The organism is Noviherbaspirillum agri (genome assembly GCF_054780595.1).
This window is the reverse complement of the sequence record NZ_BAAGWA010000007.1, coordinates 115,344-171,365: the sequence shown is the minus strand read 5'-3', so window position 1 is coordinate 171,365 and position 56,022 is coordinate 115,344. Positions and strand designations below refer to the sequence as shown.

The window sequence follows — 56,022 nt, the reverse complement described above, 5'->3', positions numbered from 1 at the left end:
AACGGGCCGCGCACCACCAACGCAACGGTATGACCGCGAACCAATTGGGCATGCCCGCGGAACAGGAATACGGGTAAGGCAAACAGGAGCCCGAACAATGTAATTGGCGCAGCCCAGATGATCCCAAGCAAGGTCCCGATCCAGAACAGCGGCCGCTGCACGAATCGGTGATGAAGGAAGAGCTGGAACTTCAAACCTCTTTGCTGCCTTGAGTGCTGTCTTGCGATTCGCCGCGCGGTGGCGCGGTCTTCTTTGGTTTGCATGCGGCCCACACCATGTCTGAAGTTATTCCTTAGAGCCTCTTTCATCGGAAAAAATCCTTGCCAGGAGATCAGCTTGGAAAAGGGAAGTACATGCCATTGACGGCGTTCGCTGCGCGCATCGGTGAGAGATTGGCAATAGCCGACTGCGTGGTCTGATTCCGGGCGGGCGCCGTGCCTCATTTACGACTGCACTTCTCAGGCCGGACGGTCCCGCCAAAAATCGGACTGCGCGCTACGGTTTTCAAGCAGTCTCTGACACTGGAAACCCTGATGACGCGGTGGGGCGGCCGGTGAATGTCCTGTATGATTCACCTAACTTTTTTGAGTCTTTGCATCATGATAGGTCGCCTTTCCGGAATACTGCTTGAGAAAAATCCTCCCCAATTGCTGATTGATTGCAATGGTGTCGGTTATGAAGTCGATGTGCCGATGAGCACTTTTTATAACCTGCCGGCGATGGGGGAAAAGGTCGTCCTGCTGACGCATCTGGCGGTGCGAGAGGATGCCCATTTGCTCTTCGGTTTCGGAACGGCAGAAGAGCGCAATGTCTTCAAACAGCTCATCAAGATTTCAGGCATTGGTGCGCGCACGGCGTTGTCGATCCTGTCGGGCATGTCGGTCGCGGACCTGTCGCAAGCGATTACATTGCAGGAGGCGGGACGGCTGACGCGCATCCCAGGCATCGGCAAGAAGACAGCGGAGCGCCTGATGTTGGAATTGAAGGGCAAACTGGGGGCTGACCTTGGCGCTGCGGGCGGCGTGCAGCATAGTGACGCGACGGCCGATATCCTGAATGCGCTGTTGGCGCTGGGTTATTCCGACAAGGAAGCTGCCTTGGCGCTCAAGCAGGTCCCGGCGGGAAGTGGCGTGTCGGATGGCATCAAGCTGGCATTGAAAGTGCTGTCCAAAGGGTGATGCAGTAAGCAAGGAACCGATTCATGAGCATCCAGACCGATAACTTCACTGAGCAACGGATTATCTCCGCCACGCCAGCCTCCTCCAATGAGGAGGCAATCGAGCGCGCCTTGCGGCCGAAGCAGCTCGATGAGTATGTTGGACAAGCGAAAATCCATAGCCAGCTCGAAATCTTTATTACGGCGGCCCGCCAGCGCAAGGAAGCGCTGGATCATACGCTGCTGTTCGGTCCGCCGGGCTTGGGAAAGACGACGCTTGCACACATCATCGCCCGGGAAATGGGCGTGAACCTGCGCCAGACTTCGGGACCGGTGCTCGAACGAGCTGGCGACCTGGCGGCATTGCTGACCAACCTCGAGCCAAATGATGTGCTGTTCATCGATGAAATCCATCGCCTTTCACCGGTCGTCGAGGAAATCCTGTATCCCGCGCTCGAGGATTATCAGATCGATATCATGATCGGCGAAGGCCCGGCTGCGCGCTCGGTGCGGCTAGATTTGCAACCTTTTACGCTGGTCGGGGCGACCACGCGGGCCGGCATGCTGACCAATCCCTTGCGCGACCGTTTCGGAATTGTCGCGCGCCTCGAGTTTTACACACCGCAGGAACTCGCGAAAATCGTCACGCGCAGTGCGTCCTTGCTTAATGCGGCGATTGTCGATGAAGGCGCGCTGGAAATTGCCAAACGTAGCCGTGGCACGCCGCGTATTGCCAACCGACTGCTGCGCCGGGTGCGCGACTACGCAGAAGTGAAGGGCAACGGAAAGATCACGCAGGAAATCGCCGATGCCGCACTGAAAATGCTCGATGTCGATCCGGTTGGATTCGACGTCATGGATCGCAAGTTGCTGGAGGCGGTTCTGTTCAAGTTCAACGGCGGGCCGGTGGGACTCGACAATCTGGCGGCGGCCATTGGTGAAGAGCGCGATACGATTGAAGACGTGCTCGAACCCTATCTTATCCAGCAGGGCTTCCTGCAACGTACACCTCGTGGCCGTATTGCGACGCCGACTGCGTATACGCATTTCGGTATTACCGCGCCGCGAACTGGAGCCGTGGGCGATTTGTGGGGTCAGGCGCCGACCTGAAGCGGCTCGAAGCGCCGCTCCTGAGTTTTATTGGAATAGAGGCGGTGAAGCCGACGTTGGCAGCGTCTCTGGCATGGACTTTCTGGCCGGAGCATGACGCTCGTTTATTGTGCCAAGCGTTTTGCCGATAAAACGCTTTAGATACCTCAATAAAAGTAGGGATTTTCTTTGTGTAAGAGGCGCCGGGTGCCTCGGCTTTTGCATTTGCGGTTGATTGCTATCCGTAAAACTACGGTATCAAATTTACGTGTTAAAAGCCTCTGAAGTGCCCCTATAATTTCTTCTTTTAAGTACGGTCGCACTTTTTTATTGAGATTGCGCAATTCTTTTCAAGTCCGCGTGTAAAGCTGGGCGGGTTGTAAAGAATCAGGTAGTGGCCGGCTTACACTCCTTTCCCGATCGGATTCCCGCCATGTTGATGTCTACGCAGGCCAGCCGCTTTGCGCATCAATTGCTCGACGCGCGCGCGCAGGCGCAATTAATTTCACCCGTTTCCGCCGATACGCCGCTGACCATCGCCGATGCCTACGATATTGCCAAGAGCATTGCCGATATCCGTACAGCCCAAGGTGAGGTTTTGATCGGTCGCAAGATCGGCTTCACGAATCGCAAGATCTGGTCGAAATACGGCGTCAGCGAGCCGATCCGTTCACCGATCTGGACGCCGATGTTTGATGCCACGATAAGATTTGCCGACGACAATCGGGGCCTGCAAAGCCTGCAGGGCGCATTGCAGCCGCGCATTGGACCGGAATTGGTATTCAAACTGGGCGAGGCACCCGCGCCCGATGCAACGATCGAGCAGCTTGCCGATTGCATCGAGTGGATGGCGCATGCCTTTGAGATCGTCATCTGCCCGTTCCCGGACTGGAAGTTTGAGATGGTCGATTCCATTGCTGCATTTGGCCTGCATGGTTCGCTCATCGTCGGCGAGCCGAAGATGCTGTCGGCTGCGAGCAGAAAGAGCCTTGGCGAAGTGCTGGCCAATGCCAGCTTGTCGCTGTCTTGCGGAGATGAGCTGCGCTCCGCCGGTTTTGGCAGCGACGTGCTTGGCAGCCCTGTTCACGCCCTCTGGCATCTGCACCAGTTACTGAAGATCCAGCCGCAGTTCACGCCACTGGCTGCGGGAGAACTGATTACCACCGGCACATGGACGGACGCGTGCCCGATCAAGCCGGGCGAGACCTGGACTTCGGCGTTCTCTGGCGTCAGTTTGCCGGGATTGACCGTCTCATTCGTGTGAGAGGCTCGCTGGGCAAGGCCTTCGGGTAAGTCGGCCTTGCTTTGGATGCGGTGACATGGCTCGTCCCTGGGTGTGCGCCCTTCGCTTCTTGTGGAGCGGGGGCAAGTGGCAATAGCGCGGCGATCGGAATACGCCTTAGTCAGCCCGAATCCAGGTTTGGGTGCGACCCAGCATCGGTACGCCGATATATCCACGCACATCCAGCTTCTTGCCGCCTTCGCCTACCGACATTTTGCTCTTGTAGACCTTGCCGTTGGCCGGGTCGAGGATCTGGCCGCCGTTGAACTCGCTGCCATCCTTCTTCATGCCGGTGATGATCGTCATGCCGAGGATCGGCTGATCTTTGCGGGCGTCTTCACACTTGTCGCATTTCGGGTTCGGATCTTCGCCCGCTTCGCGGAACAACTTCTCGATCTTGCCCCGGTATTCGCCGTTGGCTTCTACGATGCGGACGAGGGATTTGGGCTTGCCGGTTTCGTCATCGATGGTCTTCCACAAGCCAACCGGGGAGGCGTCCTGTGCCCATGCGCTTGCCGAAGTGAGTGCTGCTGCAGTCACCGCGAGGGTGAGATATTTTTTGATCATTTTTCCTTGTCTCCTTAAAACACTTGTGACCTGTTCGCGAAATGACGAACAGGTCACAAGTGTGGGATGCAAGGATATTATGTTTTTTGCAATTTCTCAAACTGCTCGCGCAGTTTTTCGAGTGTGGCTCCGAAGGTCAACAGACGCTCCTTCTCTTGCGCAACAACTTGTGCTGGAGCACGCGCGACGAAACTCTCGTTGCCCAACTTTGCATTGGCTTTTGCGATCTCGCCTTCCAGACGGGTGATTTCCTTCGTCAGGCGTTCCCGCTCGGCCGCTACGTCGATCTCCACCTTCAGCATCAGCTTCACCGTGCCGACAACCGATACCGGAGCCGGGGACTCGGGCAGCGCGTCGACAATCTGCACCTCGGACAGCTTCGCCAGTGCCTGCAGGTAGGCAGCGAAAGAGTGCGCGCGTTCCTTGTCCTGCGCCGATGCTTCGATGACCAGCGGCACGCGCTGCGCCGGCGACAGCTGCATTTCGCCGCGCAGGTTGCGGCAGGCATCGGTCATCGACTTCAGCTCGGCCATCCACGATTCCGCCTGCTCGTCGATCTTCTTCGTGTCGGGCTGCGGATACGGCTGCACCATGATCGAATCACCGGCAGCGTTGAGCTCGCGTCCGGTCATCGGCGCGATCTTCTGCCACAGTTGCTCGGTAATGAACGGAATGACCGGGTGCGCAAGACGCAGCACGGTTTCCAGCACGCGCAGCAGCGTGCGGCGGGTGGCGCGCTGTTGCGCCTCGGTGCCGTTCTGGATTTGCACCTTCGCCACTTCGAGATACCAGTCGCAATACTCGTCCCACACGAACTTGTAGATGGCGGAAGCGATGTTGTCGAAGCGGTAGTCGGCAAAGCCTTTTTCGACTTCGGCTTCGGTGCGCTGCAGCAGCGACACGATCCAGTAGTCGGCCTGCGAGAAATCGCGCATTTCCGGGCCACAGGTTGCCGGGTCGAAGCCGCAATCCTTACCTTCGGTATTCATCAGTACAAAGCGCGTCGCATTCCACAGCTTGTTGCAGAAGTTGCGATAGCCTTCGCAGCGGTTGAGGTCGAAGTTGATGTTGCGACCGAGCGAAGCATAGCTTGCCATCGTGAAGCGCAGCGCATCAGTGCCGAACGCAGGAATACCGTTCGGGAATTCCTTGCGGGTGGCTTTCGCAATGCTCTCCGCCTGTTTCGGATTCATGAGGCCGGTGGTGCGCTTGGCGACCAACGACTCCACATCGATGCCATCAATCAGGTCGATCGGGTCAAGCGTATTGCCCTTGGATTTGGACATCTTCTGGCCGGACGCATCGCGTACGAGGCCATGCACGTACACCTTCTCGAACGGCACTTTGCCGGTGAAGTGCGTGGTCATCATCACCATGCGCGCGACCCAGAAGAAGATGATGTCGAAGCCGGTGACCAGCACTGACGACGGCAGGAACATCTTGTAGTCTGGTGTTTCTTCCGGCCAGCCGAGCGAGGAGAAGGGCACCAGCGCGGAGGAGAACCAGGTATCGAGCACGTCGGACTCGCGCGTCAATGCCTTGCCGCCTGCCTTTGCCTTCGCATCTTCCTCATTGCGTGCGACGTAGATGTTGCCTTCTTCGTCGTACCACGCCGGGATCTGGTGACCCCACCACAATTGACGCGAGATGCACCAGTCCTGAATGTTGTTGAGCCACTGGTTGTAGGTGGTGGTCCAGTTTTCCGGAATGAACTTGATCGAGCCGTCGGCAACCTTTTCCAGTGCCACTTCGGCGATCGACTTGCCCGGGAAGTGCGTGCCTTCCGGTGCCGGCTTGCTCATCGCGACGAACCACTGGTCGGTCAGCATTGGCTCAATGACGACACCGGTGCGGTCGCCGCGCGGCACCATCAGCTTGTGCGGCTTGACGGATTCCAGCAGGCCTTGCGCTTCGAGATCGGCGACGATCTGCTTGCGCGCGTCGTAGCGGTCCATGCCCTGGTATTTTGCCGGTGCGTTCTCGTTGATCTTCGCATCCAGCGTCATGATGTTGATCTGCGGGAGCTGATGGCGCTGGCCGACTGCATAGTCATTGAAGTCGTGCGCCGGCGTGATCTTCACGCAGCCGGTGCCGAATTCCTTGTCGACGTAATCGTCGGCGATGATCGGGATGTCGCGCCCGGTCAGCGGTAGCTTCAACATCTTGCCCAGCAGGTGTGTGTAGCGCTCGTCGGTAGGATCGACCGCAACGGCGACGTCGCCCAGCATCGTTTCCGGGCGGGTGGTGGCCACCGTGATGTGGCCGCTGCCATCGGCGAGCGGATAGCGAATGTGCCACATGCTGCCGTCTTCTTCTTCCGACACCACTTCCAGGTCGGACACGGCGGTGTGCAGCTTCGGATCCCAATTGACGAGGCGTTTGCCGCGGTAGATCAGGCCTTGTTCGTAAAGGCGCACGAACACTTCGGTGACGGCCTTGGACATCTTCTCGTCCATCGTGAAGTATTCGCGGCTCCAGTCGGTGGACGCACCCATGCGGCGCATCTGGCCGGTAATCGTCGAGCCGGATTTTTCCTTCCACTCCCAGACTTTCTCCAGGAATTTCTCGCGGCCGAGGTCGTGACGGGAAATCTTTTGTGCATCGAGCTGGCGTTCGACGACGATCTGCGTCGCGATGCCGGCGTGGTCGGTGCCGGGGATCCAGGCGGTGTTATGGCCGCGCATGCGGTAGTAGCGGGTCAGGCCGTCCATCACGGTCTGGTTGAACGCATGCCCCATGTGCAGCGTGCCGGTGACGTTCGGCGGCGGCAGTTGGATGCTGAAGGCCGGTTTGCCGGCGTCCGTGGTTGCATTGTAGTAACCACGCTTTTCCCATTCGGTGCGCCAGTGTTTTTCAATGTCGGCGGGTTCGAAAGATTTGGCTAATTCCATGATTTGGCGGCTGTTTTTGCGAAACCGAACATTATAAGGGAGGCGGTAGCTGACATTGCGGCATAAGGGCGTATAATTCGCGAATCGCCATTTAGAGGCTGTGCTCTAGCCCGTTTTCAAGGGATTCGAGCCGGTCCGCGGCGCAACGCTAGGGGTCCTGGATGCATGAGCGTCCGGGTGAGAAACACCCTCAAACCTGATCTGGGTAATGCCAGCGAAGGGAAGCATTCGGAAAGCCTGTACCAGTCTGTACCGTCATCATTCCGTCGCTCCTTCGCTTGACCGATTTAGCAAAGGAGCACCATGAACGCCAACCCGCAATTCCTCGCCGCCACCGCCAAGGTGGATGAAGCGGCGATCCAGCCGCTGCCGAACTCACGCAAGATCTACGTCGAGGGCTCGCGTCCCGATATCCGCGTGCCGATGCGCGAAATCAGCCAATCCGACACGCCCGCTTCGATGGGCGCGGAAAAAAATCCACCGATCTACGTCTACGACACCTCCGGCCCGTACACCGATCCAGAGGCGAAGATTGATATCCGTTCCGGACTGCAGGCATTGCGCGCCGCATGGATCGCCGAGCGCGGCGATACCGAAGAATTGCCGGGGCCGACGTCGCAATACGGCATCGAGCGTCTGAACGACCAGAAGCTGGCGGAGCTGCGCTTCAACCTGCACCGCAAGCCGCGTCGCGCACTCGCTGGCAAGAACGTGACGCAGATGCACTATGCGCGGCAGGGCATCATTACGCCGGAAATGGAATACGTCGCGATCCGCGAAAACCTGCGCCGCAAGGAATACATCGAAGGCTTGAAAACCTCCGGCCCGATGGGGCAGAAGCTGGCCGACCTGATGGGCCGCCAGCATCCGGGGCAGAGCTTCGGTGCGGCGATTCCCGCCGAGATCACGCCGGAATTCGTGCGCTCCGAAATTGCCCGTGGCCGCGCGATTATCCCCAACAACATCAACCACCCGGAATCCGAGCCGATGATCATCGGCCGCAATTTCCTGGTGAAGATCAACGCCAATATCGGCAACTCTGCTGTCACTTCATCCATCGGCGAGGAAGTGGAGAAAATGACCTGGGCGATCCGCTGGGGCGGTGACACCGTGATGGACCTGTCCACCGGCAAGCACATCCACGAAACGCGTGAATGGATCATCCGCAATTCACCGGTGCCGATCGGCACCGTGCCGATCTACCAGGCGCTGGAAAAGGTCAATGGCAAGGCCGAAGACCTGACTTGGGAAATCTTCCGCGACACGCTGATCGAGCAGGCGGAGCAGGGCGTCGACTACTTCACGATCCACGCGGGCGTGCGCCTGCAATACGTGCCGCTGACGGCCAAGCGCATGACCGGCATCGTGTCGCGCGGCGGCTCGATCATGGCGAAGTGGTGCCTCGCGCATCACAAGGAATCGTTCATCTATGAACGTTTTGAAGAAATCTGCGAAATCATGAAGGCCTACGACGTCGCATTCTCGCTCGGCGATGGCCTGCGTCCCGGCTCAATCTATGACGCAAACGACGAGGCGCAACTCGGTGAGCTGAAGACGCTCGGCGAACTGACGCAGATCGCGTGGAAGCACGACGTGCAGGTCATCATCGAAGGCCCGGGCCATGTGCCGATGCACTTGATCAAGGAGAACATGGATTTGCAGCTGGAACAGTGCCATGAGGCGCCGTTCTATACGCTGGGGCCGCTGACCACCGATATCGCTCCGGGCTATGACCACATCACTTCCGGCATCGGTGCTGCAATGATCGGCTGGTACGGCACCGCGATGCTGTGCTACGTGACGCCGAAGGAGCACCTCGGCTTGCCGAACAAGGCGGACGTGAAGGAAGGCATCATCACCTACAAGCTGGCTGCGCATGCCGCCGATCTCGCAAAGGGCCATCCCGGCGCGCAGATCCGTGACAACGCATTGTCGAAGGCGCGCTTCGAGTTCCGCTGGGAAGACCAGTTCAATATCGGCCTCGATCCGGACAAGGCACGCGAATTCCACGACGAGACGCTGCCGAAGGATTCCGCCAAAGTCGCGCATTTCTGCTCGATGTGCGGCCCGCATTTCTGCTCGATGAAGATCACGCAGGACGTGCGCGACTTCGCCGCTTCGCAAGGTGTCTCTGAAGAAGAGGCGTTGAAGAAGGGCATGGAAGTGAAGGCCGTCGAGTTCGTCAAATCCGGCGCGGAACTCTATCGCAAGCAGTAAGCCATGATGGAGATCGAACTCAACGGTGCTCCGCACCCGATTACGGAAAACCTGAATGTGCAGGACTTGATCGTATCGCTCGACTTGGTTAACAAGTCGCTGGCGGTGGCGATCAACCGTGAGGTGGTGCCGCGTCATCTGTGGCCGCAGCGCGTATTGCAACCGGCTGATCGCGTTGACATCGTTCGTGCGATCGGCGGCGGTTGACTTATCAGGAACGTTCCCTCCCTTTCAAGGGGAGGGCCAGGGTGGGGATGGGTTTCAGTTGCACGGCCAAGCAAACAATTCCACAAAGCCTGCTGCACGGGAATTGCGAAAGTCGATGACAGACGCAGAGCAGAAGCTATGGCACCGTTTGCGAAGCAAGCAGTTGGGCGTGAAATTCCGCCGTCAGCACCCGTTCGAGAATTTTGTTCTGGACTTCGTATGTCTGGAACGGAATTTGGTGATTGAAATCGACGGCTCTCAGCATGTCGAGAGCGCGCAATATGACCAGAAGCGCACAGCAATATTGGCAGTGGCGGGATTCAAGGTCTTGCGCTTCTGGAATAACGAAGTTCTTAGCGAAACAGAGACCGTTGTACAAGCGATTTGGGACGCGTTAAACCCATCCCCACCCTAACCCTCCCCTTGAAGGGGAGGGAGTGTACGGAGCTCTTATGAATACACAAGAAACAAATCAGGATCAAGGTCTCACCATCGCAGGCAAGACCTACCGCTCACGCCTTCTCGTTGGCAGCGGTAAATACAAAGACCTTGAGCAAACCCGTGCGGCGACGGAAGCCAGCGGCGCTGACATCATCACGGTGGCGATCCGCCGAGTGAACATCGGACAGGACCCGAACGCGCCGAGCCTGCTCGACGTGGTGCCCCCGACCAAGTACACCATCCTGCCCAACACGGCCGGCTGCTACAACGCCAAGGACGCGGTGTACACGCTGCAACTCGCGCGCGAACTGCTGGGCGGCCATAAGCTGGTCAAACTCGAAGTGCTGGGCGACGAGAGGACGCTGTTCCCGAACATGCCGGAAACGCTGAAAGCCGCGGAGACGCTGGTCAAGGACGGCTTCGACGTGATGGTCTACTGCAGCGACGATCCGATCCAGGCCAAGATGCTTGAAGAAATCGGCTGCGTCGCGGTGATGCCGCTGGCGTCGCTGATCGGTTCCGGCATGGGCATCCTGAATCCGTGGAACCTGTCACTGATCATTCAGCAGGCGAAAGTGCCGGTGCTGGTGGATGCCGGCGTGGGTACCGCATCGGATGCAGCAATTGCGATGGAACTTGGCTGCGACGGCGTGCTGATGAATACCGCGATTGCCGGCGCAAAGGATCCGATCCGCATGGCGCGCGCCATGAAGCTGGCCGTCGAATCGGGGCGTGAAGCCTATCTTGCGGGGCGTATCCCGAAGAAGTTTGCCGCATCGCCGTCGTCGCCGATGGAGGGACGCGCAACATGAATCGGCCCAGCGTCCTGATTTTCGCCGGCTCCGACCCGAGCGGCGGAGCAGGACTGCAGGCGGACATCCTCGCAGTGTCCGCCATGGGCGCGCATCCGCTGTCATCGATTACCGCGCTGACCGTGCAGGATAACGACCGCGTCTTTACCGTACATCCCGTTCCCGCAGGCCTGGTGCAGCAGCAGGCGCATGCACTGATCGACAAGATGGAGATTGCGGCGGTCAAGCTCGGCATCGTCGGCAACCGCGCGAACGCGGAGGCGATTGCCGATACGCTGCGCCTGATGAAGCAGCGCAATCCCGGCCTGCATGTGGTGCTGGATCCGGTTCTGGCGAGCGGACACGGGGACAGCCTGTCGGCGGACAGCCCGACCGCGGCAATCATGACGCTGTTGCCGCTGGCAACGCTCGTGACACCCAACCTGCCCGAAGCCGCTGCCCTGTGCGGAGGCGACCGTCGCCTGGAAACGCAAGTAGAGCGGCTGCTGGAGCACTGTCCCAACGTACTGGTCAAGGGTGGGCATGGTGCCGGCCCTGATGTTGTGAACAGGTTGTTCACGAAGGATAACCATTGCACATGGACCTGGCCGCGTCTCGATGGGAGCTTCCACGGTACCGGCTGCACTCTTGCTTCCGCAATTGCCGCACTGCTCGCACGCGGCAAGCCGATGGCAACGGCCGTCGAGGAGGCGCAGGCATATTGCCACCAAGCGCTGCAGTCAGCGTATGCGATTGCAGACGGCCAACGCATTCCGAACCGGTGTGCATCAACTGAGGAAAATGCATGAGAGGCTTGTATCTGGTCACTCCCGACTGGGATGACACGCAAAAAATGCTCGACGTGACGGAGGCCGGTCTGCGCGGCGGTGCGGCGCTTGTGCAATACCGGCACAAGACGGCGGATGCGCAGTTGCGCAAGGAACAGGCAGCGGCATTGCAGGCGCTGTGCCGACGCTATGGCCGTCCGTTCATCGTGAATGATTTCATCGACCTTTGCCTCGAACTCGACGCCGACGGCATTCATGTCGGAGGTACCGATACGGCAGTCGCAGAAGTGCGCGCGGCAGTCGGATCGGACAAGATTGTCGGCTCCTCCTGCTACGGCAGCATGGATCTGGCACGCAGTGCATGGCAGGCTGGCGCCAGCTATGTCGCATTTGGCGGGTTCTATCCGTCACGCGTGAAGAAGTACGAAGTGACCACACCGCCGGCAATCGTCGCGCAGGCAAAAACCGAAATCCCTTTGCCGAACGTCGTGATTGGCGGCATGACGCATGAGAACTCTGCGCCGCTCGTCGCGCAGGGCGCAGACATGGTGGCAGCGATCAGCAGTGTCTATATGGCGGACGATCCGGAAGCGGCAGCGCGCGCGTTTGCTGCGCTTTTCAAGTAATCGTAGTCGGCAGGCAGCGACTTGCCACATCGATAAATCTGCTGCCCTTGATTGCGTTGCCGCAGTGAAGCTGGCTGGAGTGTGTTGGCAGGCCGGCATGGCGGGCGCTTACTGCGCCTCGCATCTGCGCGAGAAATCATGCCTGTGACAAGGAGATTGCATGCCGGAGGCTGTGCCTGCACGGCTATAATCTCCGGATGCAAAATCTCCTCCACAACCTCAATCCCGAGCAACTCGCCGCCGTCACGCTTCCCGCACAATCCGCGCTGATCCTCGCAGGCGCCGGATCGGGCAAGACCCGTGTGCTGACGACCCGTATCGCATGGCTGATCCAGACCGGGCAGGTTTCTCCTGCCGGCATTTTGGCGGTGACGTTTACCAACAAGGCGGCGAAGGAGATGTTGTCGCGTCTGTCGGCGATGTTGCCGATCAATACACGCGGCATGTGGATTGGCACTTTCCACGGCTTGTGCAATCGCTTGCTGCGCGCACATTATCGCGACGCCGGCTTGCCGCAGACATTCCAGATCCTCGATTCGGCCGATCAGCTTTCCGCCATCAAGCGGCTGCTGAAATCGCTGAACGTCGATGACGAAAAATACCCGCCGCGTAACCTGATGTACTTCATTAATAGTGCGAAGGAAAGCGGCCTGCGTGCGAAGGACGTCGAAGCGAACGACGACTACAACCGCAAGTTCGTCGAGTTGTATGACTTGTACGACCAGCAATGCCAGCGCGAAGGCGTGGTCGATTTTGCCGAGCTGCTGCTGCGCTGTTATGAACTGCTCACGCGTAACCAGCCGTTGCGCGAGCATTACCAGGCGCGCTTCAAGCACATCCTGATCGACGAGTTCCAGGACACCAACAACCTGCAGTACATGTGGCTGAAGTTGATGGCCGGTCAGCACAACGCCGTATTTGCGGTCGGCGACGACGACCAGAGTATCTACGCGTTTCGCGGTGCGAATGTCGGCAACATGGTCGCCTTCGAGCGTGAGTTCCATGTGCAGAACCTGATCAAGCTGGAGCAGAACTACCGCTCGCACGGCCACATCCTCGATACCGCAAACGTACTGATCGCCAACAACAGCAAGCGCCTCGGCAAGAACCTGCGTACCGACGCCGGGCACGGCGAACCGGTGCGGATCTATGAGGCGAGCAGCGACATCCAGGAAGCGCAGTGGATCATCGAGGAAGCGAAGAGCCTGATCAATGAAGGTTGGTCGCGCAGTGAAATCGCGATCCTGTATCGCTCCAATGCGCAGTCGCGCGTGATCGAGCATGCGCTGTTCACCGCCGGCATTCCGTATCGCGTCTATGGCGGCCAGCGCTTCTTCGAGCGCGCCGAGATCAAGAATGCGATCGCGTACCTGCAGCTGATGGACAACCCGCACAACGATTCTGCGTTCCTGCGCGTGGTGAATTTCCCGACGCGCGGCATCGGCGCGCGCTCCATCGAGCAGCTGCAGGATGCGGCGCGTCAGTACGGCATTTCGCTTTACGCGGCGGTGCCGTATGTCGCCGGCAAGGCGGGCACGTCGCTCGGCTCTTTCGTGAAGCTCATCGAAGGCATGCGCTTCGAGACGCAGAACCTGCCGCTGCAGGAGATGGTGCAGGTCATGCTCGACATGAGCGGCCTCATTACGCACTACCAGACGGAAAAGGAGGGCGCCGACCGCATCGAAAACCTGGAGCAGCTGGTGAGTGCGGCGATGCTATTCGTGTCGGAAGAAGGCTTCGGCATCGATGCGCCGGCTTTCCTCGGGCCGAAGACGCAGGCTGCTGTCGGTACAGCCTTGTCGAATGGCGACGAGGTGCTGGATGCGGATGCGCCATTGCCGACCGTGATGTCGCCGCTGTCGGCCTTCCTGTCGCATGCCTCGCTGGAAGCCGGCGACAACCAGGCGCAGGCGGGACAGGACGCAATGCAGCTGATGACCGTGCACTCCGCCAAGGGATTGGAATTCGACGCGGTGTTCATCACCGGCCTCGAAGAGGGGCTCTTCCCGCATGAGAACAGCGCACAGGAAGAGGGCGGTGTCGAAGAGGAGCGCCGCCTGATGTACGTCGCGATTACGCGCGCGAAAAAGCGCCTGTACATGAGCTTTTCGCAAACCCGCATGCTGCACGGCCAGACTCGCTACAACATGAAGTCACGCTTCTTCGACGAACTGCCGGAAGAGGCACTGAAATGGCTGTCGCCCAAGGTGCAGCACCAGTGGTTCGGCAACCGCAAATCCGCATGGGATGAGCCGCCGGAAGCGGCCGCCAATACGATCGCGCAGAGCTTCAGCCGCAAGGATGCGGGCTGGCGCGTTGGCGAGACGGTGTCGCATGCGAAGTTCGGCGAAGGCGTCATCGTCAATATCGAAGGCGGCGGTGCCAATAGCCGCGCGCATATCAATTTCGGCCGGCACGGCATGAAGCTGCTGGACCTGAGTATTGCCAAGCTGGAAAAAATAGCATCACATTGATGCGATGAGACCAATCCGCCCGCGGCACGTCAGAAATGTCGCGGAGGCCGGCATTATTAAAAAGCGGATGGAACCTTTTTGATGCCCGTTCGTTAGCGGGGATAATGCGAAACCTTGCCCATCTCGACGACACAGAATGCGCCACGCGCGCCCAGCGTGGCGATGGCAAGGCATTTTCAGCGCTTGTTGCGCGATATCAGGACCGCATCTACCGTTTCCTCGCGCGACTGCTGCGCTCGCCGGATGATGCGCTGGAGCTGACGCAGGACACCTTCCTGCGCGCCTACCAGGGATTGGACCGCTGGCGCCCGGATGCGCCGTTCAAGGCGTGGCTGTTCCGCATCGCACGCAATATCGCGTTCGACCACCTGCGGCGCGACAAGCTGGTCGCCTTTGTAGAACTGGACGAGGATATCGACATGCCGGACCCGTCCGGTGGCCCGGACAGGGCGCTGGAGACGGCGCAGAACCTGCGCCTGCTGGAGGCGGCGCTGCAGTCCCTGCACGCGCAGCACCGCGAAGTCCTGTTGCTGCGGGAAATCGAGGAACTCTCCTATGACGACATCGCCGCCGTCCTTAACCTGAATGCCGGTACCGTCAAGTCGCGCATTGCGCGCGCGCGTGCCGCCTTGCTCGACAAGCTCAATTCTCCTTCGGAGGTACTCCCATGACCTGCCCAAGAAACGTTGACGTTTCCGCTTATGCGGACAACATGCTGCCTCCATCCACGCAACGCGAACTCGCGGCGCATATAGAAACCTGTCCCCTCTGCCAGGGGCGGCTGCGGGAGTTGAGCGTGCTTCAGCAGGGCATGCGTGCATTACCGATGCCGGCGCTCGGGATGGACCTGTCGGTGGCTTGGGAAGAGCGAGCGGGCCGAGGCAGCAGAAAGCAGCGGCGTCCGGTGCGCTCGTTCTGGGGAAACTGGGGCGTGCCCGGGCTGGCTGTTGCCTTGTCGCTTGTCTCGGGCGTCTGGCTGGGCGGACTGATGGGCGGCGGGGCGGTGGCGGCATCGTCGCCATCCATGGTTCGTGTTTTTGACCCGGTACCACCGGGCGGATTGTGTGCTGCGACCGAGCTCTGCCGTGCAACGAAAGGACTGCAATGAACACTACCCGTTTGAAATGGCTATTGGCTGCCTCTCTGGCGCTCAATGCCGGCGTGATCGGCGCGGTCGTTGCCGACCGGCTTGCAGCCGGGCAGCAAGTGCCGATCACGCAGAACACGCCAGTGAATCTTCCCGACTATCTTCAGCTCACTCCGGAGCAACGGCAGCAGTGGAACAATATCGAACAAGGATTTCTGAACGATATCGCCACCAACTGGAAGGATATCCGCACCCACCGTGAGCGCCTGGTGCGCCAGGTTTTTTCCGCGGAGCCGGATCGGGTGGCGGTTGACGCAGAACAGGCGAAGATCGCGTCATTACAGGATGCCCAGCAACGCCGAGTCATCCAGCAGTTGCTCGCCGAGCGGGATTTGCTCAACGAACAACAGCGGACAAAACTGATGGCCTTGCTGCTGAGCCGCTATACGCAGGAATCGACGGAAGAGGAACTTTTGCACCGGCATTAGCGCCTGTTTGGAACATTTTTCATTGCCCTTCGTTTGAAGCAGGGAAGCCGTGCACATGCGCGGCCGGAACCTGAAATGACATCTACCAGAACTTTCTTCAACGGAGAACAGCATGAAACGCCATACGCTTTTGCTCGCAGCCATCACACTGGCATTCCCTCTCACCAGCCTCGCGGCCGAACCCGGTCATCATGATCATGGCGCCGCCCCGCAGAAGCTCGAACTCAACGCCGGTAAAAAGTGGCCGACCGACGAGCCGTTGCGCAAAGGCATGAGCGCCATGCGCGCTCAGGTGGCCACGGCACTTCCTGCGGCGCATGCCGGAAAACTGACACCGGCGCAATATGAAGCGCTTGGCCAGGAACTCAATACACAAGTCGGCGATATCGTTCGCAACTGCAAGCTGGATCCGAAAGCAGACGCACAGCTGCATGTCGTTATTGGTGATCTGGCGGAGGGTATCGAGACGCTGGAAGGCAAGAGCCAGGAGAAGCAACGGGCCTCAGGTGTGGTCAAGGTCGCGCAGGCGCTGAATGCCTACGGCAAGCATTTCGAGCATGCGGGCTGGAAGGCGATCAAGCTGCCGCATTGAATCAGGACCGCCATCCCGTGCCGGCGTGCGTGCGGGATGGCGTGTTTTCATAGGGCTTCAACGAGGCTCAAGGAGCTTCGATACGCTCCGGCTCCGGCGCGTTTTGTCCCGGCTTTCCAAACACATGCGTGTAAGTCGGATAAAAGGAGCAGTACATCACCACGGTCAGCATCAGGGTCAGCGGTAGCAGGACGACCATCATGATGATGGCGGTGCCAAACAACATGGCAAGGAGGCTGCTCAGGATCGCCGGGAGCAGCACACCGAACAGCAGCCACGCAAGGCCGTAAACAACGAATGCCTTGCCGGCGTGCTTGACGGCAAAGAAGCTGTAGAAGATCGCCTTCGACACGTTCATCTTCTGCCACTTGATCAGGTACGGCGCATACCAGAACGCCATGCCCGCTGGCAGATAGACCAGGGCGGAAAACATCATCCCCAGCGACATGTTCGACTGCCGGATCGTCTCGGGATCGAGTTCCTTCCCGCCACTCATGAGCTGCCAGAACACGCCGCCATCGACAAGGACTGACGCGCCGACAGCGATCACTGCCGCAACGAGATAAAGCGCGCCAAGCTTCAGCAATGTGGGAAATTCCGGCGAGCGAAACCCGACGAGCAGCAGGTTCGGGTAGACCTTCTCGCCGCGTTCAAGCTGCATGCATGCCTGCAGGAAGGCGACCGAGAACACCGGCATCAGCACGATCGGCAGGATCTGCCCGAGCAGCGGCACAAGGCCGACGACGAGCATCAGGAACATGTACGCGATGAACAGCGTAGAGATCTCGGCAGGCTGTTTTCGGAACAGCGCAAAGCCTTCCTTCACCCAGAGCCAGCCGGTGATCGGGGGCAGTTTTTTCATGTCAGAAGAGGGCGGGAATCGATTCGTCGATGCGGCGGCGCAGGATGCGTTCGAAATGCGTGGGGTCGTGCGGAGTCAGCATCTCCGCTTCGCGCGGGAGGTAGAAATCATACAGGCGCGACAGCCAGAAACGCAAGGCGCCTGCGCGCAGCATCGGCTGCCACGCAGTCTTTTCCGCTGGCGTGAACGGACGCACTGCATGGTAGGCGCAGAGCAATGCCTGCGCGCGCGCCATGTCCAGCGCTCCGGTTGCAAGGTCGATGCACCAGTCGTTGACCGTCACGGCCACATCGAACAGCCATGTGTCGCAGCCGGCGAAATAGAAATCAAAAAATCCAGTCAGTCGCTCGCCGACAAACATCACGTTGTTGCGGAATAAGTCTGCATGGACGGGGCCGCGCGGCAACTGATGGTAAGTCGCCGAGGCCGCAAATGCTTCCTGGAAGTGCATTTCCGCGCGCAACAGGTGCTGCCCCCTGTCAGGCAGGTAAGGCAACACCACTGGCGCGGTCGCATGCCACCATTCCAGTCCGCGCAAATTGGGTTGCTGCAACGGGAAGTCTTCGCCTGCCAAGTGCATCTTCGCCAGCATTGCGCCAACGGCGGCGCAGTGCACCGGTTGTGGATCCAGTTGCGACGCTCCTTCCAGCTTGGTCACAATGGCAGCCGGTTTTCCGTGCAGCGAATGCAGGATGTCGCCATGCCGGTTGGCAATCGGTGCCGGCACCAGCACACCGCGATCGGCGAGGTGGCGCATCAGTTCCAGGTAGAACGGCAGTTGTTCAAACGTCAGCTTTTCGAAAATCGTCAGGACGAATTCACCCGCTTCGGTCGTCAGGAAGAAATTGCTGTTTTCTATGCCGGATGAAATGCCCTTGATGGCAAGCGGCTTGCCGAGCTTGAATTGGGTCAGCCAATCGGCAAGGTCGTCCAGGCTGACCGGGGTGAATACTGCCATGGAAAAAATCGGAAAAAGAAGTGGTTCAGATAAGGATAGCGCTATTAAGTAGCGCTACTTTTTCGCCGGTGCGGATGCGGCCGGTTCCGGTGGAACTGGTGCAGTCTGCTCCGCTTGCTCCTGCTTTGCTTCCCTGGAGCGGCCAAGGTCGAATTCCATCACTTCCCACTGCGCCGGACGCGCTTCGTTGGTTTGCATGTCACCAGCGACGGCGCTGCCGGCAGGATCATTCGGCTTCACGTAATAAGTATTCTTGCCGCTGGTGACCTTGATTTCGGTGACCTTGCCGCCCGGCGCGCGCTTTTCGGTGATTTTCCGCTCCTGGCTGGGTTTGCGGATGGTGACCGCAGGTGCTTCGCCTTCCTCGAGGTTTTCGAGTTGCGGCGGTGGCGGAGCATCGGCTGCCTGTTGCTGGGCCCATCCGGAAAGAGGCATCGCAGAAAGTGCAGCGCATGCCACGAAAGTAGGCCAAAGCTTGATTGTGCGCATGATGAATTCGACGGGTAGTGAGTATGCAGACGGCTCAATATCGGGATGAGCCTTCGGGAAACATTTTAACAAAGCCCCACCTGCCAACATGGAAATTTTGCTTACAAATAGGCTCCTGCTTCCTTGCTGTCGGCTGCAAGCAACTCATGGTGCGCTTCATAGAAGGCGAAGATGGCCTCGACCACATTGACAGGTTCGTCGATCACTTTCACGAGATCCATGTCGTGCGGCGCAATCATGCCGTCAGCGACGAGTCGGTTCCGGAACCAGGCGATGAGTCCGCCCCAGAATTCCGTGCCGACGAGGATGACCGGAATGCGGCGCGACTTGCCGGTCTGGATCAGCGTCAGCACTTCGGTGAACTCGTCGAGCGTGCCAAAGCCTCCCGGCATCACGACATAGGCATCCGCATACTTCACGAAGGCGACCTTGCGTGCGAAGAAGTGGCGGAAGCTGAGTGAAATGTCCTGCCACACATTGCGTGACTGTTCATGCGGTAATTCAATGTTCAAGCCGACCGAGGACGATGCGCCTTCGAATGCGCCCTTGTTGGCGGCCTCCATGATGCCCGGGCCGCCACCAGAGATGACTGCGAGGCCGGCGTCGGAGAGCCGGCGCGCGATGTCGACGGTTTTCTCATAATAGGGATCGTCCGGTTTCGTGCGCGCCGATCCGAAAATGGAAACAGCAGGACGCAGCTCCGAGAGCCGCTCAGTCGACTCGATAAACTCTGCCATAATCGAGAACATATGCCACGATTCGCGCGCCTTCTTTGCGGTTGCGCGGTGAACGTCCGTAATCTGCCGCAGACGAGGCACGTTTTTTCCCTTTGACACCATATGAGTAAAACCCTGCTGTTAGTTGACGGTTCGAGTTACCTGTATCGCGCGTTCCATGCGATGCCGGATTTGCGTAACGCGGAAGGCGCCCCCACCGGAGCGATTTACGGCATGATCAACATGCTGCGCAAGCTGCGCAATGATTACTCTGCAGCATACATCGCCTGTGTTTTCGACGCAAAAGGAAAAACCTTCCGCGACGACCTGTATCCCGAATACAAAGCGCATCGTCCCTCGATGCCGGAAGACCTCGCAAAACAGATCGAGCCGATTCACGAAGCAGTGCGTGCATTGGGCTGGCCGATCCTGATGGTGGAGGGCGTCGAAGCCGACGACGTGATCGGCACGCTCGCAACGCAGGCCGTCGAGCATGGCATGCAAACGGTGATCTCCACCGGCGACAAGGATCTTGCGCAGTTGGTGAATGAGCACGTCACCTTGATCAACACGATGAGCAACGAAAAGCTCGATCGCGAGGGCGTCATTGCAAAGTTCGGCGTTCCGCCGGAACGCATCATCGATTACCTGACCCTGGTTGGCGATGCGGTCGACAACGTTCCGGGTGTCGACAAGGTCGGACCGAAGACTGCTGTCAAATGGCTCACGCAATACGGCACGCTCGACGGCATCATCGCGCACGCCGCCGACATCGGCGGTGCGGTCGGGGAGAACCTGCGCCGTGCGCTCGACTGGCTGCCAAAGGGACGCGAGCTGATCGCCGTGAAAACCGACTGCGAACTGGTCGAGCACATGGTATCGATCCCGGAGACGCTGTTGGCCAAGCCCGCCGACAATGACGCACTCATCGACTTCTTCAAGCGCTACGGCTTCAAGACCTGGTTGCGCGAGCTGACCGGGGACGCAGGCACCGCCGCCCGCCCTGCAGCAATGGCGTCCAATGGAGAGCCGCAAGCGAACCTGTTCGACGCGGCAGTAACCAGTGCCGAATACGAAACAGTCCTCACCGAAGCACAACTCGACCGCTGGCTATCGGTGATCAACGAGGCCGAACTGACTGCCGTCGATACCGAGACGACCTCGCTTGAGCCGATGCTGGCGCAGCTGGTCGGCATTTCGCTGTGCTGCAAGCTGGGTGTCGCCGCTTACATCCCGGTCGCCCACCGCTATCAGGATGCGCCGGCGCAGCTGCCGCGCGACCTCGTGCTGGAGAAGCTGAGGCCCTGGCTGGAAGACCCGGCCAAGCCCAAGGTTGGCCAGCACCTGAAATACGACGCGCATATCTTCGCGAACCATGGCGTCACCTTGCGAGGCATCGTGCATGACACGCTGCTCGAATCCTATGTGTTCGAGTCGCACAAGAGCCATGACATGGACAGCCTCGCGCTGCGCCATCTCAACCGCAAGACGATCAGCTATGAGGAAGTGTGCGGAAAAGGCGCGGGGCAGATCTGCTTCGACCAAGTGAATCTCGAGCGCGCCACAGAATATGCGGCCGAGGACGCGGACATCACCTTCCAGCTGCACCAGGCGATGTGGCCGCATGTTGCGGAAGATGATGGCCTGAAGTTCATCTACGAAAGGATCGAAGTGCCGGTGTCCGTCGTGCTGCAAAAGATCGAGCGCAACGGCGTGCTGATCGACACCGACCTGCTTGCCACGCAATCCAATGAGCTGGGCAAGCGCATGCTCGAGATGGAAAAGCAGGCGTTCGAGCTGGCCGGCCAGCCGTTCAACCTGAATTCGCCGAAGCAGATCGGCGAGATCTTCTTCGACAGGCTGCAGCTGCCCGTCGTGAAGAAGACGCCGTCGGGCACGCCATCCACCGACGAGGAAGTGCTGCAGAAGCTGGCCGAAAACTATCCGCTGCCAAAGATCCTGCTCGACTACCGCAGCCTGTCGAAGCTGAAGTCGACCTATACCGACAAGCTGCCGAAGATGGTGAACCCGAACACAGGGCGCGTGCATACCAACTATGCACAGGCGGTCGCGGTCACGGGCCGGCTGGCGTCGAATGACCCGAACCTGCAGAACATCCCGGTGCGGACCGCCGAGGGGCGCCGCATCCGCGAAGCCTTCATTGCTCCGCCGGGCAGTGTGATTGTGTCCGCCGACTATTCGCAGATCGAATTGCGCATCATGGCGCACATCTCCGGCGACGAAAACCTGCTGCGGGCATTTGCGGAGGGCGAAGACATCCACCGGGCAACCGCCGCGGAGATCTTCGGAGTCACTCCGCAGGACGTGACCAGCGAACAGCGCCGTTACGCCAAAGTGATCAACTTCGGTTTGATCTACGGCATGAGTGCGTTTGGCCTGGCGAGTAACCTTGGCATTGAACGCTCGGCGGCGCAGATGTACATCGACAAGTACTTCCAGCGCTATCCGGCGGTCGCGCAATACATGGCCGACACGCGCATGCAGGCGAAGGCGCGCGGCTATGTCGAAACGGTGTTCGGACGTCGCCTGTGGCTGGCTGAGATCAATTCGCCCAACGGCCCGCGCCGTCAGGCCGCCGAGCGCGCGGCGATCAATGCGCCCATGCAGGGCACCGCAGCCGACCTGATCAAGCTATCGATGATCGCGGTACAGAACTGGCTGGAAGCCGAGCGTCTCGAGTCGAAGATGGTGATGCAGGTGCACGACGAACTGGTGCTCGAAGTGCGTGAAGCGGAATTGCCGTATGTTCAACAGAAACTGCCGGAGCTGATGCGCGGCGTCGGCACGCTGAGGGTGCCGCTGATTGCCGAAGTCGGCGTCGGCAAGAACTGGGAGGAAGCGCATTGAGCTGATGGCGTCCTCCTGAACCTATGATTGTTTTTGGAGAGAGCGATGCAGGATTTCAAAGAGGATTTCAATAGCCTGGTATCGAAGACGCCACTGACGGAGGGACTGGAGCGGCGCGATTTCATCAAAACGGCATTGGGCGCGGGCTTTGCCGCTGCCGTCCTGCCCGTGGCTGCGCAAAGCGTGATCAAGACCGATGCGTCCGGCCTGACAGCGGGTGAGATTACACTGGACATCAAGGGGCAGAAGGTGCCGGTGTATCGCGCTCAGCCCAAGGGCAAGACCAATCTGCCGGTGGTCCTCGTCGTGTCCGAAATCTTCGGCGTGCATGAGCATATCGCCGATGTTGCGCGACGCTTCGCCCATCAGGGGTATCTCGCGCTCGCACCTGAATTGTTCAAGCGGCAGGGAGATCCGGCGGCGTTGGGCACGGTCCCGGAGATCATGAAGGAAATCATTTCGAAGGTGCCGGATGCGCAGGTCATGGGGGATCTCGATGCCTGCGTTGCCTGGGCCAGGGACAACGGTGGAAACACAGACAAGCTCGGCATTACAGGATTCTGCTGGGGCGGCCGCATTACGTGGCTATATGCGGCCCATAATCCCAAACTGAAGGCTGGTGTTGCCTGGTATGGCCGCCTAGTCGGCGAGAAGACGCCGCTGACTCCGGTGCATCCGGTCGACATCGCGGCCAGCCTGAAAGTGCCGGTCCTCGGTCTGTACGGCGCCAAGGACAATGGCATTTCGCTGGAGAGCGTTGACAAGATGAAGGAGGCGCTGGCGAAGGGCAGCAGCAAGTCCGACATCATCGTCTATCAGAATTCCGGCCATGCCTTCCATGCCGATTACCGGCCGAGTTATGTCGAAGCGGATGCCAAGGACGGCTGGAAGCGTTGTCTCGACTGGTTCAAGTCCCACGGCGTGGCTTAACCGTTTCAATCTGCATCGTGTCGGCCGGCGTCGTCGCTCGGATCGCTAGACGCCGCGCTGCTGCTACGCTCGATCGCGCGAGCATCAGGTATTTGACGCGCCGTTATCCAGCGATCTTGTTTCAGTTCAAGCAGGCGACTCGAGCAGGATAGACCAACGTTGGGCGAATAGCTCTACCGGCATTGTTTGCCGAAAAAGCCCGTCTGTGCTTTAATTTGCAACTTTGTTGCATATTTGCTGAGGCTTAAAATCGACCCGACGCTGTCTTCCATCCTGCTCGCCACGACCCTCGCTGGCGTGCTCAGCATTTCCGCTGCGGCGATTTTCTCCTTTTCGATGCTGTCGAAAGTGGTCGAGCGCATGGTCAGCCTCTCGGTCGGCATCCTGCTGTCAACCTCTCTGTTGCATGCCTTGCCGGAAGCGTTCGAATCTGATGCAGATGCCCACTCGCTCTTTGCAGCACTGCTGGCCGGATTGCTCGGGTTTTTTCTGCTGGAGAAATTTGCCATCCTGCGTCATTCGCATCATTACGAAGGCGATGGCCACGGGCATGCTCACGGGCACGACGCGCACGAGGCCGGCAAGTCTGGCTGGATGATCCTGGTTGGCGACGGTCTGCACAATTTCAGCGACGGCATCCTGATTGCAGCGGCTTTCCTGGCCGATCCGAACCTCGGGCTGATTACCGCACTTGCGATCGTGGCGCACGAAATTCCGCAGGAAATCGGCGATTTCATCGTGCTGCTCAACGCCGGCTTCAGCAGGGCGCGCGCCTATGTGTACAACCTGATCTGCAGCCTGATGGCGGTGGTTGGGGGCGTGGTCGGCTACCTCACGCTGGAGCGCGCGACGGACTGGATTCCGTATGTGCTGGTGTTCGCCTCATCCGGCTTTATCTACATCGCCGTCAGCGACCTCATGCCCCAGATGCAGCGGCGTGCCACGGTGCGTGAAACGATTCCGCAGATCGTCCTGATCGCCGTCGGTGTTGCCATCGTCCTGTTCGTGACCGGGCAAGCGCACCGGCACTGACACCCCACTGTTTGTTCTGGTTCAGGCATCCCCGGTCGCTATCGGCCGGGATGGATCTGCACACCATTCGCTCCATGATCCCGGATACAAGGCTGCTCCGCGCATGCCCGCGATTTCCATTGCCAGCAGGTTGTGGCAGGCAGAAACGCCGGAGCCGCATTGCATGATGCAGTTTTCCGGTTTGTCGGTCAGCGGGTTCAGCTCAGCGCGCAGTTGCTCGGGTGTCTTGAAGTGGCCATCTTCCTGCAAGTTGTCCTTGAAGAATCGGTTTTTCGCACCGGGGATGTGTCCGCCAACCGGATCGAGCGCCTCATTTTCACCGCGAAAGCGATCGGGGGCGCGTGCATCGATCACAGTGCGGGAGCCTTGGGTGAGGTTCTTCAGCACATCTGCGACGCTCACTGTCGCGACCAGCGAGGCGTGTGGTTCGACATTGCCGCGCGGCCGGCTGCCGGCCTCGGTTGACAGCGGCAAACCATCGGCCTGCCAAGCCTGCAGTCCGCCGTCGAGCACTGCCGCCGCCTCATGGCCGACCCAGCGCAACATCCACCAAAGGCGCGCTGCGAATACCCCTCCTTGAGCGTCATAGGCGACTATCTGCGTGCCATGATTGACGCCGAGCCGGCGCAGCGTCTCGACAAATGCATTGCGCCCGGGCAGAGGATGACGTCCGCGGAATTCGCCGCCCGGACCGGCCGTCTTGTCAGAAAGGTCCTCATCCAGATGCACGAACTGTGCGCCAGGAATATGGCCGGCAGCGTATGCGATCCGTCCCGCATCCGGATTGGAGAGGTCGTGCCTGCAGTCGAGTATGACCCAGTTGGGATCCTTCAGATACTTTGACAAGTCTGCGGCGGAAATCAGCGTGGTGTACGGCATGAGTGTCTCCTGGTTGTCGTTTTCTGAAAGATCTCTGGATTCTGTGATGCACCACGGACGGGGCTTGAGAGTCCCAGAACGCGCCTTTTGCGGCGTTGCGACTCCTTGTCGTAAATTGTTACTGCCGTGTTCTGGGGCTCGCCGCCTATCCTTCCGGAATACATAACAGGCTCAAGAGCGCACGTAAAGGCTATCCGGATCGCTTCAGCGCGTTGCGCGTATTGTAATAGGTTGCAGCAATGCCGCTGGCAAGGATGACCATGATGCCGACCCAGCCATGCCAGTCCAGCACATCGCCCCAGACAAGAATTCCCCAGCCGCTGGAGAAGATAATGCCGCTGTATTGCAGGTTCGCCGTGACCAGCGTGCTGCCCAACCGATAGGCGCGGGTCATGGCGATCTGCGCGATCGTCGCGGTAATGCCGATCGACAGCAGGAGCAGGAGGCCCTTCACGCTGTGTGCGTCCCACTGCGTCCCGCCGCCCGCTAGCGTGCCGATTGCGCCAGCAATGAATCCGACCAGCGAGAAGTAAAACACGACACGATACTCCGGCTCGCCCAGTTGTCCCAGCTTCCGCACCTGCAGGTAGGCGAATGCGGACAACACACCGGAAGCCAGGCCAACCAGGCCTGCGAACCATTGGTCGGCCTGGAATGAGGGGCGCAGCAACATCGTCACTCCAGCGAAACTGCAGGCGATCGCCAGCGTAAGCCCCCACTCGAACTTGCTCTCGGCGCGCCACCAGCCGGCCAGAAACAGGATCGCGGCGATCCATACCGGCGCCATGTAATTGAGCGTCATGCCTGTTGCAAGCGGCAGTTTGCCGATCGAGTAGAACCAGAGACCCAGCGCGGCGACGCCGATGACGCCCCGCCAAAGGTGTTGCACGGGAAAAGACGTCTTCAAGGTGCCTTTCTGCAATCGCGTCAGCGAGTACATGAAGATCACGCCGACCATTCCGCGATACATCACGATGTCGATCGTGGAGTACATTTCCGATGCCAGCTTGACGCAGACGCCCATGATGGAGAACACGAAACTTGCGAAGAGCATCCAGAGCGATTGCATGGGAATCGGAGGCCGTAAAGCGAGCAGCCTTGGTACAGATTGGGAAGCCCCCGATGATACGCGGATTCGCTGGAGTCGAGGAGGGCGGAGGGGGCTGACGAGGGAAGGGGGCGGCGTATTGCGCGCCGCCCCTCATTCAATGCAATGCGTTATACCGCGATCCGCTTGCGGTACCACTCATGGAAATGCTGCATGCCGTCTTCCATCGGCGACTGGTAAGGGCCGACTTCATTCTGGCCGCGTTCGAGCAGGATGCGGCGTCCCTGGTCCATGCGCAGGCCGATTTCATCGTCCTCGATGCAGGTCTCCATGTATGCCGCACGTTCTGCTTCGACAAATTCGCGCTCGAACAGCACGATTTCTTCCGGATAGTAGAACTCCACCACGTTGGTGGTCTTCTGCGTTCCGTTCGGCCACACCGTCGATACGACCAGCACATGCGGATACCACTCGACCATGATGTTCGGATACAGCGTCAGCCAGATCGCGCCGTGCGGTGGCAGTTGGCCATTCCGGAACTTCAAGACCTGTTCCTGCCATTTCTTGTACTTGGGCGATCCGAAGCGGGACAGGCCATGGCTGATGCCGACGGTTTGCACGCTGTAGTTCTCGCCGAATTCCCAGCGCAGATCGTCACAGGTGACGAAGTTGCCCAAGCCGGGATGGAAGGGCTCGACGTGGTAGTCCTCAAGATAGACCTCGATGAAGGTCTTCCAGTTGTAGTCGCACTCGTGCACTTCGACGTGGTCGAGCATGTAACCGGAAAAATCGAGGTCCTTCGTCACGCTGAGCTTGGACATCAATTGCGCGACGTTGACACCGTTCTGCTCGAACAGCAGGCCGTTCCAGGACTGCAGCGGCGTCTTCGACAGGTTCATGCACGGCGTTTCGCCAAAGTGCGGCGCACCGATCAGCTCGCCCTTGAGGTCATATGTCCAGCGATGCAGCGGGCAGACGATATTGTTCGAATTGCCTCGGCCATCCAGCATCTTTGCCTGGCGATGACGGCACACATTGGAGAGCAATTCAATGCCTTGCGGGCCGCGCACCAGCATGCGGCCCTCGTTTTCCCATGCCAGCGTGGCGTAGTCGCCCGCATTCGGCACCATAAGCTCGTGGCCGACGTATCGTGGCCCCTGCTGAAAAAGTTGTTGGATTTCCCGTTGCAACAGCGAGTCGTCGAAGTAGACGTTGACTGGAAGTTGCGCGTCGGATCGCGCGAGCTTGGCGACTTGAGCCAGATCGGACATCCCCACCCCCAAATTAATTTGCACCAACCTAAGAGAGAAAGAATCCGCAAAAACCTGTATTCAAAAAAGATGAAACGGAAATTTTGGACAGAACGGGAAATTATACCTCAGAGGGTTAAATAAGACCCCCAAGCCATATCCCTGTTAAGTGACATGGGACAAGCCTTTGATGCGCGGGAAGATGTGCACATTCAAATGCCTCGGTTTTCATCAGCAGCGGGGCTGGGTCGTGGGTTTTTATTGTTCGGGAGCATTTTTCGGGTTTTGAGCATGCTATAGCGCTTGCGCTTGCTCGCCCTCAACTGTATGAGGTGGTTTGTTCTAAAATATCGGGCTACACTTCAATTTTGCTCACTATGTCCAAGAAATCAACGCCTGACGGGCAGCCCGCGTCTTTCGAAGACGCGATGGCGGAGCTGGAAAAGCTGGTCGCCCAGATGGAGGCGGGGGAACTGCCGCTGGAAGCATCGGTGGCTGCCTACAAGCGCGGGTCGGAGCTGGTCAAATTCTGCGCCGGTCAGCTCGACAAGGTTGAAAGCCAGGTCAAGGTGCTCGAGGGCGAAATGCTCAAGCCGTTCTCTGTCGATGCCGCACCCGAGGCGGACGAATGACGGCTTCCCTGGCATTCGGCGACTGGATGAAAGGCGTCCAGTCGACCGTTGAAAGCGCGTTGGCTTCCTTCCTTCCCGCAGAAACGCTTGTTCCTGCCCACCTGCATCAGGCGATGCGCTACGCAGCCCTTGACGGCGGCAAGCGCGTGCGGCCCCTGCTTGTCCATGCCGCGGGCGACTTGTTTGGCGCAAATGCGGGGACGCTGGCACGTGCGTCGGCAGCGGTGGAAATGATCCATGTTTACTCGCTCGTGCACGACGACATGCCTTGCATGGACGATGACGAACTTAGGCGTGGCAAGCCGACCGTGCATGTCCGCTATGACGAACCGACTGCATTGCTGGTCGGTGACGCTTTGCAGTCGCAAGCCTTCATCGTGCTGGCGGAAGACGGAGACCTTGGTGATGCCGCGCGATTGCTGGCGATGGTTCGCCTGTTGGCGCAGGCGTCCGGGTCGGTCGGCATGTGCGGCGGACAGGCGATTGACTTGGCGAGCGTCGGCATCAGCCTGTCGCAGCCTGAACTGGAACAGATGCATCGCCTGAAGACCGGTGCGCTGTTGCGCGCTTCGGTATTGCTTGGCGCCATGAGCGGCAAGGCATTGACGGACGGTGAAATGAAGGCGCTGGATGCCTATTCGGCGGCGATCGGCCTGGCGTTCCAGGTGGTCGACGACGTGCTCGATGCCACAGCGGATTCGGCCACGCTTGGCAAGACGGCCGGCAAGGATGCGGCCGACAACAAGCCGACCTATGTATCGCTCCTCGGGCTGGAGCAATCGAGGGCACTGGCGGAAAAATTGCGGAATGATGCGCATGCGGCGCTCATGCCGTTCGGAGAAAAAGCACGACGCCTGCGCGAAATCGCAGACCTGATCGTGCAACGGAAGGCCTAGTATGGATTTGTTGAAGAAGATTGATAGCCCGACGGACCTGCGCAAGCTGTCGCGCAACCAGCTCAAGCCGCTCGCGGATGAGTTGCGCGCATTCCTGCTCGACTCGGTCTCGAAAACCGGCGGCCACCTGTCGTCCAACCTGGGGACGGTGGAACTGACGATCGCGCTGCACTATGTGTTCAATACGCCGGATGACCGCATCGTATGGGACGTCGGCCACCAGACCTATCCGCACAAGATCCTCACCGGCCGGCGCGACCAGATGCATACGCTGCGCCAGTTGAACGGCATCTCGGGTTTCCCGAAGCGTGACGAGAGCGAGTACGACACGTTCGGCACGGCACACTCCTCCACATCGATTTCCGCCGCGCTCGGCATGGCGCTGGCAGCCAAGACCAAGGGCGAAAGCCGCCACTCGATCGCGGTGATCGGCGACGGTGCGATGACGGCCGGGATGGCGTTTGAGGCGCTGAATAACGCAGGCGTCTACGACGACATCAACCTGCTGGTGATCCTGAACGACAATGACATGTCGATCTCTCCGCCGGTCGGTGCGCTTAACCGTTATCTGGCGCGCCTGATGTCGGGCCAGTTCTATGCCACCGCGAAGAATGTCGGCAAGTCGGTTCTGCCAGGGCCGGTGCTCGAACTCGCCAAGCGCCTCGAAGAACACGCGAAGGGCATGGTAGTGCCGGCGACGATGTTCGAGGAATTCGGCTTCAACTACATCGGACCGATCGACGGCCATGACCTCGAATCGCTGATTCCGACGCTGCAAAACCTGCGCCACCTGAAGGGGCCGCAGTTCCTGCATGTTGTGACCAAGAAGGGGCAGGGCTACAAGCTGGCAGAGGCTGACCCGGTCCTTTATCACGGCCCGGGCAAGTTCAACCCGGCAGAGGGCATCAAGCCCGCTTCCGCCAGCAAGTTGACTTATACGCAAATATTCGGCAACTGGCTGTGCGACATGGGCGCGCACGACCAGCGCCTGATCGGCATTACGCCGGCCATGCGCGAAGGTTCAGGTCTGGTTGAATTCGAGCAGCGTTTCCCCGGCCGGTATTACGACGTCGGCATTGCAGAACAGCATGCAGTGACGTTTGCCGCCGGCCTCGCTTGCGAAGGGCTGAAGCCGGTAGTGGCTATTTACTCGACCTTCTTGCAGCGCGGCTACGATCAGCTTATTCATGATGTTGCATTGCAAAATCTCGATGTGACGTTCGCGCTTGACCGCTCCGGTCTGGTTGGCGCCGATGGTGCGACGCACGCCGGCAACTATGACATTGCCTACCTGCGCTGCATCCCGAATATGGTGGTGATGGCAGCTTCCGACGAGAACGAGTGCCGTCAGATGCTCTCCACCGCTTTCCAATATAATGGCCCTGCCGCCGTGCGCTATCCGCGCGGATCAGGCATCGGCGCCGCAGTAGGCAATGATTTGCAGACGCTGCCTCTAGGCAAAGGCGAAGTCCGCCGCGAGGGCAAGGCCATTGCCATCCTGGCATTCGGCACCATGGTCGCCCCGAGTATGGCTGCCGGCGAAGAGCTGGATGCGACGGTCGCGAACATGCGCTTCATCAAGCCGCTCGACGTGGAACTGGTCAAGCAACTTGCACAATCGCATGATGCTCTGGTGACGGTCGAAGAGGGCTCGATCATGGGCGGCGCCGGTTCCGCGGTATCGGAAGCGCTTGCGGAAGCAGGCATTGTCAAGCCGATATTGCATCTCGGCCTGCCGGACAAATTTATCGATCATGGCGATGCAGCACAATTGCTGGCCATGTGCGGACTGGATGCGAAAGGCATCGCAGCGGCGATCAAGAAGCGTTTTGACAAGGGCGAACCCCGCCTCGTGGTCAACAATTAACAGTACACCTGCGGCGCGGCGGCTTCCGGGCGCGGCCGCGATAACCGAATAGGCATGATGTGATGAACTCACGCGATCTGACTCTCCATACCATCCCCGACGTGCAGAGCACGCCCGATACGCGGCGACTGTCCATCCAGCGCGTCGGCGTGAAAGGCGTGCGTTATCCGATCACGATCAAGACGGCGAACGGTACGCAGCCGTCGGTTGGCACCTGGAACATGTACGTGCACCTGCCGCAAGAGCAAAAAGGCACGCACATGTCGCGCTTTATCGCTTTGCTGGAAGGCAATCGCGCGCCGTTCGATATCAGCCGCTTCGGTTCGCTGCTGCAGAAGATGCTGAAGCTGCTCGAAGCCGATGCCGGCCGTATCGAAGTGTCGTTCCCGTATTTCATCAACAAGGTCGCGCCGGTGTCGGGCGTGGAAAGTCTGATGGATTACGAAGTCGGCTTTACCGGCGAGATCAAGAACGGCGAGCTGGAAGTGACGCTAAAGGTGCTGGTGCCGGTGACCAGCCTGTGCCCGTGTTCAAAGAAAATTTCCGCGTATGGCGCGCACAACCAGCGCTCGCACATCACCGTCAATGCCGTGCTCGCCGATGAATTTCCGGTGGATGAGCTGATTGCGAAGATCGAAGAACAGGCTTCCTGTGAATTGTATGGCCTGCTGAAACGCCCCGACGAGAAGTATGTGACCGAGCGCGCGTACGACAATCCGAAGTTTGTGGAAGACCTCGTGCGCGATGTGGCCGGCATGCTGAACGAAGACCGTCGCATTGCGGCGTACACGCTGGAAGCGGAGAACTTTGAGTCGATCCACAATCACTCCGCGTATGCGTTGATCGAGAATGATAAGCGGGTGAAATAATCGGTTTTCCCATCAACAAAAAAGCGACGCCGCGGCGTCGCTTTTTTGTTGCCAGTCGCATGTACTACACGTCGCGCTTGCGGTCCTTTTCCCACAGGACATCGCTGCCGCCGGCATAACGATTCAACACCCGAGACAGCACAAACAGCAAGTCCGACAGGCGGTTTGTGTAATGCCGCGGGTTGTCGTTGATCGGCTCGTTGTTGCCCAGGCTGACGATCGAGCGTTCCGCGCGACGGCAAATGGTGCGGCAGACATGGGCAAGTGCCGCTGCACGTGAGCCGGCGGGCAGGATGAAGTCCTTCAGCGGCGGCAGGTCGGCATTGTATTTCTCCAGCAAGGTGTCCAGCCGCGCGACATGCACATCGGTAATAAGCATGTAGCCAGGGATGCACAGTTCGCCGCCCAAATCGAACAGGTCGTGCTGGATCGAGATCAGTTCCTCGCGGAGCGCGCCCGGCAGGTCCTCGCACATCAGCAGTCCGATATGAGAGTTGAGTTCGTCCACGTCGCCGATCGCGTGGATGCGCAGGCTGTCCTTGCCGACGCGGCTGCCGTCGCCCAGCCCGGTGGTGCCGTTATCGCCGGTTCGGGTGGCGATCTTGGAAAGTCGGTTTCCCATGGTCGTGTTTGAATGAATGAATAAGGGGCTCAGGATACGGCAAATTCGGCACGTGTGCTGTCATCCCGGCATCAATCTCCCGGCATCTTTTACGCGGAGTAGAATCGGTAAAAAACGGAGATAGCCATGCAAACTGTCGCGCCATCGATCATGTCGAGAAAGTCGCTTCCCGAAGAGCTGCTTGCGGCGCTCGAATCGATTTTCGAGGATCGTCTTTCCACAGCGATTGCCATCCGCGAGCACCACGGCCGTGACGAATCTTCCTACGACCCGATGCTGCCCGACGCAGTGGTATTCGCGCAGACAACCGAGGAAGTTGCCGAGGTGGTGAAGCTGTGCGGCACCTACGACGTGCCGATCATCCCGTACGGTACCGGGACGTCGCTGGAAGGGCATGTGCTGGCCTTGCGTGGCGGCGTGACGATAGACCTGTCGCAGATGAACCAGGTACTGGCGGTGCATCCCGAAGACCAGACGGCGACGGTGCAGGCCGGCGTGACCCGCAAGCAGTTGAACCAGGAAATGCGCGACACCGGCCTGTTCTTCCCGATCGATCCCGGTGCCGATGCCTCCTTGGGCGGCATGGCGGCAACGCGGGCGTCCGGCACCAATGCCGTACGTTACGGCACCATGCGCGAGAACACGCTGGCGCTGACGGTCGTCATGGCGGATGGACGTATCGTCAAGACCGGCACCCGCGCGAAGAAATCCTCCGCTGGCTATGACCTGACGCGCCTGTTCATCGGGAGCGAAGGCACGCTCGGCGTCATTACCGAAGTCACGGTGAAGCTGTATCCGCAGCCGGAAGCGGTATCTGCCGCCGTGTGCTCCTTCCCGAGCACGGCCGATGCGGTCAATACGGTCATTCAGACAATCCAGATGGGCGTGCCGGTCGCGCGTGTCGAATTCCTGGACGAAAACGGCGTCAGGTCCATCAATCGGCACGACAAGCTGAACCTGCCTGAAAAGCCGTTGCTGCTGTTCGAATTCCACGGCAGCGAGCGCAGCGTCGAAGAACAGGCGCAGACCGTGCAGGATATCGCCGCCGGGCACAATGCCACCGGCTTCGACTGGGCGACGCGGCCGGAAGACCGCACACGGCTGTGGACGGCACGTCACAATGCCTATTTCGCATTGCTGCAGATGCGCCCCGGCGCCCGCGCGATCACGACCGACTGCTGCGTGCCGATTTCCCGGCTGGCGGAATGCATCCTCGACACCAAGGCCGATTGTGAGAAGAATGACATGGTTTATTCCATCATCGGCCATGTCGGCGATGGCAACTTCCATGTGCTGATGATGGTGGATTCGAGTGACCCGGCCGATGTGGCGAAGGCCGAAGGCGTCAATGCGCGCATGGTTGCGCGAGCGATTTCGATGGATGGAACCTGCACCGGCGAGCATGGCGTAGGGCTGCACAAGATGGATTTCCTGGTGCAGGAGCATGGCGAAGATGCAATTGAGGCGATGCGTTCACTTAAGCGTGCATTTGATCCCAAGAACATCATGAACCCCGGTAAAATCCTCCGCTAGCAGTTCGCCAACCTGCAAACCTACTGCGCAGCTCAATCTCGTGGTTGCGATGCTCGTCGTACGCTAGTACGACTGCGCTTCTCTCCACGACCTTGAGCCGCTCGCTACGGTTTTCAGGCAGGCGCGGTTTGTCGCATCCACTTCCTCCTCGGAAACGACGATGCGGAATACGAATTAAGGATCGCCTCAGCCATGGCCATACGCCTGCCCCCCGTTCATGCGTTGTCCGCTTTCGAAGCGGCGGCACGTCTTGGTTCCTTTGCCATTGCTGCGGAAGAATTGTGCATCACGCCATCGGCGCTGTCGCACCGGATTCGCTTGCTGGAGGATTTTGTCGGGGAGCGGCTGTTCCTGCGCGATGGGCGGACAGTGACCTTGTCCGAATTCGGACGTCGTTATCTGGATGTGGTGCGTGCAGCATTGCGTACGCTGACGGACTTCCCGTTGCCGCATCGCAGCGCGCCTGCCCAGCCGCGAATCAAGATCACCGTGCCGCCGACGTTTGCACGCTGCCTGCTCGTGCCGCGCCTTGCGGACTTTACGGCGGCGCATCCCGACATCGTGATCGAACTGTTCCTGTCGGTGCCGCTGTATGACCTGAGCCTGTCGGAAAGCGATGTGGAAGTGCGCTTCGGCGCCGGCAAGTATCCGGACATGGTGACGGAAAAGCTGTATGAGGAGCCGACGTTCGCGGTGGCGACGCCTGCATATCTGGAAAAGATCGGGGGCGTGAAATCTCCGGCAGACTTGAAAAAGGCGACGCTGCTGCGCTCGGCGCTGGAGCCTTGGCAGCCATGGTTCGAGATCGCCGGACTCGACTGGCCCGAGCCATCGACAGGCTTGCGGCTGGACGATCTCGGGCTCTTGCTGGAGGCGGTCCGATACGGACATGGCGTGGGGCTGACACGCAAGCATTTTGTGCAGGATTTGGTCGAAAAGGGCGAAATCGTGCACCTGTTTCCGGATGTGCAATTGAAGAATCCGCCGCATGCGTACTACGTGGTGTATGAGCAGCAGGCGCGCGAACGCCCCGAAGTCGCCGCTTTCCTCGACTGGCTGATGGCAACGATCGGCAAACTGTAATTTCGTCCTTCCACGCACCAATAACTTTTGTTACGCGTGCGTGTTGCCTGACTGGCAATGGGCAGCCGACGTTACCTCAGCTGCCTGCCGGATGAGTTTACGGTTTCGACATAGACGTCCGGCGTGAAAATAATTCACGGTAGAGGGCAAAGCTTTTCACGGCGCATGCCCGCATTACCCACCCCCTTCCCATGGGGATTTCGCTACACTTTGCAATCCTCCCCGCTGAACCAGCCGGAACCGCTGCTCATGAACGCTCCAAACCAATCCCCCATTCCGATCGAACGCCAGCGCGAGGTGGTGGCCGCCTTGCGCAAGGTATTGCCGGACGCCTGCGTGCTGTTCAATGAAGAAGACACGCGGCCGTATGAGTGCGACGGCTTGTCCGCTTACCGCCAGTTGCCGATGGTCGTCGTGCTGCCGCAGACCGAAGAGCAGGTGGTGGCGATTCTGAAGACCTGCCGTGATCTCAATGCACCGATCGTGCCGCGCGGTGCGGGAACCGGCCTGTCGGGCGGAGCAATGCCGATTGCCGACGGCGTGGTGCTGTCGACGGCGCGCTTCAACCGTATCCTGAAGATGGATCCGTACTCGCGCACCGCCGTCGTGCAGCCCGGCGTGCGCAACCTCGCGATCTCCGACGCTGCCGCGCAGCATGGCCTGTACTACGCGCCCGATCCCTCGTCACAGATTGCCTGCACCATCGGCGGCAACGTTGCCGAAAACTCCGGAGGTGTGCACTGTCTGAAGTACGGACTGACCGTGCACAACGTTATGCGCGTGCGCATGGTCACGATTGACGGCGACATCATCGAGCTGGGCGGCGGTGCGCTGGATGCGCCGGGCCTCGATCTGCTTGCCGTGTTCATCGGTTCCGAAGGCATGCTTGGTGTCGTCACCGAAGTGACCGTCAAGCTGGTACCGAAACCGCAGCAGGCGCGCGTGATCATGGCGTCCTTCGACAGCGTGGTGAAGGGCGGCGATGCCGTTGCCGAAGTGATTGCCGCAGGCATCATTCCCGCTGGCCTGGAGATGATGGACAAGACGTCCTCGCGCATGGTCGAGCCGTTTGTGAAGGCTGGCTATGACACCGATGCGGAAGCGATCCTGCTGTGTGAGTCGGACGGCATTCCCGAAGAAGTGGAAGAAGAAATCGCGCGCATGAGCGAAGTGCTGAAGAGCTCCGGCGCAACCGCGATTGCGGTATCGCAGAACGAAGCAGAGCGCCTGAAGTTCTGGTCCGGCCGCAAGAATGCCTTCCCGGCAGCAGGGCGCATCTCGCCGGACTATTACTGCATGGACGGCACGATCCCACGCAAGCGGCTTGCCGACGTGCTCACGCGCATTACCGAGATGGAAAGCAAATACGGCCTGCGCTGTGCGAACGTGTTTCATGCAGGCGATGGCAACCTGCATCCGCTGATCCTGTTCGATGCCAACCAGCCGGGCGAATTCGAGCGCGCGGAGGCCTTTGGGGCCGACATCCTGGCGCTGTGCGTGGAAGTTGGCGGCACGATCACCGGCGAGCATGGCGTGGGCATCGAGAAGATCAATTCGATGTGCGTGCAATTCACGCCGAAGGAACTTGACGCCTTTTTCGCCGTCAAGCGCGCCTTCGACACCGCTTTCCTGCTGAACCCGGACAAGGCAATCCCGACGCTGAACCGTTGCGCCGAGAACGGCAAGATGCGGGTGACTGGCGGCCAGACGAAATTCGCGCACCTGCCGCGCTTTTAACCGGCGCAGAGCACTGGCGCTACTGAACGGACAGAACGAATGGAACAGGCATTACAACAATTCCGTGACCGCATCGCATCCGCGACGGTCAGCAAGACGCCGCTGCGTATTCGCGGCGGCGGCACAAAGGACTGGTACGGACAATCGCTGCAAGGCGACATCCTCGATACGCGCAGCCACGCCGGTATCGTGGCATACGATCCGACCGAGCTTGTGATCACCGCACGCTGCGGCACGCCGCTGGCCGAGATTGAAGCGACGCTGGCCGAACGCAACCAGATGCTGGCCTTCGAGCCGCCGCATTTCGGACCGGGGTCCACCATTGGTGGCGTGGTCGCTGCCGGCCTTTCCGGCCCGCGCCGGCAGGCGGTGGGCGCTGTACGCGATTTCGTTCTCGGTGCGACGCTGATGGACGGCAAGGGCGATTTGCTGCGCTTCGGCGGGCGCGTGATGAAGAACGTCGCAGGCTATGATGTGTCCCGCCTGCTTGCCGGTTCGCTCGGCATGCTCGGCTTGATCACGGAAGTGTCGTTGAAGGTGCTGCCCAAGCCCTTCCATGAAACCACGCTGCGCTTTGCGATGCGCAAGACGGAAACCATCGAACAGCTGAACCGCTGGGGCGGACAACCGCTGCCGATCTCCGCAAGCGCGTGGCATGGAGGTCTGCTGATCGTGCGCCTGTCCGGGGCCGAGGCAGCGGTCAAGGCAGCAATGCAGAAGATGGGTGGTGAGGAAGTGGGCAACCCGGACGCGTTCTGGGCCGGTCTGCGGGATCAGAGCAACGAATTTTTCGCTGCGGGCAATGACGAGGAAGCGCTGTGGCGCCTGTCGTTGCCATCGACAACGCCACCATTGGCGATGAAGGGCGAGCACATGTTCGAATGGGGCGGCGCACAGCGCTGGCTGCGTACCGACGCTGATGCGGCATCCATTCGCTCTGCAGCCGAACAAGTCGGCGGTCATGCGACGCTGTTCCGCGGCGGCGACAAGACGACCGGCGTGTTCCATCCGCTCGCGCCCGCCGTCGCAGCGATCCATCGCAACCTGAAGAATGCATTTGATCCGTCCGGCATTTTCAATCCGGGACGGATGTATAACGAGTTCTAAGCATGCAAACCAATCTCGCTGATTTCATCAAGAACACGCGCGAAGGCGAGGAAGCCGACGCCATCCTGCGCAAGTGCGTGCACTGTGGTTTCTGTACTGCGACCTGCCCGACCTACCAGCTGCTCGGCGATGAGCTCGACGGCCCGCGCGGGCGCATCTACCTGATGAAGCAGGTGCTGGAAGGCAAACAGGCGACCTTCAAGACAATGACGCACCTGGACCGCTGCCTGACCTGCCGCAATTGCGAATCGACGTGCCCGTCCGGCGTACAGTACGGCCGGCTCGTCGACATCGGTCGCAAGATGGTGGAGCAGCAGGTCTCGCGCCCGCTGTCGCAGCGTATCGTGCGCGCTGCGCTGAAGGAAGCGCTCCCGCGCAAATGGCTGTTTACGCCGGCGATGAAAGCGGGACAGCTGGTGCGTCCGCTCCTGCCGAAAGTGTTGCAGAACAAGGTGCCGGCGAAGCAGGACGCCGGCGTGTGGCCGAAGGCGCAACATGCGCGCAAGATGCTGCTGCTCGAAGGCTGCGTGCAACCGGCAATGGCGCCCAATATCAATACCGCTACAGCGCGCGTGCTCGATGCGCTTGGCGTGCAGCTGGTGGTGGCGCCGAAGGCCGGCTGCTGCGGTGCGATTCGCTTCCACATGAACGACCAGGACGGCGGCCTGAACGACATGCGCAACAACATCGACGCATGGTGGCCGTATGTCGAAGCGGGTGTGGACGCGATCGTGATGAACGCCTCTGGCTGCGGCGTGACCGTGAAGGACTACGGCCATCTGCTCGCGCATGACGAGCAGTATGCGGTAAAGGCCAAACGCATCTCCGAACTGACAAAGGACATCAGCGAGATCATGCCGGCATTCGAGCCGGAGCTGCAGAAGAAGCTGAAAGGGAAGATTAGCAAGCGTGTCGCCTATCACCCGCCGTGCACGCTGCAGCACGGGCAGCAGATCCGCGGCAAGGTCGAAGGCGTTTTGCGCGCAGTCGGCGTGGATGTGCAACTCTGCGCCGACAGCCACCTCTGCTGCGGTTCTGCCGGCACCTACTCGGTACTGCAACCGGAGTTGTCATACAAGCTGCGCGATAACAAACTGGCCAATCTGGAAGCGACCAAGCCGGAGATGATCGTGTCGGCGAACATCGGCTGCCAGACGCATCTGCAATCGGGTACCGATACACCGGTGACGCACTGGATTGAACTGGTAGACAAGGCGCTAACAGCAGCGCGTTGATATGCTACCGATGAATGGCAGGTATCTGAAATCAAAATTGGATCGATGAAAGGTGCCTTCCTATACTGTTTTTCAGCAACATCAGTTCACAGTAAAGGAAAGCATCATGTCTATCGGAGCCTTCGTTGTCCTGGCCGCCATTGCAGTTATCGCCATTGGCGAATCGGTCGCGTATCGAATCAGGAAGGAAGAGAAGTCGGCAGCAGCGCCGCACGCATAAGTAAACAGCTGCAAGTCGCAACGATACCGCCGCTTATGCGGCGGTTTGCATTTCTGAAATCGGGAAAAGGTGGCAAAGCCTCGGTCAGGAATGATTGAGAGAGGGGCAGGGGCAGCGTTGGTTACTCAGCGAGCAGCTTCTCGATATCGCGCATCAGCTCTTTCGGTTCGGTTTGCGGTGCGTAGCGCTTGTAGACTGTGCCATCCTTTTTCACCAGGAACTTGGTGAAGTTCCATTTGATGGCTTCGGTGCCCAGCATTCCGGGCGCTTTATGCTTCAGGTGTTTGAAGAGAGGATGAGCGTTGTCGCCGTTGACATCGATTTTGGCGAACAGCGGAAAGGTGACGCCGTAATTCTTCTCGCAAAACGCGCCGATTTCAGCCGCCGATCCCGGCTCCTGCTTGCCGAACTGGTTGCAGGGGAAGCCAAGCACTTCCACGCCCTTGTCCTTGAACTGTTGATAAACGGCTTCCAGCCCCTTGTACTGCGGCGTGAATCCGCACTGGCTGGCGGTGTTGACGATCAGAAGTATCTTGCCGCGATACTGTGCAAGGTCAACCGGCGCACCGTTCAGGCTGTTCGCTGTAAAGCCGTAGATATCGCTCATACGACGCTTATTCCGACGTTTAGACGATTCCCAGATGTTCCGTGCCCTTGGTCAGGTCACGGCCCTGCGCATCCTTGCTCTGCAGCTTGATCGCAAGGCGCAGGTCGTTGATGGAGTCGGCGTTGCGCAATGCGTCTTCGTAGGAAATCTTGCCGGCATCGTACAAATCGAACAATGCCTGGTCGAAAGTCTGCATGCCGATTTCACGCGACTTCTTCATGATTTCCTTGATTTCATGTACTTCGCCCTTGAAGATCAGGTCAGAGATCAGCGGTGAATTCAGCATGATTTCCACTGCGGCACAGCGGCCCTTGACGTCTTTCAGCGGCACCAGTCGCTGCGAGATCATCGCCTTCAGATTGAGTGACAAATCCATCAAAAGTTGCGCGCGGCGCTCTTCCGGGAAGAAGTTGATGATACGGTCGAGCGCCTGGTTGGCGCTGTTGGCGTGCATCGTCGCCAGGCACAGGTGGCCGGTCTCGGCAAACGACACCGCATAGTCCATCGTTTCGCGGTCACGGATCTCGCCGATGAGGATGACGTCCGGTGCCTGGCGCAGTGTGTTTTTCAGTGCAGCAAACCAGTCTTCGGTATCGACGCCGACTTCACGCTGCGTGACGATGCAGTTCTTGTGCGGATGGACATATTCGACCGGGTCTTCGATCGTGATGATGTGGCCGTAGCTGTTCTCGTTGCGATAGCCGACCATGCCGGCCAGCGTCGTGGACTTACCGGAGCCGGTCGCACCGACCATGATCACGAGGCCGCGCTTGGTCATTGCGACATCCTTAAGCACTTCCGGCATGCCGAGATCTTCCAGGCGCGGGATCGTGGTGGTAATCGTTCGCAGTACCATGCCGACCTTGCCTTGCTGGACAAATGCGGAGACGCGGAAGCGTCCCAGTCCACCCGGGCTGATCGCAAAGTTGCATTCCTTGGTCGCTTCGAACTCTGCGGCCTGCTTGTCGTTCATGATCGCGCGCGCCAGTTCCACCGTGTGCGTCGATGTCAGCGGCTGGTTCGACACCGGCGTCATGCGGCCGTCAATCTTGAATGCTGGAGGGAAGTCCGCCGTGATGAAAAGGTCGGAGCCGTTCTTGCTGAGCATGAGGCGCAGCAGGTCGTGCATGAATTTAGTGGCCTGGTCCCGTTCCATGTCGATTCCTTATTCAGGGCGGGCGTAGTGCCCCGCCGGTCTGTTCATTTTAGCCGGGGAAGTTTTCCGGCGTCTTGGCGGCGGAGCGGGCCGTCGCGGCAGAGATTACATTGCGGCGGACCAGGTCGGTGAGGTTCTGGTCCAGCGTCTGCATGCCGATGCTCTGGCCGGTCTGGATCGCGGAGTACATCTGCGCGATTTTTGCCTCGCGGATCAGGTTGCGGATCGCCGGCGTGCCGAGCATGATCTCATGCGCCGCGACACGGCCGCTGCCGTCCTTGGTGCGCAGCAGTGTTTGCGAAATGACCGCCTGCAGCGATTCGGACAGCATCGCACGTACCATTTCCTTTTCTTCCGCCGGGAACACGTCGACGATACGGTCGATGGTCTTTGCCGCAGAAGAGGTGTGCAGCGTGCCGAACACAAGGTGGCCGGTTTCTGCAGCGGTCAGTGCGAGGCGGATCGTTTCCAGGTCGCGCAATTCGCCGACGAGAATGGCGTCCGGGTCTTCACGCAGTGCCGAACGCAGCGCGTTCTGGAAGGACATGGTGTGCGGGCCGACTTCACGCTGGTTGATCAGGCACTTCTTTGATTCATGCACGAATTCGATCGGGTCTTCGACCGTCAGGATGTGGCCGTATTCGGTTTCATTCAGGTGGTTGATCATCGCTGCCAGCGTGGTCGACTTACCGGAACCGGTCGGACCGGTGACCAGCACCAGGCCGCGCGGCTTCAGTGCGAGGTCGGCGAAGATCTTTGGCGTATTCAACTGTTCCAGTGTCAGCACTTTCGACGGAATGGTACGCAATACGGCTGCCGCGCCACGGTCCTGGTTGAATGCGTTGACACGGAAGCGTGCGAGGCCAGGGATCTCGAACGAGAAGTCGCATTCCAGTACTTCTTCATACGCCTTGCGTTGGCCGTCGTTCATGATGTCATAAATCATGCCGTGCACGTCGCGATGTTCAAGCGGCGGCAGGTTGATGCGGCGCACTTCGCCATGCACGCGAATCATCGGCGGCAAGCCGGCCGACAAGTGCAAGTCGGAAGCTTTATTCTTGACGGAGAAGGCGAGAAGTTCGGAAATGTCCATTTATAATCCTTGGGCTGGCGAGACGCCATGATTGACGGCAATAGCGCTCAGTATTGCCATAGATAAACTGATTATGTCCTCAATTTCCTTGAACTTGCAAGCCGTTAGGGAACGCATTGCCACAGCGGCGCGCACAGTGTTGCGCGGTCCGCAAGAGATCCAGTTGCTGGCCGTTTCAAAGACGTTCGGCGCAGATGCTGTCATCGAGGCCGCCGACGCGGGTCAGCATGCATTTGGCGAAAACTACTTGCAAGAAGCACTGGACAAGATCGCAATCGTCCGGAATACGCGTCCCGATCTGAGACTTGAATGGCATTTCATCGGACCGATTCAAAGTAACAAGACGCGCTCCATCGCCGAGCATTTTGACTGGGTGCATTCCGTGGACCGTGAGAAGATCGCGCAACGCCTGTCGGAACAGCGGCCGGTGCAGATGGCGGCGCTGAATATTTGCCTGCAAATCAACATCAGCGGCGAATCAACCAAGAGCGGCGTGACTCCGGAGGAGGCGCTGGCGTTGGCGCCGCGTATTGCGGCATTACCTCGCCTGAAGCTGCGCGGTCTGATGGCGATTCCTGAACCGGGGGAAGGCGAGGAGCAGCAGCGAGCACCTTTCCGACAATTGCGCGAGTTGTTCGAACGGTTGAAAGCGCAAGGACTTGAGCTCGACACCTTGTCGATGGGAATGTCGGCAGATATGGATGCGGCGATCGCAGAAGGCGCGACGATCGTCCGCGTAGGAACAGCCATTTTTGGACAGAGACACTATGCAAAATGAATTGAAAATTGCCTTTATCGGCGGCGGCAATATGGCATCGGCCCTGATCGGCGGCCTTGCCGGAAAGCTGACTGCCGGCGCGAACATCCATGTGGTCGACCCGAATGCGGACGCACTGCAAAAGCTGGGGCAACAGTTCGGCGTCACGGCGGCGCAGAAGATTGATGCGGCACTCGCCCGAGTAGATGTCATCGTGCTCGCGGTCAAGCCGCAACAAATGCGCGAAGTGGTGAAAGAGCTGCAGCCGCATGTGTCTTCGCAACTGGTGCTCTCCATCGCTGCCGGCATCCGCGCCGTCGACTTGTCGCGCTGGCTGAACGGCCATACGGCCATCGTGCGGACGATGCCCAACACGCCAGCGCTGGTCGGCAAGGGCATGACGGGCATGGTGGCGATGACGGGTGTGTCGGCGCAGCAGCGCGATGCGGCGGACGCGATCATGCGTGCGGTTGGCGCGACGGTATGGCTGGACGACGAATCGCTGATCGATCCCGTGACGGCTGTTTCCGGAAGTGGCCCTGCATACGTGTTCTACTTCATTGAGGCGATGCAGCAGGCGGCTCAGGAAATGGGGCTGACTGCAGAGCAGGGGACGAAGCTGGCCATTGCCACTTTTGAAGGTGCAGCGCAACTGGCCGCACAATCCTCTGAGCCAGTGTCATTGTTGCGCGAGCGTGTGACCTCCAAGGGCGGCACGACTTATGCTGCGTTGACCAGCATGGAGGCAAGCGGTGTGAAGGACGCCATCATCAAGGCGATGAAGGCAGCCTCGGCGCGCGGCAAGGAGCTGGGGGAAGAATTCGGGCGCGACTGACGGCTGACTGCCTCCATTCAGCCAAATTTATGAGAACCAAGTGATGGACCAGGCAATGGTCCATCACGCGGAGTGGTATAACAAGAATGCCGGTGCCCTTGAGAACTGCTGGGCGTCTCCCGGTATCAATGGCGCTGCATGAGCATCCGCAGCGCCGGCGCAGCCATACGCCAGGCGCGCAGCAGGGATGTACCGCTCTGTATTGCCGCAGACAGGCGACGGGGCGTGATCGCGAACAACGCGACAACCGCTGTGGCAATCCATCCCGGATGCCTGCGAACGCGATCCATGATTCGCAATCCCGTTTGGATTGTTTCAACTTGATAGTTCAGCGAGTCGAGCTGCACTGCGAGCTCCATGCGCTGTGCATCGCATTCGGCCAGCAATTGCTGGCGTTTCCATTCAAGTAGATCGGCGCGCGAGTTCATAGGTCTCATGCCGGCGGATGCAGGAGTTCGGAGTCGCGCGAAAGCTCCTGCATCGTGTGCGTCAGCATCCTCGGTTTTCCGCGATACTGACGGCGGACGCGCAAGCTGATCCAGATGCCGGCGACGCCGAATAACGCGGTCAACGTGAGCAGAATGCCGATGCGGTTAGTTTCCCAGTACAGCAGCACGACAAGGAACGTCCCGAGCACGATGGCGATGCCAATGCAAAACATGGCTGCCATCGACAGGATCAGGTAAGAGAAATAGCGGAGGGCTTCTTCTTCGATCTCGGTTGTGGCGAGATCGATGCGTGTCTGCGCCATCGCGAGCAGCGTGGCGGCCAGGCGGGCCGCCGATTCAACAAGCACCATGCTTAACGGCGGCCGAGCCAAAGTCCGACGACAAGACCGGCCAGCGCGCCAATGCCGACTGACTGCCAGGGATTGGAATGGACGTATTCGTCGGCAGTCTCCATGGCGTCACGTGCGGCGACCATCGCGGTCTCTTCGAGCGACGACAGTCCGTCGCGCGCATTGCTCAACGTGGACTCGAAGCGTGCGCGGGCCATCTGGTAGCCATCGTCGGCTTGCTGCCGGGTGTTTTTCAGGAGGTCTTCCGCATCCTTGATGACCATTTTCAGATCGTCAAGCAGTCGTTCCCGGGTGTGGCCGCGGCCGTTTGATTCCATTGCGCATCTCCGTGGTGGTGTTGACACGCTTTGAGTGTAAGTAACGTGAGTGTGCTCACCTTGCGCGGTGTCAAATTCACGGGTGCTCTTGTTATCGCAGGGCATAGTCGAGAGCGATGCCCCCGAAGATCGCTGCGCCGAGCCAGTTATTGTGGCGGAAGGCCGCGAAGCAACGCATGCGGTCACGGTCGCGGATCAGGGTGTAGTGATATAGCGCAAAGCCGACTGCCACCAGCAGCCCCACGACAAACCAGAAGCGCAGACCGTATTCCCAGCCAACCACGAGGATGATCGCAAACGTCACTGCATAGCAGAGCATGACGGCCATCACATCAAAGCGGCCGAAGGTGATTGCAGAGGTCTTGATGCCGATCTTCAGGTCGTCGTCACGATCCACCATCGCATACTCGGTGTCGTAGGCGACGGCCCAAAAAATGTTCGCCACCAGCAGCAGCCACGCCGCGGGCGGCACCGAGTTCTGCACAGCGGCAAATGCCATCGGGATGCCGAAGCCGAAGGCAATTCCAAGATAAGCCTGCGGAATCGCGAAGAAACGCTTGAAGTAGGGATAGCTCGCGGCGATCAGCACGGCCGCCACGGATAACTGCTTGGTGAGTGTGTTGAGCGGGATGATCAGCGTAAAGGCAAGCAGCGACAGCACGGCTGCGACTATGACTGCTTCCCATGCGGCGATCTTTCCGCTGGTGAGTGGACGCTCGGCGGTGCGCTTGACGTGCTTGTCGAAGTCGCGGTCGGCATAATCATTGATCGCGCATCCAGCGGAGCGCATCAGCACAGTGCCAAGCGTAAAGATGGCCACCAGTTGCCAGTCTGGCTTGCCTGCCGACGCCAGCCAGATCGCGGCGAGCGTGGGCCAGAGCAGAAGCAGGATGCCGATTGGCTTGTCGATGCGAATCAGGCGGGCATACAGGGCGAGTCGGTTCATGTCGATGCTTGTTCTTGTTGTCTTGTCTGTGATGGTGCGAAGGAGGGCAAGAGGCTAACCCTCGTTGGTGTCGGCATCGCACAGCATGGCGACGCCATGCAGGTCGCACGACAGCACCGCCTGCCGCACCGCTTCGATCGCAGGGCGGCGTGTAAAGCTCTTGCGCCAGGCGATGACCACGCGGCGGGAAGGCCCTGGCGACTTGAATGGCACATAGCGCAGCATGCCATCCTTGTTCTGCATGTCCGGTACCGACGCCTGCGGCAGCACGGTGATGCCGATGCCGGAAGCGACCATGTGGCGGATCGTTTCCAGCGATGAGCCTTCAAACGTGCGTGCAATGCCGTCGCCGCTGGTGGAGTAACGTGACATCTCGGGGCAGACTTCCAGCACCTGGTCCCGGAAGCAGTGGCCGCTGCCGAGCAGGAGCATGGTTTCCGTTTTCAGTTCTTCCGCATCGATGGATTTGCGGTTGGCCCAAGCATGGTGCTTCGGTAGCGCAACGACAAACGGTTCGTCGTACAGGGGCTGAACCATCAGGCCCTGGTCCGCGAATGGCAGCGCCATGATTGCGGCATCGAGTTCGCCTTGCCGCAATAACTCGATCAGCCTTGCCGTGTAGTTTTCCTGCAGCACCAGCGGCATCTGCGGCACACGCTCGATCATGGTCTTGACCAGCGGCGGAAGAAGGTAGGGCGCAATGGTGTAAATCACGCCGAGGCGTAGCGGGCCGGCAAGCGGATCCTTGTTCTGCTTTGCTATTTCCTTGATGGCGGCGGTTTGTTCCAGCACGCGTTCGGCTTGCGCGACAATCTGCGCGCCCAGCGGTGTCATCGAAATCTCGGTGCCGCCACGCTCGAAAATCACAACGCCGAGTTCATCTTCGAGCTTTTTGATCGCGACCGATAGTGTCGGCTGTGCAACGAAACAGGCCTCAGCCGCATGGCCGAAATGCTTTTCGCGTGCAACGGCGACAATGTATTTCAGTTCAGTAAGAGTCATGAAGTGATGTTCGCTTGCCTGATGGCATGACGCCGGTCTGCTCCAGAGAGCGCCATGAAGATATGCGTCCGCATAGTATAAAGATATCGGCCTGCCGCGTCCGGCGATTAGACTTTCAGAAACTCTTCCCGTCCGCCCAGCCAACGCGCCAAGTGTGCTTCCACGGTGGCCGGATCCTCATGCAGCAAGGTTTGCGCCACGTTGCGGGCTTTCTCCACCAGCCATTGGTCTGTTTCCAGATCAGCAAAGCGCAGCATGGCCTGGCCGGACTGGCGGGCTCCCAGGAATTCGCCGGGGCCACGGATTTCCAGGTCGCGTCGCGCGATTTCGAAGCCGTCGGTCGTCTCGCGCATCGTCATCAGGCGCTGCTTTGCGACCGGGCCGAGCGGGCTCTGGTACAGCAGCAGGCATACGCTGGCCGCAGAACCGCGTCCCACCCGGCCGCGCAGCTGATGCAGTTGTGACAAACCAAAACGCTCCGCATGTTCAATGACCATCAGCGATGCGTTGGGTACGTCGACACCCACTTCAATGACGGTTGTGGCAACCAGCACATGGATCTCGCCGCGGATGAATGCGTCCATCACAGTCTGCTTTTCCGCTGGTTTCATGCGGCCGTGCACCAGGCCGACTTGCAGGTTGGGCAAGGCTTCCGACAGCATGGCGCGGGTATCTGTCGCGGTCTGCAATTGCAGGGCTTCGGATTCCTCGATCAGTGGGCAGACCCAATACACCTGACGTCCTTCGAGCGCGGCGGCATGGACGCGTTCAATCACTTCGTCGCGCCGGTTCTGGTCGATGGTGCGGGTGACGATCGGCGTGCGGCCCGGCGGAAGTTCATCAATGACTGATACTTCCAGGTCGGCGTAATACGTCATGGCCAGTGTGCGCGGAATCGGTGTGGCCGACATCATCAGTTGGTGCGGCACGGTGCTCGCGTCCAAGCCCTTGTTGCGCAGCGCAAGGCGCTGGCCGACGCCGAACCGGTGCTGCTCGTCCACAATGACGAGGCCGAGCCGCGCAAACTCCACGCCTTCCTGGATCAGCGCGTGCGTGCCGATCACGAGCTGTGCTTCGCCGGACTCTGCCAGCGCCTGGGCCGCTTCTTTTTCTTTTTTCTTCAGGCTGCCAGTCAGCCAAGCTACCTTTACGCCGAGCGGCTCCATCCAGAGCGCGATCTTGCGAAAATGCTGTTCAGCCAGGATTTCCGTCGGTGCCATCAGCGCGGCCTGAAATCCGCTGTCGATCGCCTGCGATGCGGCCAAGGCTGCGACCACCGTTTTGCCGCTACCGACGTCGCCTTGCAGCAGGCGCTGCATCGGGAATGCTTCCCTCAGATCGGCGCGAATTTCCAGCAGCACGCGCTGTTGCGCGCGAGTGAGCTGGAAAGGCAGGTTCGCGGAAAAAGCCTCGGACAACTGTCCGACCACGGGCAGCGCAGCGGCGCCCTTCGCACGCCGCGCAGCCTGCGCGCGCTTGAGGGAAAGCTGCTGAGCGAGCAGTTCATCGAACTTCATCCGGATCCACGCCGGGTGCGTGCGATCCATCAATGCGTTTTCGCTGACATCGGGCGGCGGGTTGTGCAGCAGTTTGACTGAAGGTTCGAACGGCTGCAGTTTGAGTGAAGCCAGCAGCGACGGCGCCAGCGTATCGCGCCAGTCAATCCGGCTCATCGCGTTGGCAATCGCTTTGCGCAGATAGGCTTGGGACAAGCCTTCGCCAGCGGGGTAGACGGGAGTCAGCGCATCCGGTAACGCATCACCTTCATGCACAACCTTGTAAGTCGGGTGCACCATTTCCGCACCGAAGAAGCCATGGCGGACCTCTCCCCGTGCGCGTACCCGCGTGCCGGCGGCGAGTTGTTTCACCTGACTGCCGTAAAAGTTCAGGAAACGCATCACCAGTTGGCCGGAATCGTCGGCAATCGTGACCACCAGCTGCCGCCGCGGACGATACTGGATGTCGCACTCGGTGACCACGCCTTCCACCTGTGCCGCGTTGCCGCTCATGAAGCTGGCCTCGCGGATCGGCAGGATCTTGGTTTCATCCTCATACCGCAGCGGCAGGTGCAGCACCAGGTCCATGTCCGTGCGCAGGCCAAGGCGTGCCAGCTTGTCCTGGCCGGTATTGGGCTTGGCGCTGGCCTTGGCACCGGCTTTGTCCTTGGCGGAAGGAGCTGACTTTTTCTTGGTTGCAGGCATCAGGCTGGGCGTAAAATAGCGGGTTTGATTTATCCGAAGCGGTGCCCGCCATTGTACGAAATGCCACACACAATGGCTGCATCTTTGGTGGCCTTGCAACCGTCACAGCGACAGGCACCATCCGACACCACCTCAACGCATGTATTCGCTTTCCGATTTTGATTTCGACTTGCCGCAAGAACTGATTGCGCAAGTGCCGCTGCCGGAGCGCAGCGCGTCTCGCCTGTTGCATGTCGATGGCAATCAGTGCATCGACCGCGCCTTTGCGGGCATCGTCGACCAGCTGCAGCCCGGTGACCTGCTCGTGTTCAACGACACGCGCGTGCTGAAGGCGCGCTTTTTCGGCGTCAAGGCAACCGGCGGCAAGGTGGAAGTGCTGGTCGAGCGTGTACTCGACAACCGCACCGTGCATGCCCAGGTCCGCGCGTCGAAATCGCCGCAGCCCGGCAGCACGATCCGTCTTGCCGATGCATTTGACGTCATCGTTGGCGAGCGCGCCGGCGAGTTTTACACCTTGCGTTTTCCCGCTGATGTCTTCGACCTGATCGAAGCGCATGGCCGCCTGCCGTTGCCGCCTTATATCGAGCACGCGGCTGACGAGTTTGACGAAAAGCGCTATCAAACCGTCTATGCAAAGGAGCCGGGCGCGGTGGCGGCACCGACTGCCGGTTTGCATTTTGACCAGCCGCTGCTCGACCGCTTGCGCGACAAGGGTGTGAACTTTGCGTACGTCACACTGCATGTCGGCGCAGGGACGTTCCAGCCGGTGCGTACCGAAAACCTCGCAGAACACAAGATGCACAGCGAGTGGTACACGATTTCGCAGGAAACGGTCGACGCCGTGCGCGCCGCCAAGGCAGCCGGGCGCAATGTGGTCGCCGTGGGCACCACCAGCATGCGTGCGCTGGAATCGGCATCGCAGTCCGGCGAACTGCAGGCCGGCAGCGCTGACACGGCGCTGTTCATCACGCCGGGCTATGTCTTCAAGACGGTCGACCGGCTGATTACCAATTTCCACTTGCCGAAGTCTACGCTCCTGATGCTCGTGTCCGCCTTTGCGGGCTATGACGAGATCCGCGCCGCCTATGCGCACGCAATCAAGAACCGTTACCGCTTTTTCAGCTATGGCGACGCCATGCTTTTGACAAGAAAACCCTCATGCTGAATTTCAAACTGATTAAAACCGATGGCAAGGCCCGCCGCGGCCGCCTGACGCTCAACCACGGCGTCGTCGAAACGCCGATCTTCATGCCGGTCGGCACTTACGGTTCGGTCAAGGCGATGTCGCCGCTCGAACTGCACGATATCGACGCGCAGATCATCCTCGGCAACACCTTCCATCTCTGGCTGCGGCCGGGGCTGGATGTGGTCGGCAAGTTCGACGGTCTGCATCGCTTCATGGGCTGGACCAAGCCGATCCTCACTGATTCCGGCGGCTTCCAGGTATTCTCGCTCGGCGCGATGCGCAAGATTACCGAAGAGGGGGTGAAGTTCGCGTCGCCCATCAACGGCGACAAGCTGTTCCTGTCGCCGGAGATCTCGATGCAGATCCAGCGCGTGCTCAATTCCGACATCGTGATGCAGTTCGACGAATGCACGCCCTACGAAATCAACGGCCTTCCTGCCACCGAGCAGGAGGCGGCGAAGTCCATGCGCATGTCGCTGCGCTGGGCGAAGCGCTCGCGTGATGAATTCAATCGCGGCGAGAATCCGAACGCGCTGTTCGGCATCGTGCAGGGCGGCATGTTCGAGCAATTGCGCGACGAGTCGCTGGCTGGTCTGCAGGACATCGGCTTCGAAGGCATTGCGATCGGCGGCCTGTCCGTCGGCGAGCCGAAGGAGGACATGATGCGCGTGCTGGAACACGTCGGCCCGCGCCTGCCTGCGGACAAGCCGCATTACCTGATGGGCGTCGGCACGCCGGAAGACCTTGTCGCCGGCGTCGCCAACGGCGTCGACATGTTCGACTGCGTGATGCCAACCCGCAACGCGCGTAACGGCTGGATCTTCACCCGCTTCGGTGATATCAAGATCAAGAACTCCCGCTACAAGGACGACGAAAAGCCGCTCGACGAAACCTGCGAATGTTATGCATGCCGCAATTTTTCGCGCGCCTATCTCTATCACTTGCATCGTGCCGGCGAAATCCTCGGGGCGCGGCTCAATACGATCCACAACCTGCACTATTACCTGCAATTGATGCGTGAAATGCGGGCGGCAATCGACGCTGACCGGTTCCAGGCATTTGTTGTGCAATTCCACGCTGATCGGGCGCGCGGCATTTGAGCGCGTGCGCCGGGAGGTGCGGCGAAAAAGTGCCGATTTCTGCTCGTTCGGACCAATTTCGGCATTGCCGAGAACCCCGGCATCGAATGCTAAAATGCCGGGCTAATTAACAAAACTAGATGGAGTAATAACGTGTTCATTTCCAACGCATATGCACAAGCCGCCCCGGCTGCAGGCGCTGAAGGCGGCCTGATGAGCTTTTTGCCGATCATCCTGATGTTCGTTGTGCTGTACTTCCTGATGATCCGTCCGCAGATGAAGCGTCAGAAAGAACAGAAAGCGATGATGGAAGCGCTGGCCAAGGGCGATGAAGTCGTGACCGCCGGCGGTATCCTCGGCAAGGTTACCAAGGTGACCGACGCCTACGTTACCATCGAAATCGCCGACGGGACCGAAGTGGTCGTGCAAAAGGTGGCGGTCGCCACGTTGTTGCCGAAGGGCACCATCAAATCGCTGTAAGGAAAACTGTGCCGGCATCGGCCGGCACTTTCCTTCGGGCATGCCGAGCCCCTCAACATTGAACGTTGAACCCATATGAATCGCTACCCCCTCTGGAAATATATCCTGATCGTCATCGCACTCGTGTTCGGCGTGCTGTACACGGTGCCTAACTTCTTCGGCGAATCTCCCGCAGTACAGATCAGCAGCGCCAAGGCGACCGTGAAGGTCGACTCGTCCACGATGGGGCGCGTCGAAGAAGCGCTCGTCAAGAACGGAATGCAGCCGGACGGGATGTTCTTTGACATGAACGGGACACAGGGCTCGGTGCGCGCCCGTTTCCGCGATACCGACTCCCAGTTCAAGGCCAAGGCGATGCTTGAAAAAGAATTGAATGCCGACCCGGACGATCCGACCTATATCGTCGCGTTCAACCTGCTGCCCAATACGCCGCAATGGCTGCAAAGCATTGGCGCAATGCCAATGTATCTCGGTCTTGACCTGCGCGGCGGCGTGCATTTCCTGATGCAGGTGGATACCAAGGGCGTGCTGAACAAGCGTCTTCAGGGCTTGCAGGCCAGCGTGCGCAGCATCCTGCGCGAGAAAAACGTGCGCCATGCGGGGATCGCACGTAGTGGCGATGCGATTGATATCCGGTTCCGCGACGCGGAAACCCGCGACAAAGCGAAGGAAGTCCTCGCATCGCAACTGGCCGAATTGACGCTGACCGACGCAGTCGACGGCGCCGACCTCAAGCTGGTCGCAACCTTCCGTCCGGATGCGCTCAAGCGTACGGTAGAAGAGGCGGTGCAGCAGAACATCAGCACGCTGTCCAATCGTATCAACGAACTTGGCGTTGCCGAACCGATCATCCAGCGCCAGGGCGCCGACCGCATTGTGGTGCAGTTGCCGGGCGTACAGGACGTGTCGCGCGCGAAGGACATTATCGGCCGCACTGCGACGCTGGAAGTGCGCATGGCGGACGAGTCCGTGATGCGCGGCACCGAGGAAACGGCGGCGATCCCGTTCGGTTCCGAGCTGTTCCGTGTCGGCAAGGGTGCGCCGGTGGTGTTGTACAAGGAACCGGTCATCACCGGCGAATACATCTCCAGCGCCAGCGCCAGCTTCGACCAGAACCAGCAGCCGTCAGTCAGCATCGACCTGAACGGCGACGGCGGTCGCCGCATGCGTGAGGCGACGCGCGACAAGATCGGCAAGGCGATGGCGATCGTGCTGTTCGAAAAGGGCAAGGGTGAGGTCCTGACCGTGGCAACGATCCGCGACGAGCTTGGCTCGCGCTTCCAGATCACCGGAATGGGTTCCTCCGAGGCGGCCAACGATCTTGCGCTGCTGCTGCGCGCCGGGTCGCTCGCGGCACCGATGGAAATCATCGAGGAACGCACGATCGGCCCGCAGCTCGGTGCCGAGAATATCCAGAAGGGCTTCAACTCGACGCTGTACGGCTTCGCTGCGATCGCGATCTTCATGGTCATTTACTACCATCTGTTCGGTTTCTTCAGCGTCTTCGCGCTGACGGTGAACCTGATGCTGCTGATCGCGTTGCTGTCGCTGCTGCAGGCAACGCTGACGTTGCCAGGCATGGCGGCAATCGCCTTCACGCTCGGCATGGCAATCGACGCCAACGTGCTGATCAACGAGCGGATACGCGAAGAGCTGCGTGCCGGCAATTCGCCGCAGGCAGCGATCGCCATTGGTTTCGACCGCGCATGGGCGACGATTCTCGACTCCAACGTTACCACCATGATCGCCGGCCTCGCGCTGCTGATTTTCGGCTCGGGAGCAGTCCGTGGTTTCGCTGTGGTGCATTGCCTCGGTATCCTGACGTCGATTTTCTCGGCAGTCTTCGTGTCGCGTGGCGTTGCAAACCTGTGGTACGGACGCAAGAAGAAGTTGAGCAGCATATCGATCGGCCAAGTATGGAAGCCGAATGCCTGAACAGGTAGTTGAATACGCGCTTTTGGCGGCCGGCCGCCCGAATCTGCGACAGAAAGGAATGTAATGGAGTTATTCCGCATCAAGAAGGACATCCCCTTCATGCGCCACGCGTTGGTCTTCAACGTGATTTCGGTGCTGACGTTCTTGGCAGCAGTCTTTTTCCTGTTCTACAAGGGACTGCATCTCTCGATCGAATTCACTGGCGGTACGGTCATTGAAGTCACGTATTCGAAGCCGGCCGACCTGGAAAACATCCGCAAGTCGATCGAAGAGCTCGGCTATACCGATACCCAGGTGCAGAGTTTCGGCACCGCCCAGGACGTGATGATCCGTCTGCCGGCGCGCAAGGACATCAGCTCTGCTCAGCAGAGTGAGAAGGTGATGTCCGCGCTCAAGGCGAAGGACGAAGCGGTCAGGCTGCAACGCGTCGAGTTTGTCGGTCCGCAGGTGGGTGAAGAGCTTGCACACGACGGTCTGATGGCGCTGGGCATGGTGGTCGTCGGCATCATGATCTACCTGGCGTTTCGCTTCGAATGGAAGTTCGCTGTGGCGGCGATCATCGCCAACCTGCACGACGTGATCATCATCATTGGCTTCTTCGCATTTTTCCAGTGGGAGTTCTCGCTAACCGTTCTGGCGGCCGTATTGGCGATCCTTGGCTATTCGGTCAATGAATCCGTGATCATTTTCGACCGCGTGCGCGAAACCTTCCGCGACCGTCGCTACGGCAAGCTGAGTACCGCAGAAGTCATGAACCACGCAATTACCAGTACGGTTTCCCGTACCATCATTACGCACGGTTCTACGCAGATGATGGTGCTGTCGATGCTGCTATTCGGCGGCGCGACGCTGCATTACTTCGCAATCGCGCTGACGATCGGGATTTTGTTCGGCATCTATTCCTCCGTATTTGTTGCAGCTGCAGTGGCAATGTGGCTGGGTGTCAAACGCGAAGACCTGCTCAAGCCGGTCAAGGAAAAGGATGAAACAGACGGTGCCGTCGTGTAGTGAAATCACCCGGAACGATAGAGAAGCCGGCACGAGCCGGCTGATGAATGAACCAATAAAAAACCTCGCCTTCTTGCGAAGGCGGGGTTTTTTATTTGCATGTCGGGATCAATGGTCAGGCTGGTGGATCTGAGTGCATGCCTGAACGGTCCGTTCCAGAACAGTCGCGTGCACATTGAGACGCCGTACTGCCTGTAGTTGCTTTGCAGCTACAGGCAGCTTACGAGAGGGATGAAGCGCGAAGGCCTCAGACCTTGCGGGCGAGCTCCGCGGCGCGTCCGATGTAATTCGCGGGCGTCATCGCAAGAAGCTGGTCCTTGGCTTGCTGCGGAATGGCCAGGCCGTTAATGAAATCACGCAGCGCATCTTTGGAAATGCCTTTGCCGCGGGTGAGTTCCTTCAACTGCTCGTAGGGGTTTTCGATGCCGTAGCGGCGCATTACCGTCTGGACCGGCTCGGCGAGGACTTCCCACGTCGCGTCCAGGTCTTCCGCAAGGCGTGCCGGATTTACCTCCAGCTTGTTCAGGCCGCGCAGGCAGCTGTCATAGGCAAGGACCGCGTAGCCGAATGCCACACCGATGTTGCGCAGTACGGTGGAATCGGTCAGGTCGCGCTGCCAGCGTGATACCGGCAGCTTTTCGGACAGGTGTTTGAGCACCGCGTTGGCCAGGCCAAGATTGCCCTCGGAATTTTCGAAGTCGATCGGATTGACCTTGTGTGGCATCGTTGACGACCCGATCTCGCCGGCCTTGGTTTTCTGCTTGAAATAGCCGAGAGAGATGTAACCCCAGATGTCGCGGTTCAGGTCGAGCAGGATGGTGTTGACGCGAGCGATTGCGTCGAACAACTCCGCCATGTAATCGTGCGGCTCGATCTGGATTGTGTAAGGATTGAAAACGAGGCCGAGGCGCTGCTCGATGACGTTCTTTGAGAACGCCTCCCAGTCAAAATCGGGATAGGCGGAGATGTGGGCGTTGTAGTTGCCGACCGCGCCGTTCATCTTGCCGAGGATTTCGACGCCGGCAATGCGCTGCTCTGCGCGCTTCAGGCGGGCGACGACGTTGGCGATTTCCTTGCCGAGCGTCGTCGGGC

54 protein-coding genes and 1 riboswitch (2 of these 55 running past the window's edge) are annotated in these 56,022 nt (G+C 59.5%); of the genes, 33 read left to right on the top strand and 21 right to left on the bottom strand.

Annotated elements, in window-relative coordinates; all coding sequences use genetic code 11:
* Positions 1-443: the 5' portion of a hypothetical protein gene (locus ACYVIA_RS14265; RefSeq protein ID WP_460841852.1), read on the bottom strand. It extends 262 nt beyond the left edge of the window; the window shows 443 of its 705 coding nt (coding positions 1-443); it begins with the start codon at positions 441-443; the stop codon falls past the left edge of the window.
* Between the two features lie 156 nt (positions 444-599).
* On the opposite strand from ACYVIA_RS14265, the gene ruvA reads away from it, so the two are divergent.
* The 3 genes from ruvA (at position 600) to ACYVIA_RS14250 (ending at position 3,509) form a co-directional block, all read left to right on the top strand.
* On the top strand, positions 600-1,178 hold the full coding sequence (ruvA, locus tag ACYVIA_RS14260; protein WP_460841850.1) for a Holliday junction branch migration protein RuvA: 579 nt from the start codon (positions 600-602) through the stop codon (positions 1,176-1,178).
* 23 nt (positions 1,179-1,201) lie between these two features.
* Complete coding sequence (gene ruvB / locus ACYVIA_RS14255) at positions 1,202-2,266, top strand: Holliday junction branch migration DNA helicase RuvB (protein ID WP_460841848.1); 1,065 nt, start codon at positions 1,202-1,204, stop codon at positions 2,264-2,266.
* Positions 2,267-2,678: 412 nt separating this feature from the next.
* Entirely contained in the window at positions 2,679-3,509 is an 831-nt protein-coding gene (locus ACYVIA_RS14250; RefSeq protein WP_460841846.1) for a 2-keto-4-pentenoate hydratase, read from the top strand.
* Positions 3,510-3,644: 135 nt separating this feature from the next.
* Here the strand turns inward: ACYVIA_RS14250 and ACYVIA_RS14245 are convergent, their stop codons facing one another.
* Positions 3,645-4,094, bottom strand: a complete 450-nt coding sequence (locus tag ACYVIA_RS14245; RefSeq protein WP_460841844.1) for a DUF2147 domain-containing protein — start codon at positions 4,092-4,094, stop codon at positions 3,645-3,647.
* Positions 4,095-4,171: 77 nt separating this feature from the next.
* The gene (locus ACYVIA_RS14240) at positions 4,172-6,985 is read right to left on the bottom strand and encodes a valine--tRNA ligase (protein WP_460841843.1); all 2,814 of its coding nucleotides are present in this window, start codon (positions 6,983-6,985) and stop codon (positions 4,172-4,174) included.
* Between the two features lie 140 nt (positions 6,986-7,125).
* Positions 7,126-7,225: riboswitch (TPP riboswitch) on the top strand.
* Positions 7,226-7,288: 63 nt separating this feature from the next.
* On the opposite strand from ACYVIA_RS14240, the gene thiC reads away from it, so the two are divergent.
* The 11 genes from thiC to ACYVIA_RS14185 all read left to right on the top strand — a co-directional run bounded on the left by thiC (position 7,289) and on the right by ACYVIA_RS14185 (position 16,696).
* Entirely contained in the window at positions 7,289-9,202 is a 1,914-nt protein-coding gene (gene thiC, locus ACYVIA_RS14235; protein WP_460841841.1) for a phosphomethylpyrimidine synthase ThiC, read from the top strand.
* Between the two features lie 3 nt (positions 9,203-9,205).
* Positions 9,206-9,409: a sulfur carrier protein ThiS gene (thiS, locus tag ACYVIA_RS14230; RefSeq protein WP_460841840.1), complete on the top strand. Its 204-nt coding sequence runs from the start codon at positions 9,206-9,208 to the stop codon at positions 9,407-9,409.
* 115 nt (positions 9,410-9,524) lie between these two features.
* Positions 9,525-9,824, top strand: coding sequence for an endonuclease domain-containing protein (locus tag ACYVIA_RS14225; protein ID WP_460841838.1), 300 nt, complete (start codon positions 9,525-9,527; stop codon positions 9,822-9,824).
* Positions 9,825-9,861: 37 nt separating this feature from the next.
* The gene (locus tag ACYVIA_RS14220; RefSeq protein WP_460841836.1) at positions 9,862-10,662 is read left to right on the top strand and encodes a thiazole synthase; all 801 of its coding nucleotides are present in this window, start codon (positions 9,862-9,864) and stop codon (positions 10,660-10,662) included.
* Entirely contained in the window at positions 10,659-11,450 is a 792-nt protein-coding gene (gene thiD / locus ACYVIA_RS14215; protein ID WP_460841834.1) for a bifunctional hydroxymethylpyrimidine kinase/phosphomethylpyrimidine kinase, read from the top strand. The genes ACYVIA_RS14220 and thiD overlap by 4 nt, the downstream gene beginning before the upstream one ends.
* Positions 11,447-12,055, top strand: coding sequence for a thiamine phosphate synthase (gene thiE, locus ACYVIA_RS14210; protein WP_460841832.1), 609 nt, complete (start codon positions 11,447-11,449; stop codon positions 12,053-12,055). The genes thiD and thiE overlap by 4 nt, the downstream gene beginning before the upstream one ends.
* A gap of 197 nt (positions 12,056-12,252) precedes the next feature.
* Positions 12,253-14,529 carry a UvrD-helicase domain-containing protein gene (locus tag ACYVIA_RS14205; RefSeq protein WP_460841831.1) on the top strand — a complete coding sequence of 759 codons (2,277 nt, stop codon included), beginning with the start codon at positions 12,253-12,255 and terminating at the stop codon, positions 14,527-14,529.
* 104 nt (positions 14,530-14,633) lie between these two features.
* Positions 14,634-15,200, top strand: a complete 567-nt coding sequence (locus tag ACYVIA_RS14200) for an RNA polymerase sigma factor (protein ID WP_460841829.1) — start codon at positions 14,634-14,636, stop codon at positions 15,198-15,200.
* Positions 15,197-15,637 carry an anti-sigma factor family protein gene (locus ACYVIA_RS14195; RefSeq protein WP_460841827.1) on the top strand — a complete coding sequence of 147 codons (441 nt, stop codon included), beginning with the start codon at positions 15,197-15,199 and terminating at the stop codon, positions 15,635-15,637. The genes ACYVIA_RS14200 and ACYVIA_RS14195 overlap by 4 nt, the downstream gene beginning before the upstream one ends.
* Positions 15,634-16,104: a Spy/CpxP family protein refolding chaperone gene (locus ACYVIA_RS14190; protein ID WP_460841825.1), complete on the top strand. Its 471-nt coding sequence runs from the start codon at positions 15,634-15,636 to the stop codon at positions 16,102-16,104. The genes ACYVIA_RS14195 and ACYVIA_RS14190 overlap by 4 nt, the downstream gene beginning before the upstream one ends.
* A gap of 112 nt (positions 16,105-16,216) precedes the next feature.
* Positions 16,217-16,696 carry a hypothetical protein gene (locus tag ACYVIA_RS14185; RefSeq protein WP_460841824.1) on the top strand — a complete coding sequence of 160 codons (480 nt, stop codon included), beginning with the start codon at positions 16,217-16,219 and terminating at the stop codon, positions 16,694-16,696.
* Positions 16,697-16,763: 67 nt separating this feature from the next.
* Here the strand turns inward: ACYVIA_RS14185 and ACYVIA_RS14180 are convergent, their stop codons facing one another.
* From ACYVIA_RS14180 to ACYVIA_RS14165, 4 genes are all read right to left on the bottom strand, one after another.
* Positions 16,764-17,558 (bottom strand): BPSS1780 family membrane protein, encoded by a 795-nt coding sequence (locus tag ACYVIA_RS14180; RefSeq protein WP_460841822.1) that lies wholly within the window; start codon positions 17,556-17,558, stop codon positions 16,764-16,766.
* 1 nt (position 17,559) lies between these two features.
* The gene (locus ACYVIA_RS14175; RefSeq protein WP_460841820.1) at positions 17,560-18,516 is read right to left on the bottom strand and encodes a homoserine kinase; all 957 of its coding nucleotides are present in this window, start codon (positions 18,514-18,516) and stop codon (positions 17,560-17,562) included.
* Between the two features lie 54 nt (positions 18,517-18,570).
* Positions 18,571-19,005, bottom strand: a complete 435-nt coding sequence (locus tag ACYVIA_RS14170; protein WP_460841818.1) for a DUF2782 domain-containing protein — start codon at positions 19,003-19,005, stop codon at positions 18,571-18,573.
* Between the two features lie 101 nt (positions 19,006-19,106).
* Positions 19,107-19,844 (bottom strand): LOG family protein, encoded by a 738-nt coding sequence (locus ACYVIA_RS14165; RefSeq protein WP_460841817.1) that lies wholly within the window; start codon positions 19,842-19,844, stop codon positions 19,107-19,109.
* Between ACYVIA_RS14165 and polA the strand changes: the two genes are divergently transcribed.
* The 3 genes from polA (at position 19,845) to ACYVIA_RS14150 (ending at position 24,551) form a co-directional block, all read left to right on the top strand.
* A complete protein-coding gene (gene polA, locus ACYVIA_RS14160; RefSeq protein WP_460841815.1) occupies positions 19,845-22,589 on the top strand; it encodes a DNA polymerase I in 2,745 nt (914 codons plus the stop codon).
* 45 nt (positions 22,590-22,634) lie between these two features.
* On the top strand, positions 22,635-23,519 hold the full coding sequence (locus ACYVIA_RS14155; RefSeq protein ID WP_460841813.1) for a dienelactone hydrolase family protein: 885 nt from the start codon (positions 22,635-22,637) through the stop codon (positions 23,517-23,519).
* Positions 23,520-23,816: 297 nt separating this feature from the next.
* Complete coding sequence (locus ACYVIA_RS14150) at positions 23,817-24,551, top strand: ZIP family metal transporter (RefSeq protein WP_460841930.1); 735 nt, start codon at positions 23,817-23,819, stop codon at positions 24,549-24,551.
* A gap of 21 nt (positions 24,552-24,572) precedes the next feature.
* Here the strand turns inward: ACYVIA_RS14150 and ACYVIA_RS14145 are convergent, their stop codons facing one another.
* The 3 genes from ACYVIA_RS14145 to ACYVIA_RS14135 all read right to left on the bottom strand — a co-directional run bounded on the left by ACYVIA_RS14145 (position 24,573) and on the right by ACYVIA_RS14135 (position 27,749).
* Positions 24,573-25,430 carry a sulfurtransferase gene (locus ACYVIA_RS14145; protein WP_460841811.1) on the bottom strand — a complete coding sequence of 286 codons (858 nt, stop codon included), beginning with the start codon at positions 25,428-25,430 and terminating at the stop codon, positions 24,573-24,575.
* Between the two features lie 190 nt (positions 25,431-25,620).
* Positions 25,621-26,499 (bottom strand): DMT family transporter, encoded by an 879-nt coding sequence (locus tag ACYVIA_RS14140; protein WP_460841810.1) that lies wholly within the window; start codon positions 26,497-26,499, stop codon positions 25,621-25,623.
* A 149-nt stretch (positions 26,500-26,648) separates the two neighbouring features.
* The gene (locus tag ACYVIA_RS14135) at positions 26,649-27,749 is read right to left on the bottom strand and encodes an aromatic ring-hydroxylating oxygenase subunit alpha (RefSeq protein ID WP_460841808.1); all 1,101 of its coding nucleotides are present in this window, start codon (positions 27,747-27,749) and stop codon (positions 26,649-26,651) included.
* A gap of 356 nt (positions 27,750-28,105) precedes the next feature.
* Here ACYVIA_RS14135 and ACYVIA_RS14130 point away from each other — a divergent pair, with 356 nt between their 5' ends.
* The 4 genes from ACYVIA_RS14130 (at position 28,106) to folE2 (ending at position 31,992) form a co-directional block, all read left to right on the top strand.
* On the top strand, positions 28,106-28,360 hold the full coding sequence (locus ACYVIA_RS14130) for an exodeoxyribonuclease VII small subunit (RefSeq protein ID WP_460841806.1): 255 nt from the start codon (positions 28,106-28,108) through the stop codon (positions 28,358-28,360).
* Positions 28,357-29,256: a polyprenyl synthetase family protein gene (locus ACYVIA_RS14125; RefSeq protein WP_460841804.1), complete on the top strand. Its 900-nt coding sequence runs from the start codon at positions 28,357-28,359 to the stop codon at positions 29,254-29,256. Before ACYVIA_RS14130 ends, ACYVIA_RS14125 begins: the two co-directional genes overlap by 4 nt.
* Before the next feature lies 1 nt (position 29,257).
* On the top strand, positions 29,258-31,123 hold the full coding sequence (gene dxs, locus ACYVIA_RS14120; RefSeq protein WP_460841803.1) for a 1-deoxy-D-xylulose-5-phosphate synthase: 1,866 nt from the start codon (positions 29,258-29,260) through the stop codon (positions 31,121-31,123).
* 62 nt (positions 31,124-31,185) lie between these two features.
* Positions 31,186-31,992 carry a GTP cyclohydrolase FolE2 gene (folE2, locus tag ACYVIA_RS14115; RefSeq protein ID WP_460841801.1) on the top strand — a complete coding sequence of 269 codons (807 nt, stop codon included), beginning with the start codon at positions 31,186-31,188 and terminating at the stop codon, positions 31,990-31,992.
* Positions 31,993-32,056: 64 nt separating this feature from the next.
* Here the strand turns inward: folE2 and ACYVIA_RS14110 are convergent, their stop codons facing one another.
* Positions 32,057-32,614: a cob(I)yrinic acid a,c-diamide adenosyltransferase gene (locus tag ACYVIA_RS14110; protein ID WP_460841799.1), complete on the bottom strand. Its 558-nt coding sequence runs from the start codon at positions 32,612-32,614 to the stop codon at positions 32,057-32,059.
* Positions 32,615-32,764: 150 nt separating this feature from the next.
* On the opposite strand from ACYVIA_RS14110, the gene ACYVIA_RS14105 reads away from it, so the two are divergent.
* The 5 genes from ACYVIA_RS14105 (at position 32,765) to glcF (ending at position 39,309) form a co-directional block, all read left to right on the top strand.
* The gene (locus ACYVIA_RS14105; protein WP_460841928.1) at positions 32,765-34,147 is read left to right on the top strand and encodes an FAD-binding oxidoreductase; all 1,383 of its coding nucleotides are present in this window, start codon (positions 32,765-32,767) and stop codon (positions 34,145-34,147) included.
* A 192-nt stretch (positions 34,148-34,339) separates the two neighbouring features.
* The gene (locus ACYVIA_RS14100; RefSeq protein WP_460841797.1) at positions 34,340-35,230 is read left to right on the top strand and encodes a LysR substrate-binding domain-containing protein; all 891 of its coding nucleotides are present in this window, start codon (positions 34,340-34,342) and stop codon (positions 35,228-35,230) included.
* A gap of 249 nt (positions 35,231-35,479) precedes the next feature.
* Positions 35,480-36,967 carry an FAD-linked oxidase C-terminal domain-containing protein gene (locus tag ACYVIA_RS14095; protein WP_460841795.1) on the top strand — a complete coding sequence of 496 codons (1,488 nt, stop codon included), beginning with the start codon at positions 35,480-35,482 and terminating at the stop codon, positions 36,965-36,967.
* A gap of 39 nt (positions 36,968-37,006) precedes the next feature.
* Positions 37,007-38,074, top strand: a complete 1,068-nt coding sequence (gene glcE, locus ACYVIA_RS14090; protein WP_460841793.1) for a glycolate oxidase subunit GlcE — start codon at positions 37,007-37,009, stop codon at positions 38,072-38,074.
* 2 nt (positions 38,075-38,076) lie between these two features.
* Complete coding sequence (glcF, locus tag ACYVIA_RS14085) at positions 38,077-39,309, top strand: glycolate oxidase subunit GlcF (protein WP_460841791.1); 1,233 nt, start codon at positions 38,077-38,079, stop codon at positions 39,307-39,309.
* Between the two features lie 341 nt (positions 39,310-39,650).
* Here glcF and ACYVIA_RS14080 read toward each other — a convergent pair whose 3' ends face one another.
* Genes ACYVIA_RS14080 through ACYVIA_RS14070 form a run of 3 tightly spaced genes read right to left on the bottom strand, consistent with a single transcriptional unit; the run spans position 39,651 to position 42,385 of the window.
* Complete coding sequence (locus ACYVIA_RS14080; protein ID WP_460841789.1) at positions 39,651-40,136, bottom strand: glutathione peroxidase; 486 nt, start codon at positions 40,134-40,136, stop codon at positions 39,651-39,653.
* Between the two features lie 19 nt (positions 40,137-40,155).
* Positions 40,156-41,292 carry a PilT/PilU family type 4a pilus ATPase gene (locus ACYVIA_RS14075; protein ID WP_460841788.1) on the bottom strand — a complete coding sequence of 379 codons (1,137 nt, stop codon included), beginning with the start codon at positions 41,290-41,292 and terminating at the stop codon, positions 40,156-40,158.
* Between the two features lie 49 nt (positions 41,293-41,341).
* Positions 41,342-42,385 (bottom strand): type IV pilus twitching motility protein PilT, encoded by a 1,044-nt coding sequence (locus ACYVIA_RS14070; RefSeq protein ID WP_460841786.1) that lies wholly within the window; start codon positions 42,383-42,385, stop codon positions 41,342-41,344.
* A 73-nt stretch (positions 42,386-42,458) separates the two neighbouring features.
* Between ACYVIA_RS14070 and ACYVIA_RS14065 the strand changes: the two genes are divergently transcribed.
* Positions 42,459-43,163: a YggS family pyridoxal phosphate-dependent enzyme gene (locus ACYVIA_RS14065; RefSeq protein WP_460841926.1), complete on the top strand. Its 705-nt coding sequence runs from the start codon at positions 42,459-42,461 to the stop codon at positions 43,161-43,163.
* Entirely contained in the window at positions 43,153-43,977 is an 825-nt protein-coding gene (gene proC, locus ACYVIA_RS14060) for a pyrroline-5-carboxylate reductase (RefSeq protein WP_460841785.1), read from the top strand. The genes ACYVIA_RS14065 and proC overlap by 11 nt, the downstream gene beginning before the upstream one ends.
* Before the next feature lie 125 nt (positions 43,978-44,102).
* Here the strand turns inward: proC and ACYVIA_RS14055 are convergent, their stop codons facing one another.
* The 6 genes from ACYVIA_RS14055 to recG all read right to left on the bottom strand — a co-directional run bounded on the left by ACYVIA_RS14055 (position 44,103) and on the right by recG (position 49,242).
* Positions 44,103-44,405: a YqjK family protein gene (locus ACYVIA_RS14055; RefSeq protein ID WP_460841783.1), complete on the bottom strand. Its 303-nt coding sequence runs from the start codon at positions 44,403-44,405 to the stop codon at positions 44,103-44,105.
* A gap of 5 nt (positions 44,406-44,410) precedes the next feature.
* Complete coding sequence (locus ACYVIA_RS14050; RefSeq protein WP_460841781.1) at positions 44,411-44,776, bottom strand: phage holin family protein; 366 nt, start codon at positions 44,774-44,776, stop codon at positions 44,411-44,413.
* Positions 44,777-44,778: 2 nt separating this feature from the next.
* Positions 44,779-45,093 (bottom strand): ElaB/YgaM/YqjD family protein, encoded by a 315-nt coding sequence (locus tag ACYVIA_RS14045; protein ID WP_460841780.1) that lies wholly within the window; start codon positions 45,091-45,093, stop codon positions 44,779-44,781.
* Positions 45,094-45,184: 91 nt separating this feature from the next.
* Positions 45,185-46,039, bottom strand: a complete 855-nt coding sequence (gene ubiA, locus ACYVIA_RS14040) for a 4-hydroxybenzoate octaprenyltransferase (RefSeq protein WP_460841778.1) — start codon at positions 46,037-46,039, stop codon at positions 45,185-45,187.
* A gap of 54 nt (positions 46,040-46,093) precedes the next feature.
* Positions 46,094-47,041 (bottom strand): hydrogen peroxide-inducible genes activator, encoded by a 948-nt coding sequence (locus ACYVIA_RS14035; RefSeq protein WP_460841777.1) that lies wholly within the window; start codon positions 47,039-47,041, stop codon positions 46,094-46,096.
* 107 nt (positions 47,042-47,148) lie between these two features.
* Complete coding sequence (recG, locus tag ACYVIA_RS14030) at positions 47,149-49,242, bottom strand: ATP-dependent DNA helicase RecG (protein ID WP_460841775.1); 2,094 nt, start codon at positions 49,240-49,242, stop codon at positions 47,149-47,151.
* 139 nt (positions 49,243-49,381) lie between these two features.
* Between recG and queA the strand changes: the two genes are divergently transcribed.
* The 5 genes from queA (at position 49,382) to secF (ending at position 54,930) form a co-directional block, all read left to right on the top strand.
* Positions 49,382-50,407, top strand: a complete 1,026-nt coding sequence (gene queA / locus ACYVIA_RS14025; RefSeq protein WP_460841773.1) for a tRNA preQ1(34) S-adenosylmethionine ribosyltransferase-isomerase QueA — start codon at positions 49,382-49,384, stop codon at positions 50,405-50,407.
* On the top strand, positions 50,401-51,528 hold the full coding sequence (gene tgt, locus ACYVIA_RS14020) for a tRNA guanosine(34) transglycosylase Tgt (RefSeq protein ID WP_460841770.1): 1,128 nt from the start codon (positions 50,401-50,403) through the stop codon (positions 51,526-51,528). Before queA ends, tgt begins: the two co-directional genes overlap by 7 nt.
* Positions 51,529-51,660: 132 nt before the next feature.
* Entirely contained in the window at positions 51,661-51,987 is a 327-nt protein-coding gene (yajC, locus tag ACYVIA_RS14015) for a preprotein translocase subunit YajC (protein WP_460841768.1), read from the top strand.
* A 75-nt stretch (positions 51,988-52,062) separates the two neighbouring features.
* The gene (gene secD / locus ACYVIA_RS14010) at positions 52,063-53,922 is read left to right on the top strand and encodes a protein translocase subunit SecD (RefSeq protein WP_460841766.1); all 1,860 of its coding nucleotides are present in this window, start codon (positions 52,063-52,065) and stop codon (positions 53,920-53,922) included.
* A 63-nt stretch (positions 53,923-53,985) separates the two neighbouring features.
* Positions 53,986-54,930 (top strand): protein translocase subunit SecF, encoded by a 945-nt coding sequence (gene secF / locus ACYVIA_RS14005; RefSeq protein WP_460841764.1) that lies wholly within the window; start codon positions 53,986-53,988, stop codon positions 54,928-54,930.
* A gap of 247 nt (positions 54,931-55,177) precedes the next feature.
* On the opposite strand, the gene purB is transcribed toward secF, so the two are convergent.
* Positions 55,178-56,022, bottom strand: the 3' portion of a protein-coding gene (purB, locus tag ACYVIA_RS14000; RefSeq protein WP_460841762.1) for an adenylosuccinate lyase. Its footprint extends 523 nt past the window's final position; only the last 845 of its 1,368 coding nucleotides appear in the window; its start codon lies beyond the right edge, outside the window; its stop codon occupies positions 55,178-55,180.

What these genes read in the sequence shown, in the direction of transcription:
- ACYVIA_RS14170 (WP_460841818.1), bottom strand. Translation starts at nt 19,005, where the DNA reads ATGCGCACAATCAAGCTTTGGCCTACTTTCGTGGCATGCGCTGCACTT.
- ACYVIA_RS14250 (WP_460841846.1), top strand. Translation starts at nt 2,679, where the DNA reads ATGTTGATGTCTACGCAGGCCAGCCGCTTTGCGCATCAATTGCTCGAC.
- ACYVIA_RS14035 (WP_460841777.1), bottom strand. Translation starts at nt 47,041, where the DNA reads ATGACTCTTACTGAACTGAAATACATTGTCGCCGTTGCACGCGAAAAG.
- ACYVIA_RS14105 (WP_460841928.1), top strand. Translation starts at nt 32,765, where the DNA reads ATGTCGAGAAAGTCGCTTCCCGAAGAGCTGCTTGCGGCGCTCGAATCG.
- ACYVIA_RS14165 (WP_460841817.1), bottom strand. Translation starts at nt 19,844, where the DNA reads ATGGTGTCAAAGGGAAAAAACGTGCCTCGTCTGCGGCAGATTACGGAC.
- proC (WP_460841785.1), top strand. Translation starts at nt 43,153, where the DNA reads ATGCAAAATGAATTGAAAATTGCCTTTATCGGCGGCGGCAATATGGCA.
- queA (WP_460841773.1), top strand. Translation starts at nt 49,382, where the DNA reads ATGTATTCGCTTTCCGATTTTGATTTCGACTTGCCGCAAGAACTGATT.
- polA (WP_460841815.1), top strand. Translation starts at nt 19,845, where the DNA reads ATGAGTAAAACCCTGCTGTTAGTTGACGGTTCGAGTTACCTGTATCGC.
- ACYVIA_RS14140 (WP_460841810.1), bottom strand. Translation starts at nt 26,499, where the DNA reads ATGCAATCGCTCTGGATGCTCTTCGCAAGTTTCGTGTTCTCCATCATG.
- ACYVIA_RS14180 (WP_460841822.1), bottom strand. Translation starts at nt 17,558, where the DNA reads ATGAAAAAACTGCCCCCGATCACCGGCTGGCTCTGGGTGAAGGAAGGC.
- ACYVIA_RS14080 (WP_460841789.1), bottom strand. Translation starts at nt 40,136, where the DNA reads ATGAGCGATATCTACGGCTTTACAGCGAACAGCCTGAACGGTGCGCCG.
- ACYVIA_RS14245 (WP_460841844.1), bottom strand. Translation starts at nt 4,094, where the DNA reads ATGATCAAAAAATATCTCACCCTCGCGGTGACTGCAGCAGCACTCACT.
- secF (WP_460841764.1), top strand. Translation starts at nt 53,986, where the DNA reads ATGGAGTTATTCCGCATCAAGAAGGACATCCCCTTCATGCGCCACGCG.
- ACYVIA_RS14050 (WP_460841781.1), bottom strand. Translation starts at nt 44,776, where the DNA reads ATGGTGCTTGTTGAATCGGCGGCCCGCCTGGCCGCCACGCTGCTCGCG.
- ruvA (WP_460841850.1), top strand. Translation starts at nt 600, where the DNA reads ATGATAGGTCGCCTTTCCGGAATACTGCTTGAGAAAAATCCTCCCCAA.
- ACYVIA_RS14125 (WP_460841804.1), top strand. Translation starts at nt 28,357, where the DNA reads ATGACGGCTTCCCTGGCATTCGGCGACTGGATGAAAGGCGTCCAGTCG.
- ACYVIA_RS14100 (WP_460841797.1), top strand. Translation starts at nt 34,340, where the DNA reads ATGGCCATACGCCTGCCCCCCGTTCATGCGTTGTCCGCTTTCGAAGCG.
- ACYVIA_RS14200 (WP_460841829.1), top strand. Translation starts at nt 14,634, where the DNA reads ATGCGAAACCTTGCCCATCTCGACGACACAGAATGCGCCACGCGCGCC.
- thiD (WP_460841834.1), top strand. Translation starts at nt 10,659, where the DNA reads ATGAATCGGCCCAGCGTCCTGATTTTCGCCGGCTCCGACCCGAGCGGC.
- ACYVIA_RS14240 (WP_460841843.1), bottom strand. Translation starts at nt 6,985, where the DNA reads ATGGAATTAGCCAAATCTTTCGAACCCGCCGACATTGAAAAACACTGG.
- recG (WP_460841775.1), bottom strand. Translation starts at nt 49,242, where the DNA reads ATGCCTGCAACCAAGAAAAAGTCAGCTCCTTCCGCCAAGGACAAAGCC.
- ACYVIA_RS14095 (WP_460841795.1), top strand. Translation starts at nt 35,480, where the DNA reads ATGAACGCTCCAAACCAATCCCCCATTCCGATCGAACGCCAGCGCGAG.
- ACYVIA_RS14135 (WP_460841808.1), bottom strand. Translation starts at nt 27,749, where the DNA reads ATGTCCGATCTGGCTCAAGTCGCCAAGCTCGCGCGATCCGACGCGCAA.
- ACYVIA_RS14145 (WP_460841811.1), bottom strand. Translation starts at nt 25,430, where the DNA reads ATGCCGTACACCACGCTGATTTCCGCCGCAGACTTGTCAAAGTATCTG.
- ACYVIA_RS14205 (WP_460841831.1), top strand. Translation starts at nt 12,253, where the DNA reads ATGCAAAATCTCCTCCACAACCTCAATCCCGAGCAACTCGCCGCCGTC.
- ruvB (WP_460841848.1), top strand. Translation starts at nt 1,202, where the DNA reads ATGAGCATCCAGACCGATAACTTCACTGAGCAACGGATTATCTCCGCC.
- secD (WP_460841766.1), top strand. Translation starts at nt 52,063, where the DNA reads ATGAATCGCTACCCCCTCTGGAAATATATCCTGATCGTCATCGCACTC.
- ACYVIA_RS14130 (WP_460841806.1), top strand. Translation starts at nt 28,106, where the DNA reads ATGTCCAAGAAATCAACGCCTGACGGGCAGCCCGCGTCTTTCGAAGAC.
- ACYVIA_RS14055 (WP_460841783.1), bottom strand. Translation starts at nt 44,405, where the DNA reads ATGAACTCGCGCGCCGATCTACTTGAATGGAAACGCCAGCAATTGCTG.
- ACYVIA_RS14075 (WP_460841788.1), bottom strand. Translation starts at nt 41,292, where the DNA reads ATGGAACGGGACCAGGCCACTAAATTCATGCACGACCTGCTGCGCCTC.
- thiC (WP_460841841.1), top strand. Translation starts at nt 7,289, where the DNA reads ATGAACGCCAACCCGCAATTCCTCGCCGCCACCGCCAAGGTGGATGAA.
- ACYVIA_RS14190 (WP_460841825.1), top strand. Translation starts at nt 15,634, where the DNA reads ATGAACACTACCCGTTTGAAATGGCTATTGGCTGCCTCTCTGGCGCTC.
- ACYVIA_RS14225 (WP_460841838.1), top strand. Translation starts at nt 9,525, where the DNA reads ATGACAGACGCAGAGCAGAAGCTATGGCACCGTTTGCGAAGCAAGCAG.
- thiE (WP_460841832.1), top strand. Translation starts at nt 11,447, where the DNA reads ATGAGAGGCTTGTATCTGGTCACTCCCGACTGGGATGACACGCAAAAA.
- ACYVIA_RS14155 (WP_460841813.1), top strand. Translation starts at nt 22,635, where the DNA reads ATGCAGGATTTCAAAGAGGATTTCAATAGCCTGGTATCGAAGACGCCA.
- ACYVIA_RS14185 (WP_460841824.1), top strand. Translation starts at nt 16,217, where the DNA reads ATGAAACGCCATACGCTTTTGCTCGCAGCCATCACACTGGCATTCCCT.
- tgt (WP_460841770.1), top strand. Translation starts at nt 50,401, where the DNA reads ATGCTGAATTTCAAACTGATTAAAACCGATGGCAAGGCCCGCCGCGGC.
- ACYVIA_RS14065 (WP_460841926.1), top strand. Translation starts at nt 42,459, where the DNA reads ATGTCCTCAATTTCCTTGAACTTGCAAGCCGTTAGGGAACGCATTGCC.
- glcF (WP_460841791.1), top strand. Translation starts at nt 38,077, where the DNA reads ATGCAAACCAATCTCGCTGATTTCATCAAGAACACGCGCGAAGGCGAG.
- ACYVIA_RS14220 (WP_460841836.1), top strand. Translation starts at nt 9,862, where the DNA reads ATGAATACACAAGAAACAAATCAGGATCAAGGTCTCACCATCGCAGGC.
- ACYVIA_RS14045 (WP_460841780.1), bottom strand. Translation starts at nt 45,093, where the DNA reads ATGGAATCAAACGGCCGCGGCCACACCCGGGAACGACTGCTTGACGAT.
- folE2 (WP_460841801.1), top strand. Translation starts at nt 31,186, where the DNA reads ATGAACTCACGCGATCTGACTCTCCATACCATCCCCGACGTGCAGAGC.
- ACYVIA_RS14175 (WP_460841820.1), bottom strand. Translation starts at nt 18,516, where the DNA reads ATGGCAGTATTCACCCCGGTCAGCCTGGACGACCTTGCCGATTGGCTG.
- dxs (WP_460841803.1), top strand. Translation starts at nt 29,258, where the DNA reads ATGGATTTGTTGAAGAAGATTGATAGCCCGACGGACCTGCGCAAGCTG.
- ubiA (WP_460841778.1), bottom strand. Translation starts at nt 46,039, where the DNA reads ATGAACCGACTCGCCCTGTATGCCCGCCTGATTCGCATCGACAAGCCA.
- ACYVIA_RS14070 (WP_460841786.1), bottom strand. Translation starts at nt 42,385, where the DNA reads ATGGACATTTCCGAACTTCTCGCCTTCTCCGTCAAGAATAAAGCTTCC.
- thiS (WP_460841840.1), top strand. Translation starts at nt 9,206, where the DNA reads ATGATGGAGATCGAACTCAACGGTGCTCCGCACCCGATTACGGAAAAC.
- ACYVIA_RS14195 (WP_460841827.1), top strand. Translation starts at nt 15,197, where the DNA reads ATGACCTGCCCAAGAAACGTTGACGTTTCCGCTTATGCGGACAACATG.
- ACYVIA_RS14110 (WP_460841799.1), bottom strand. Translation starts at nt 32,614, where the DNA reads ATGGGAAACCGACTTTCCAAGATCGCCACCCGAACCGGCGATAACGGC.
- glcE (WP_460841793.1), top strand. Translation starts at nt 37,007, where the DNA reads ATGGAACAGGCATTACAACAATTCCGTGACCGCATCGCATCCGCGACG.